Consider the following 57,671-nt stretch of genomic DNA (forward strand, 5'->3'; position numbering starts at 1 on the left):
ACCGGGAGGTGCCGCCCGATACGACGTCCCGCCCGGAGACGTGCTCGCAGAGCCTTCCGGGCTGTCGCAGAGTCTTCAGGGCTGTCGAGTACGGCCCCATCCGTGAAGACTGGGAACGCGCCGCCGAGCGTCGCGGGTGCGGACTCTTGGACGAGTCGGGTGCCTGCCCCGGCGCTACTGCGCCCACGGATGAGGAACCGCGGTCGGCCCTGGAGATCGGTACGAACTCCCATCGCCAGCTCGTCCTGACGGGCGCTCCAACTTTGGAACGCAAACGCTCCTCGACGGCTGATATCGATGAGTAGTCATCCTGTGTGACCACTGACACTCCCACGACCGGGGAGGAGCCGGGCGCCTTCGACCTCGCAAGGGACGCGGCCCCGGGGCTGCCGCTGACGCTGGTGGAGCGGTGGAGGGCGAGCGGCCGTACCGCCGCCGACGCCCGGCGGCTGCTCGGCGCGCACGTCACGACCGGATACAGCGTGGTGTCCGACTCGGCCGGGCTGACCAGGCTGAGCCGCAGCCTCGGCCTGCTGGAGGTGCTGGCGCTCATCGACGGCCCGAAACGCGTCCTGCACGCGTACGGGATCGGCGTGGGCGGCCGGGCGATGGGCGTCTGGGCGGCGGACAACGCGCAACTGTTCCATCCCGCGACGACCGACGCGGGGACGCTGCTGTCGGCCCTGCTGCGAGCGCAGGACGAGATCGGGCGCACCTGCGGGATCCGCGTCGGCATCGGCGTCCACCACGGCGACTACTACGACCTGGACGGCGGACTGTACGGCGCCGAGGCCGACGCGGTCGAGCACCTCGTGGAGAACCACACCGAGGGCGGCGAGATCGTGGTCACCGAGGCGGTGGCCGAGCGGCTGCCGGCCGGCCACGGCTTCGTCCTGCGCCGCAAGGACGGGCATGGCTTCGTCCTGCGCCGCAAGGACGGGCATGGCTTCGTCCTGCGCCGCAAGGACGCGCACGATGGGCAGGCCAGGCTCCTGGGCGCGGTCTATCGCGTGCTCGACGGGCCGCGCGCCGGCGACGCGGCGACCGACGGCGGGTGGTATCCCATCCCCTATCCGGCCGCCTTCTACGAGGACCTGTTGCGCTTCGATCCCCGCGACGCCGGGTCGGCCGCGGCGCTCGCGGCAAAGCACCTGCGAGAACGGACGGTGGTCCTGGCCGAGCGCGGCGAGCCCGGGGCGGCGGCCGACGTACCCGAGGTGGCGCTCCTGACCGGGCTGGACCTGTCGGCCCGCATGCGGGAGATCGGGCTGCGCCTCCTGCCCGCGGAGGGCGCCGTCGAGGTCAAGGTCGCCGGTCCGCTGGCCATCTACCTGTTCGATGACCCCGGCGCCGCCGTGCCCTTCGCCCTGGAGTTGCGCGCCGCCCTGGCCGAGGCCGGGATGACCTGCCGCATCGGGCTGGACAGCGGGCCGGTGCTGTCCGGGCGGACGCCGGACGGAGGCCGCGACGTGGCCGGAGCGCCGGTGAATCAAGCGTCGAAGATGGCTCAGGACCTCGCCGCTCCCGGCGTCGTCTGCCTGAGCGAGGCGGTCGCCGCGCAGGCGGGCCTGGGCGGGTTCACCTGCGTCCAGCACACCGTCTCCGGCGTGGATCTGACCTTCTACCAGGGCTGATCGGCTCTACTTCCCGGTCGTTGTGAGCGCCTGGCCAAGCCACAGCACCGGCTCCGCGACATTGATCGGATGAGCCTCTCCTCGTATGCGCAGGGATAGGTGGTCCCCGTCGGCCAGGAGATTTTGCGAGTCGTCCCAGTCGAAGACATTCGTGCTCCTGTCGACGAAGAACCCGATGGATGAGGTGACGAAGAACTGGATACGCTCAAGATGGAAGAATCTTTCGAGGGCGGCGAAAACCAGATCAGCAGTACCGCTCCGCGAAATTTGGCACAATGCGTGGAACAGCGTCCGGGCGTCCTCGTCGCTCACCCGCGGAAAGCCGTACGGATCGTCGGGCTCGACGCTGACCAGGTGACGATCCACTGCCGTGTCGAACACTCGGCGATCGTCGAACTTGGTAATGCAGACCGCGATATGGTGCGGAAGCTTCCCATCCCTCACCTCGCCGGCGGCGAGCATCCGTTCGGCGAGCCGGGTGAGCGATGCATGCAGATGGTCGAAGGCATCTCCGATCTCGAATTCCCGAACAGGGTCGAAGAGGAAGAGGATGCCCCGGCTCTGAGCCAGGTTGTCCAGCAGCTCCCGTTGGCGCGAATCGGTTAGCCCTCCGTCGGCAGGCTCTTCCGCAGCGAAAAGACCCCCGGGTGCGTCGATCATGCTGACACGGATCCGACGCTCGGGGCCGATCTTCGGCTTACGACTCCACCACCTGCTCTGTTCCGCGCCGGGGCCGATCAGCATCCAGTGGTACTGCTCCAGGACGCTGCTCGCCTCGGGGAAGACCCTTTCATGCAGCAGCGCCCTTTTCATTTCGACGAGGTAATCGTTGGAGGTGGGGTCGGAACCTACGATTTTCCAGTTGTCCTTCCGGCGCATCAGGGCAATCGACAGGGCGGCCAGGAAGGTCGTCTTGCCGCTGCCAGGCGTGCCCCACATACAGATGCTGTGAGAGGCGGAAGCCGGAGTGGCCTGCACGGACGACGGAAGGTGGGTGATGGCAGGCGTCGTCCGGGGCGACGTGGAGGCGGGCGCGCCGGTGAACCGGGTCTCTGCTCGGCGCGGGGGGATGTCCAGGTCGCTCAGGCTTCGCAGCACTTCCGCATTCAGAAAGGCGAAAGGACGCCCTCTATCGGATCGTGAAGAGGTGACAGCGTCCGGTTCTTCGCCGAGCACCGCGCCGAAGGTCGCCGCGGCAGTGGCGACACTCGCCTGGATGCCGGTGGACAGCCGGTTGAGGACGTCGGCCGCGTGCCACGCCTCCGAGCGAGGCAGCAGCTGTAGCGCCGCCATCCGGGCCCGTTCGTCAATGAATTCGTAATGATCTCCACTCACATGCCGAAACAGGCCGCTGAGCAGCACCTCCGCGAGATGCTGAGGTCTGGATCGGGGCAGCAGCGCCCGTTGAAGATGTCTCATGACGGGAAGCGCTGGCGTGGATACGGCGACGTAGCCGGCCAGCCGCACCGCCTCAGGAGAGGCGGTGGCGCGGAAGCGCAGCACTCGGTCCTCGAGGTCGATGGACCGCTCCTCGTCCACCCTTTGCGCCAACGAGCGAGGGCGTGCCGAGACGTACGTCATGGCCGTGGCCACCGTGTCACCTCCGGCGACGAGGCGAGCCCAGTCGCCGATCCAGGCGGGATCCAGCTCGACCACGGGCAACGGGATTCCACTCGCCGGCGGGGTCTCCTCGAAAGGGCGGAAATGGAGAGTGGTGTTGGGGCCGCACGGCTTGCCTTGCGCAGCGAGGCCGGGGATCACCGGAACAGCGGTCCGCCGCCACAGCCTCTCGGGAAGCGGCTGCAGAACAGCTGTCGCGTTGCGCCGGGCCCACATTTGCACCACGGGCTGTGCCGTGCCCTCCCACCAGTGCCGCCCGGAACAGTCGGTCAGTACGAGCACGACGCGCCGACCGGTCGGATCGACCAGGGCCGCCGGGCTGCCCGGGGAGGCGTCCGGGCCGAGAGCGATTCGGTCGCCGACGAGATATGAGACGTGAATGTCACGGAAGGCGCCGACCTGGCCGAGAACGGCTCTCAGTTCGCCGACCATAGGATGCCAGGGCCGCATGGTAGGTCCGGTGTCCACGACCAGCGCCAGGTCAAGCCAGCGTTCCGGAGCACCTCTCATCACCGGGATCCACCGGCCCGTCCGCGCGATCTCCGCGGCGGTGGCGGCCTCGTTCATGACGTTCCGGACGCGTGACGGGACGGTCCGTTTGAGAGGGCGCAGAGCGCGCTGGATCGGCAGACTATGCCTGACCATCGGCGCGTCCGGGACCTGGATCCGGTGAACATCCCCGCTGGGATCATCGGCGGGTAGCTCCAATCCCAGGGCGAACTCCGTCGTCGCAGTCTCCGGCGCCGTCTCGGCCGTCCACGATGTGGCCGAGTGCGGATCAGCCGGTGCTTCGAGAGAAGGGTGTGCAGCCGTGCGGCCAGATACATCCACAGAATCTGATTCGGGAGACAGATGCGCGGCGAGCCACAGCACGTCGGACAGTTCCTGGGCCGACATATCCAGGCCGGTCCGGGAAAGAACGTCGCTCAGCCGGTCAATCGTCATCGTCGGCGACGCCGGAGTTCAGATGCGGCATGAGCCGTTCGGCCAAAGCCAGGCGGTCGACCCCGTGGTCCCGCGCCGCGTGGTGGGTCAGATAGATCGCGTGGAGTAGTTGATCGGTGGCCAGCTGACCCTCCGTCTTCCGAGAGAGGAACAGTTGAATCAAGTCCTCGCTCTCGTCGCTCAGCTCGCCGAGTTGCGCTCTGACGATCTCCCTCAGCTTGTCGCGGTCCGGCTCGGGCAGCGCCAGCCTCACGCATCGACGTAGGAACGCGGCGGGAAACTCTCGCTCGCCGTTGCTGGTCATGATGACCAGCGGGAAGGCCCGGCAGCCGATCACACCGTCCGTCACCGATGCGGTCCTGCCATCGGCGGTCGAGACCCGGTGCGTCCGCCGTTTCTGGCGCGCGAGCTCCGGGATCTCGTACCGCCCCTCCTCGAAGATCGTGAGCAGGTCGTTGGGCAGGTCGATGTCGCTCTTGTCGATCTCGTCGATGAGCAGGACCCGCGGCCTGCACGCGGGCAGCAGAGCGGTCCCGAGCGGTCCGAGGCGGATGTATTTGCCGATCTCGTCGTCGTCGGCGTCGGCGTGCGCCCGCCCGCTCTCCCTGTCGTACAGGCGGGTGAGCGGGTCGTAGCTGTACAGGCCGTCGGCGAGCGTGACCCTGCTCGTGATCGCCCAGTACAGGACCGGCCCGAGTCGAAGTTCCCGAGCGACGGCGTGCGCGAGGGTGGACTTGCCCGTGCCGGGTCTGCCGGTCACCAGCAGCGGCCTGCGAAGGTAGAGCGCGGCGTTCACCTGCTCGACCGCGCCGGGATCCGGCCGGTAACTCCTGGCCTGGTGCTCGTGCGTCGGGTCGATCTCCGGGAGCTCCCCGGTATCATCCGGCACCACGCCCTTGAAGTCCCGCCACGGTGGCGGGGGTGGCAGCCTCCCGATGTCGCTTTTCGCGTCGGGAACGCCGGTGTAGACGTACCAGTCCGCCATGCGCTACTCCTCCACGAAAGTGGGCGGATCGGGAATTCGCGTGGGGTCGTCCCAGATGAGAGTGAGCCGCGGCCCGCAGTGGGCGTGCGTGGGGTCGAAGCGCAAACGGCGCACTACTTCCGGCAACTCGTGATAGCCGTTCGCATCTATCAGCGTCGCGAAGGCGTCCAACGACCCGTACGGGCACTCGCCGGGAGCAGCCCCTTTGCAGGAGGACCGAGGCCACACCATCACCGGCACCCCGGCGTTGAGGCCCTTGTGCAGTATGGTGCTGTCGGGCACACCGGAATAGACGATCACGCATGCATCCTTATCGCTGAGGAGCCGCCGGTAGAACTCGTCCGGATCAAGAAGGGAGCAGTCAGCCTTTTCAATCTTGACCGTACGGTGGAGATGCTTGAAGCGGTTCCTCCACTGATCCTGGAGAATGTAGTTACCGAGACGTGCGACGTCCCGGACCACCACACGATAGGTCGCTATCGGGATCTCCTCTTCCCGGCACGCGTACCACTCGTCCACATGCTCGCTGAGGATCAGCGAGCGCGGCAGCACGAACTCGATCAGTGGGTCGTCCCGGCCGGCTCTGCTGATCCTCGCCATCAGAGAGTTCAGCGCCGACTCCACCTCCTTACGGAACCTCTTGCGGGTCACCGTCGTCGGCGCGCCCCCCGGATAGGGTTTGTCGTCGATGAAATGGGAGAAGCTGAGTTCGTAGCCGCCCTTGGTCTTCGTGTCGAGCCGGATGACGATGGAAGAGATCCCGGGCCGTGACGCGGGAGGCTCGAGATGCCGGTCCATCCAGACCCGCAGCGCTTTCACGGCTGGGCCGCCGGACGTTTTCGAGATGAGCGCCTGGAGGAACCTGCCCAGGCGGTCGTCGTCGTAGAGATCCTCGGCGACATACCGGGTCGCGTGCCACACGGACCGGAACACGGGCGGTGCGATCGCCGGATGGAACTCCGCCTCGACGAGTTCGGTCAGGTTGGCGTCCGTGTCGATGCGGCGCAGAATCGACCGTAGCTTCCGGCGGGCCTCGCCGCCGAGCCAGCCGAGATCGAGGAGGTCGTCGAGGTCCTCCCAGTATTTGCGCACCTCGGTCAGCGGGATCATGCGTCCGGTGCGACGGTCCTGGCTCGCTGACGCGTCGCTGATCATGCCATAGACGTGGCCGGTGACCTCGTCGAACACGCCAGCGCCGCTGAATCCGGCACGAGGCGTCTCGGCGTGACCGGTGGCCGCTTCCACATGGAGCCATTCCCCGATGCCGGAGGCCGAGCCGGTCCGCAGCCGCATGACGGCGCCGAACGGCCCGGCGTCCGGAGGGAAGCCGTGCACCGCGAATTCGGCCCACGCCGGAACCCGGAGAGACAGCCTGGCCGGCTCGATCGCGACGTCGGCGGCGAGGCTGAGCACCGCAACGTCCCCCGGGTCGCCGGGCTGCCGCCATGGGCCAGCGCAGCCGAGGTCGGCGGGCAGATCCTGAAGGTCCGGCCGGTCGGCCTGGACGAAGCTGACGCGGATGCTCGAGCAGCCGCTGACCACATGGGCGCACGTGAGTACGTGACGGGCATCGACCAGCAGGCCGGCTCCGGTCACGCGCCTGCCATTTCTCGTGCCGTCGACACGGGCGTGCCAACTGTGCGTCATTGACTACTCGCGTCCGGAATCAGCCGGTTTCTCAATCCACTTCAGCTTTACGGTCAAATGTCCCTCTGCGGCACTTTTGGCGATAATCGCACCTGCCTCGGTGGCTAGCTTCACACCGAATTCGACCTCGACCTCCTGGGGGCCCTCGGGAAAGTCGCGAAAGGCGGCCAGCGCCGTCCTCGCCGCGTCCCGGACCCCGTGCAGGGCCTTTTTGAGGCCTTCCGCCGACTGGTACACGACCCGCTCGCCGCAGGCTCCCGCAGGAGCCCATGTGTCCGCGATTTCCTCGCCGGTCTCCACGATGACGGACTCGCCGTCGATCTCCCAGCGCACAAGCTGATCGGCCACTGTCCCTCGCTCACGCTCCCCGTTTCCGTAATGCAAAGTAACAAGAGCGCGAGGTGTTCGGCAGTACGGCCGGAAACTATTTCATGTCACGATTTCGGCGCTGAGGACGTGAGCAGCCGGTCGAGGACGCGGACGCCGAACTCCAGGCCCTCGACCGGAACGCGCTCGTCGAGACCGTGGAACATGCCGAAGTAGTCGAGGTCGGGCGGCAGCAGCAGCGGTGCGAAGCCGTAGCCCCTGATGCCGATCCTCGCGAACCACTTGGCGTCGGTGCCGCCGCTCATGACGTACGGCACGGGCTTGCCGGCCGGGTCCTCGGCGAGCAGGGCGGCGGTGAGCTTGTCGAACAGGCCCTCGACGGGGGAGGAGACGGCCTCCTCGAAGCTGACGAACTCGCGGGTGACCTTCGGGCCGAGCAGCCGGTCGACGGTCTCCAGGAACTCGTCGCGCTGTCCCGGCAGGAACCGGCCGTCCACGTGGGCCTCGGCCGTGCCGGGGATGACGTTGACCTTGTATCCCGCGTCCAGCATGGTCGGGTTGGCCGAGTTGCGCAGCACGCCCTTGAACAGGGCCGCCGCGCGGGGAATCCGCTCGATCTCCTCCTCCAGCCGGTCGAGGTCGATCGGCCCGCCGAGCGCCCGCGACAGCTCGTCGATCAGCCGGGCCACCTCGGGCGTCAGCCGCACGGGCCAGGAGTGGTCGGCGAGGCGGGCGAGGGCCCGGGCCAGCTCGGCCACGGGGTTGTCCACGGCCGGCTTGGACCCGTGACCGGGCACGCCGCGCGCCGTCAGGCGCATCCAGGCGGTGCCGCGCTCCCCGACCGCCACCGGGTAGATGCGGACGTCGTTCTCATACCAGGAGAAGCCGCCCGACTCGCTGATCGCCTCCGTGCAGCCCTCGAACAGCTCGCGGTGCCGCTCGATCGCGTGACCCGCGCCGTACTCGCCGGTGGACTCCTCGTCGGCGAGGAACGCCAGCACGAGGTCGCGCCGGGGACGCACGCCCCTGCGGGCGTTCTCGCGGGCCCACGCGAGGGTCATGGCGAGCGTGCCCTTCATGTCGACCGCGCCCCGGCCGTGCACGCAGCCGCCGTCGATCTCGCCCGAGAACGGGTGCGTACGCCACTCGGCCGGGTCGGCGGGCACGACGTCGAGGTGCCCGTGCAGGAGCAGCGCGTCGGAGCTGTCGCCGGGGATGCGGGCGACCACGCTGGTGCGGCGCGGCGCCGACTCGAACACCACCGGCTCGATGCCGACCTCGGAAAGCAGGGAGGCCACATATTCGGCGGCCCGCCGCTCGCCCGGCCCGTCGCCGGACCCGTCGTTGGTGGTGTCGATCCGCAGCAGCTCCGAGCAGATCTCGCCGACCTCGCTCATGCCGACTCCTCGCCCGACGGCTCGAAGTCGCATGAGCGAATCGCGCCGTGTCCAAGATTGCTCACTGCGCCTCCCCCTTGTGGAGCGTCAGCGGTGGCACCTCGGGCGTGGGGAAGCCGAAGACGATCCCGTAGAACGCCAGCTCCGCCTCCAGGGCCCGCACGATCGTCTCCTCGCGCCGCCACCCGTGCTGTTCTCCCTCGAACGTAAGGTAGGCCCACTCATGCCCGTGACGGGCCAGCGCGGCGGCGAAGCGCTCCGACTGCGCGGGATCGACCACCTTGTCCTCCAGGCCGTGCAGGAGCAGGGCCGGGCCGGACGCCCGTTCCGCGTGCAGCTCGGGCGATCTGTCCGCGTAGCGCTGCCGGGTCTCGGGCAGCGGGCCGATCAGCCCGTCGAGGTAGCGCGACTCGAAGTCGTGCGTCTCCGCCGCCCAGTGTTCGGGGTCGGAGATGCCGTAGTGGGACACCGCGCCGCAGAACACGTCGCTGTGGACGAGCGCGGCCATCGACGTCCAGCCGCCCGCGCTGCCGCCCCTGATCGCCACCTTCTCGGCCCGTCCGCTGTCCAGCAGCCACCGCGCCACCGTCTCGCAGTCGCGCACGTCCACCACGCCCCAGTTGTGGCGCAGCCGCTCGCGGTAGGCCCGGCCATAGCCGGTGGAGCCGCCGTAGTTGACCTCGGCGACGCCGATGCCCCTGCTGGTGAAGTAGGCGATCTCCAGGTCGAACACCGGCGGCGCCGAGCTCGTCGGCCCGCCGTGCACGAACACCACGTACGGCGCGGGCCCGCCGTCGTCCGACCGGGCCGCCGGGGCGTACAGGTGCGCGTGGACCCCCTCGACGGTCACCGCCTCGGGTGTGGGCAGCTCGGCGTCCTCGGGCACCGGCTTGCCGGGGGACAGCACCTCGTGCGCCCCCGTGTCCAGGTCGACCCGCACCACCTCGTACGGCCGGTGGGGCGAGCCCGCGACCCCCACGACGTTGGAGCCCCGGGCCGACAAGGCGGGCGCCCAGTTGGTGTAGCCGCCGCCGACGTCCCTGATCGAACCGGTGCCCGCCGGGTCGTCGGCGACCCCGAGCCGCCGCTCGTCGGCCGTGCCGTACACGGTGGCGATCCGCCCGTCCGCGACGGCGAAGAACGTGGCTCCGATCTTCCAGGTGGCGTCGCCGAACTCCAGCGGCACCGGGGTCAGGTCGCGCGTCGTGCCGTCCAGGCCGACGAGGTGGATGTTCCACCAGCCGGTGGGGTCGGTGACGGCGTACAGGCTCTCGTCGTCGCGCCACTCGGCCTGGCAGGTGGACGCGCCGGACAGCAGGACGCGGTGGGGACCGCCGTCGACGGATCCGACGCACAGCTCGGTGGCGTCCCAGGGCATGTCGGGGTGGTTCCAGCCGATCCAGGCGAGCGACCGGCCGTCCGGTGAGACGCGCGGGTTCATCAGGAAATGGTGGGTCTTCACCACACTGCGCAGGGGAGAGCCGTCGAGCGGCACCGCGACGATGTCCCGCTCTCCGCTGCGGGCGTCGCCCCGCTCGCGTACGCACCACACCTCGCCGCCATGGACGACGAGGTCGGCGTAGCGGGCGGGCTCGTCGGGGGTGAGCGGAACCGGCTCCCCGCCGGGGGAGCACACGTAGATCCGGCCGTCCGCCCAGTTGGTGAACACCAGGCGGCCCTCGTGCGCCCGCCAGGACCGTCCGCCGTACTCCATGACCCGGTTCCTGGCGTTCCAGCCCGGCGGGAGCACGTCCTCGATCACGCCGTCGGCCCTGCGCCGCACGACGCAGCGCCGGCCGCCCTCACGTGGGCGCGGCTCGTCCCACCAGACCTCGTCTCCCGAGATCTCCACCCACAGCGGGCGGTCGTCCACCCTCGCGACGTCGACGGCCCTGATGGTCACCAGTTCCCCCCGGATTCTGGAAGCGGAGTGCCGGGAGGATGCACGATGTGCGCGATCCCCCCGCTGCTCGTGGCGCGCAGCCAGACGCTCTCGAACGCCGCACGCGGGTACACCCGCCGCACGCCGTCGTCGTCCGGCGCGGCCGGGTCGTTCGCGATGACGTCGCCGTCGGCCGTGAAACCCGTGACGACCATGATGTGCCCGCCCGTGGAGTATCCGGCACCCGGCAGCTCGTGATCGCGGAACGCCTGAGAGGTGATCACCGGGATTCCGGCGGCGATGAACCGCTCCAGCTCGGCCAGCGAGCGCAGCCGCGTGACGAAGCCGTCCAGCCCGTACCGCCCGGCGTACGCGACGCCGAAGGGCCAGTTGCCGGTGCCCTGGTAGCTGTGGTCGTACATGTCGCGCGCGGCGTGGTCGACCGCCGGGCACGGGTCGCCGGGGGTGACCCAGGCGAGGTCGGCCGGCGTGGGCCCGCGCCCCCAGTAGTCCAGCACCATCGTGAACGACGCGGGGCTGCACCACGACTCCCCGCCGCCGTCCCACTGCGGGTAGTGCCCGGTGTGGGCCTTCTGCGAACGGCGCGGGACGTCGAGCTCGACCGCCCGCAGCCCCGGCGGGCCGCCTCTGCCTGCCTGCCCCACGGCCGAGGCCATCACGGCCAGCGACCGCACGGCGCCGCCGCTGCCGTACAGGGTGGCGCGCACGCGGTAGGAGGTGACGGGGCGGGCCGCGACGAAGGTGTCGACGGCGACGTCCCCGTCGGCGTCACCCTGGCCCGGCAGCGACGTGCGGTGGATGTCGGCGTCCGTCTCGGCCCACCGGCCCATGACATACCACTTGGTCAGTTCGCCGGTGACGGTCCGTGCCTGGATCTCGATCTCCAGCCAGGCGCCGGGCGGCGCGGCGGCCGTCCACGACGGCACCAGCTCGGTGGCGGGGAAGCCGATCTCCCGCTCGGGGGACGTCCAGCGGAGGTAGGGCCACTCCCGCTCGCCGCCCGGTGCGAACGGATCCAGATATTTCGCCTTCCCCGTCTCCTGAGCCTCGACGGACCACCGGTGGAGGACGACGGGGCTCACCTGGGGGCTCGGTCCGGCCGACAGCAGGGTGACCACCTCGCCGATTGTTGTTTCCGCCCCGACCTGGCGCATCGGATGGTTTACGTATCCGACACATTCGGACAGTACGGTATCGGCCGCTCTGGTCGGTGAGAGGTAGCCCGGGCCGGTCAGAGGTAGCCCGGGCCGGTCAGAGGTAGAGACCGGTGGCGGGGGCGGGCTCGGACGCGACGGCGGGACGGCCGTCCCGCAGGGCGAACAGCTCGGCCAGCGTGGCGCCGCCCGGACCGGCGCCTTGGGCGCGGCCCAGCCACTCGGCCGCCTGCCCGGCGTCGAACCGGCCGACCTCGATCTGCGCCAGGCACCGCCCGGGCCGTACGACGGCCGGGTGGAGCCTGCTGAGGTCCTCGTTGGTCGTGATGGCCACGAGCACGTCCCTGCCCTGGCCGAGCAGCCCGTCGGTCAGGTTGAGCAGGCGCGACAGGCCCTGGCCCGTCGACTGCTTGGCCTCGGCGCGGATCAGCTCGTCGCAGTCCTCCAGGACCAGCAGCCGCCAGCGCGGCTCCTCGTCGTCGCCCGGGCCGTCCCAGCCGACGGCGACGTCCATCAGGTAGCCGGGGTCGTTGAACAGCAGCTCGGGGTCGAGCACGCAGTCGACCTGGCACCACGGCGCCCACTCGCGCGCGAGCGTGCGCAGCAGCGTCGTCTTGCCGGTGCCGGGCGGGCCGTGCAGGAGGACCAGCCGGCCCGTCACGTCGGCCGCCGTGGTCGCCATGAGGGCGTCCAGGCGGCCGGTGGCGGCCGTGGGGTAGTTCCTCCTGATCTCCTCCCAGGAGGAGGTCGTGATGGGCTTGGCGGAGCGGTGCGGCCCGTGGCTCGACCGCCACCAGAAGCCCATCCGCACGTGGTCGGCCTCGGGGGCGGCCTCCTCCGCGTCCCTGGTCGCCTGCTCCAGGACCGAGCCGGCCAGCTCCTCGGTCACCGCCGTGGCGGTCAGCGTCGCCGACCGGTTGGAGTTGCGGACCACCCGCAGCGTCCATCCCTCGCCCGCGATGAGCCGGGTCTCGTACCCGTCGGTGTGCTGGGCGACCCGCAGCAGCCGGCCGCCCTCGGCGGTCAGCGGGGCGTCGGCGCGGACCCGGCCGAGGCTGGTGGTGCGCGACCAGGGCTGCTCGCCGGTCGCGAACGGCGACAGCGCCAGGGCGTCGATGACGTCGGCCGGGCTGTCGGTGTCGTCGAGCCAGATCCGCATCGGCACCGGCCGCGGCGGCGTGGAGTGAGGAGAGAAGTCGACCTCCTTGACAACGGACATACCGCGATGATCTCCGCGGGCGCATCGCTCTGTCGAATGGATTTATAGGCGTATTCAGTTTCCAAGCCGTTTAAGCGGTTTCTTGTGGGCAAAAGGCAGTACCTGTTGGCGTGTTACCGCTACGCTCGGTATCCAGTCGTACGGTTTTCAACGGAGAGCACTGTGGCCATCGATCTCGTGTCCCGCGCTGAATGGGGCGCGCGTCCACCCAGAGGCTCGTACTCGTCGCTGTCCTCCACGCGCGGCGTGAAGGTGCACTACACCGGCGGCCGGGTGGACCCGGGCATCGTCGGCGACCATGCCAAGTGCGTGGCCATGGTGAAGTCCATCCAGAGCTTCCACATCGACGGCAATGGCTGGATCGATATCGGCTATTCGATGGTGGCCTGCCCGCATCGGAAGGTATTCGTCGGGAGAGGACCGGGACACCTGCCGGCCGCCAACGGACCCGGCCTGAACTCCGGCCACTACGCGGTGCTCGGTCTCGTGGGCAACGCCGGCCTGGTCCAGCCGACCGACGGCATCCTGCACGCGATCCTGGACGCGGTGGAATATCTGCGTGCCAAGGGCGGCGCGGGCAAGGAGATCAAGGGCCACCGCGACGGCTACTCCACCGACTGCCCCGGCGACCCGCTGTACGCCTGGATCAAGAAGGGCGCGCCACGTCCCGGCGCCACCCAGCCGCAGCCGGACCCCGAACCCGAGCCCGCGCAGAAGTGGCCCGGCCGCCTGCTCAGGTATCCACCGGTGATGCGCGGCGACGACGTGCGCACCTGGCAGGCCCGGATGAAGGAGCTCGGCTACGACATCGTCGTGGACGGCGCGTACGGCCCCGACTCCCGCGACGTGTGCCGCAGGTTCCAGAAGGACCGGCGCCTCGACGTGGACGGCATCGTCGGTCCCATCACCTGGAACGCCGCCTTCGCCAAGTCCTAGTCACACGGTCACCAGTCAGATCACGGTCACCAGACGACGCCGGGGCTCTCCGCGCCGCCGCCGAAGGCCGAGGTGCCCGTCTTCCGCCACCGCTGCCGTACGTCGTGATAGCCGCCGGTGTGCGGAGCCGTGGCGGTGAACGGACCACAGCTGACGGTCGCGCCGTCGCCGGCGGGTGAGACGCCCGAGCAGATGAACGGCTGCGAGACGTTCTGCTCCGCCGTGCTGTCGTAGAGCTGGATGTGGATGTCGGACCGTACGGACGCGGCACCCCTGATCCGGCCCATGAGATAGAAAACGTCGCCCACCATGGCGAAGCAGGGCGACATCTCCGTGCCCATCGCGTCGCCGACCGAGATCCAGGACCGGCACTGCCACTCGGGGGTCTGACGGGCGCGCTTCGCCTCGTCCGCGCCGCGTTCTTCCGTCGCCACGGCCTCCGACCGGCGCGGCCGGGGTGATGCGGCCGCCCTCCGCGTGGGAGACGGCCGCGTGGCGGGCCGCTGTGTGGGCGACTGCGCGGGGCGCGGCCGGGCAGGCGGCGTGGAGGCCGCCGCGCCGGGATCATGCCCAGGACTGCGCCGCGCCGCTTCACGGGTGCGGCGGTGCGACGGCTCGGCCGATGCCGGTGTGGAGACGGGGGTCGCGGGAGGCGCCGCCGGCCGCCGCGCCGTCGTGCCGGCCGCTCCGTCGCTCGCCCCCGACCGCCACGGGGACAGGACGGCCAGGACCGACGCGGTGAGCGCCAGGGCGGTGGCGCCCGTGACGACGGAGACCAGGCGCCGCCGTGAGCCCCGGCCCCGCGTCGACGCCATGGTCTCCTCATCCGCCGCGGCACCGGAAGGCCCGGCCGCATCGACCGGTCCCACCGGGGTGGCGGGGGTGTACGGTCCCGCCGGTTGCGCGGGGGTAGCCGGAGAGGCCGGAATGTCCGGTCCCGCCGGTCCCGTAGGAGCGGCCGGGGTGCCAGGGGTGGCTGAGGGTACGGTCTCCGAGGTGGCGGACGGCGGATCCGACCACGCGATCGGCGGCAGGGCGGGCAGGCCGGCGAGCGACGGCACCGCGTCGCGCAGCGCCGCCGCCACCTGCGCCACATCGGGGCGGCCGGCGGGATCCTTCGCGACACAGGCCCAGACGATCTGCCACAGGGCGTCCGGCATTCCGGGCAGCCGCCGGGGCACGGCCGTCGCGTGCCGCCGCAGCACCACCATCGGATGGTCGGCGACGTACGGCGGGCGCCCGGCGAGCAGCTCGTAGAGGATCAGCCCGATCGCGTACACGTCCACCGCCGTGGTGGGGGTGCCTCCCTCGGCCACCTCCGGAGCGAGGTAGGTGGGCGTGCCGATGATCGAGGTGGTCTGGGTGAGGCCCGGCCCGTGCAGGATGCGGGCCACGCCGAAGTCGGTGAGCCGGACGCGTCCGGTGCTCTCCTCGACCAGGATGTTCCCCGGTTTGATGTCCCGGTGGACGACGCCCTCGGCGTGCGCGGCCCCCACGCCGTCGGCCACCTGGGCGAGCAGCCCGGCCGCCTCGGCCGGGGGCAGCGTGCCACGCCGCTGCAGGAGGGTGCGCAGGTTCCACCCTTCGACCAGGTCCATCACCAGGGCCAGACGCCGGCCCTCGACCACGAAGTCGCGGATGGCGACGATGTTGGGGTGCCGCAGCGACCGCATCACGTTGCGTTCCTGCACGAACCGCAGGACCAGGTCCTGGTCGTCGCCGAGGCCCTCGCGCAGCAGCTTCACCGCCACCGTCTCCCCGGTGTCGCGGTGCCGAGCCCGCCAGACGCTGCCCATCGCGCCTGCGCCTATCTCGTCGAGCAGCACGTAGCCGCTGCCGAGCGACGCCCCGGCCCCGTCCGCGCTCATCGTCCCGCCCTCCCGTCCATGACCGAGATCACAATACTGAGGAAGATCGCCGCTATGCCCCGAACGGAGTTGTCCACATTGCGGACCCCGGGGCTCCGCGGCGGGGCCACGGCATCTAGCATCCGGTTCATGACGGTGCCGCCTGTTGAACTCGACGACCTCGCCGATCCCGCGGCGGGATTCCCACAGGCCACGCGGGAGCAGTGGAGGACGCTCGCGGCCGAGGTGCTGCGCAGGTCGGGCTGGGAGGGTTCGCCGGACGAGGTCGAGGCCGCCCTGACCACCACGACCTACGACGGGGTGGCGGTCGCACCGCTGTACGACGCCGCCGACGTGCCGTCCGCGCCCCGGACGACGCGCATGCCCGGTCCGTGGGACGTGCGCCAGCGGCACGCCGACCCGGACCCGGCCGCGACGCGGGAGGCGATCCACGCCGACCTGGAGAACGGCGTCACGTCCCTGTGGCTCGACCTGAACGCCATCGACCCGGCCGCGCTGCCGGCCGTGCTCGACGGCGTCCTCCTCGACCTCGCCCCGGTCGTCCTCGACGCCGGCCCGCGTACGGCCGAGGCGGCGGAGGCGTTCCTGCGCCTGGCCGAGGGGGTGGCGCTGCCGGGGGGCAACCTGGGCGCCGACCCGATCGGGCTGGCGGCCCGCACCGGCGCGCCCGTGGACACCGGCGCCGCCGTGGCGCTCGCCCGCCGCTGCGCCGCCGGCCACCCCGGCCTGCGGGCGATCACGGTCAATGCGCTGCCGTACCACGACGCTGGCGGCGCGGACGCCGAGGAGCTCGGCTGCTCGGTCGCGACCGGCGTCGCCTACCTGCGGGCGCTGACCGACGCGGGCCTGACGGCCGAGCAGGCGTTCGGGCAGATCGAGTTCCGCTACGCCGCCACAGCCGACCAGTTCCTCACGATCGCCAAGCTCCGGGCCGCCCGGCGGCTGTGGGCGCGGGTCGCCGAGGTGGTCGGCGGGCCGGGGGCCCAGCTCCAGCACGCGGTCACCTCCTCGGCGATGATGACGGTCAGGGACCCCTGGGTGAACATGCTGCGCACGACCGTCGCCTGCTTCGCGGCCGGAGTGGGCGGGGCCGACGCGGTGACCGTCCAGCCGTTCGACGCCTGTCTCGGGCTGCCCGACGCGTTCGCCCGCCGCATCGCCCGCAACACCCAGTCGCTGCTGGTGGAGGAGGCGAACGTCGCCCGCGTGGCCGACCCGACCGGCGGCTCATGGTATGTGGAACGGCTCACCGCCGACCTCGCCGCCCGGGCCTGGGCGTGGTTCCAGGAGATCGAGCGGGCCGGTGGGATGGCGGCCGCGCTGGAGCGGCTGGTCCCCGAGCGGCTGGCGGCGACCAGGGCCAGGCGCGCGGACGCCATCGCCCACCGCCGCGACCCGATCACCGGGGTCAGCGAGTTCCCCGACCTGAAGGAGAGGCCGGTGTCCCGGCGGCCCGGCCCCGGGCTCGCCGTCACACCGGCCGTCAAAACCCGAGCCACACCCGCCGTCACACCCGGCCCTGCGTCCGGCGGTGCGTCCGATGGCGGGCGTGGCGGCCTGCCGGTGACGCGCTACGCCGAGGAGTTCGAGGCGCTGCGCGACATCGCCGACGCCCAGCCGAGCCGGCCCACCGTGTTCCTCGCCACGATCGGGCCGGTCGCCGCGCACACCGCGCGGGCGACGTTCGCCGCCAACCTGTTCGCGGCGGGCGGCGTCGCGACCGTCACCAGCGGCCCCGGCACCGACCCGGACGCGATCGCCGCCGCCTTCCGCGACTGCGGCACCCCCGTGGCCTGCCTGTGCTCCAGCGACCGGCTCTACGGCGAGCACGCCGCGGCGGTGGCCGCGGCGCTGCGGGAGGCCGGGGCGCGCACGGTGTGGCTGGCGGGGAAGGGGGAGTATGAGGGGGTGGACGCCACCCTGTACGCCGGCTGTGACGCGCTCGGGGTGCTCCGCGCGACGTTCGACGATCTGGGAGTGGCTCGATGATTCCAGACTTCTCGGAGATTGACCTGGGGTCGAGCGCCGTGGCGCCGGACGTCCACCCCGGTGCCACGGCGCGAGATGACGCGGCGCGAGATGACGCGGCGTGGGATGACGCGGTGTGGGAGACCCCGGAGGGCATCGCGGTCAAGCCGCTCTACACGGCGGCCGACCTGGAGGACGGCCCGTCCCTCAGGACCTACCCGGGCATCGCGCCGTTCCTGCGCGGCCCCTACCCGACGATGTACGTCACCCAGCCGTGGACCATCCGGCAGTACGCCGGGTTCTCCACGGCCGAGGAGTCCAACGCGTTCTACCGGCGCAACCTGGCGGCCGGGCAGAAGGGCCTGTCGGTCGCCTTCGATCTCGCGACCCACCGGGGCTACGACTCCGATCACCCCCGCGTCGCCGGTGACGTCGGCATGGCGGGCGTGGCGATCGACTCGATCTACGACATGCGGCAGCTCTTCGACGGCATCCCGCTCGACCGGATGAGCGTGTCGATGACGATGAACGGCGCGGTGCTGCCGATCCTGGCGCTCTACATCGTCGCGGCCGAGGAGCAGGGCGTCACGCCCGACAAGCTGGCGGGGACCATCCAGAACGACATCCTCAAGGAGTTCATGGTCCGCAACACCTACATCTACCCGCCGGGCCCCTCGATGCGGATCATCTCCGACATCTTCGAGTACACCTCCAGGAAGATGCCGAAGTTCAACTCCATCTCGATCTCCGGCTACCACATCCAGGAGGCCGGGGCGACCTGCGACCTGGAGCTCGCGTACACGCTGGCCGACGGTCTGGAGTATCTGCGCGCGGGCGTCAACGCGGGGCTGGGCATCGACGATTTCGCGCCGCGCCTGTCGTTCTTCTGGTGCATCGGCATGAACTTCTTCATGGAGGTCGCCAAACTCCGCGCCGCCCGGCTGCTGTGGGCCCGCCTGGTCAAGGGCTTCGGCCCGGAGAACCCCAAGTCGCTGTCGCTGCGCACGCACAGCCAGACCTCCGGATGGTCGCTGACCGCACAGGACGTGTTCAACAACGTCGTGCGGACCTGCGTCGAGGCGATGGCGGCCACCCAGGGGCACACGCAGTCGCTGCACACCAACGCCCTGGACGAGGCGCTCGCGCTGCCGAGCGACTTCTCGGCGCGGATCGCCCGCAACACCCAGCTCCTGCTCCAGCAGGAGTCGGGCACGACGCGGGTGATCGACCCGTGGGGCGGCTCCTTCTACGTCGAGACCCTCACCCGCGAGCTGGCGCGGACGGCCTGGGGCCACATCCAGGAGGTCGAGCGGGCCGGCGGCATGGCCAGGGCCATCGACCAGGGGCTGCCCAAGATGCGCATCGAGGAGGCGGCGGCCCGCACCCAGGCCCGCATCGACTCGGGCAGGCAGCCGGTGATCGGCGTCAACAAGTATCGCCCCGAGGCCGACGAGCCGATCGAGGTGCTCAAGGTCGACAACACGGCCGTGCGCAACCAGCAGATCGACAAGCTGCGCAGGCTGCGCGAGGAGCGCTCGGCCGACGCCGTCGCCCAGGCGCTGGAGGCGCTGACCAAGGGCGCGGCCGGCGGGGAGAACCTGCTGGAGCTCGCGGTGAACGCCGCCAGGGCCAAGGCCACGGTCGGGGAGATCTCCGACGCGCTGGAAAAGGTCTTCGGACGGCACGCCGCGCAGATCCGTACGATATCGGGCGTGTATCGCGCGGAGGTGGGCGACGCCGCGGATCGGGTGCGGGAGGCGTGCGCGCAGTTCGAGAAGGCGGAGGGCCGCCGGCCCCGGATCCTCGTCGCGAAGATGGGCCAGGACGGTCACGACCGGGGCCAGAAGGTGATCGCGAGCGGCTTCGCCGACCTCGGGTTCGACGCGGACGTCGGCCCGCTGTTCCAGACGCCCGAGGAGGTCGCCCGGCAGGCCGTCGAGGCCGACGTGCACGTGGTCGGGGTCTCCTCGCTGGCGGCCGGGCACCTGACGCTGGTGCCCGCGCTGCGGCAGGCGCTCGCCGACCTCGGCGCGGACGACATCATGATCGTGGTCGGCGGGGTGATCCCCCCGGACGACGTCGAGGAGCTGCGCGCCGCGGGCGCCTCGGCGATCTTCCTGCCCGGCACGGTGATCGCCGACGCCGCCCTGGAACTGCTGCGCGAGCTGTCCGCCCGGCTGGGCCATAGATGACCGTGCCGGTGATCGAGGACTACGTCAAGGGCGTGCTGTCGGGTGACCGGCGGTGGATAGCCCGGGCCATCACGCTGGTGGAGTCGACCAGGGCCGATCACCGGGAGATGGCGCAGCGGCTGCTGGTCGAGCTGACCCCGCACGCCGGCAAGGCCCGCAGGGTGGGCGTGTCCGGGGTGCCCGGGGTCGGCAAGTCGACCTTCATCGAGGCGCTCGGCACCTATCTAACCGGGCAGGGGCACCGGGTGGCCGTGCTGGCCGTCGACCCCTCGTCGCGGCGCTCCGGCGGCAGCATCCTGGGGGACAAGACCCGGATGGCCCGGCTGTCGGCCGACCCGAACGCCTTCATCCGGCCTTCACCCACGGCCGGGACGCTCGGCGGCGTGGCGAAGGCCACCCGCGAGGCCATCGTCGTCGTCGAGGCGGCGGGATACGACATCGTGCTCGTCGAGACGGTCGGGGTCGGCCAGTCGGAGACCGCGGTCGCCGACATGGTCGACACCTTCGTCCTGCTCACCCTCGCCCGTACGGGCGACCAGCTCCAGGGCATCAAGAAGGGCGTGCTGGAGCTGGCCGACGTCATCGCGGTCAACAAGGCCGACGGCGAGCACGAGACGGCCGCGCGCAGGGCGGCGCGTGAGCTGTCCGGGGCGCTGCGGCTGCTGCGCTCGGACACGCCCGTGCTGACCTGCAGTGGTCTGACCGGCGCCGGGCTCGAGGAGCTGTGGGCCCACGTCGTGCGCCACCAGGAGGGCGCCGACCTCGCGGCCCGGCGCAGCCGCCAGCAGGTCGAGTGGACCTGGGCCCTGGTCCGGGAGCGGCTGCTGGCCATGCTCCACGACGCCACCGCGGAGATCGCGCCCGACATCGAGCGGCAGGTCCTCGCCGGCACCCTCACCCCGGCGCTGGCCGCCGACCGCATCCTGGCGGCCTTCCTGGCCGCGGACGCCTCTCATGACACCCGGGGGATCACCTTTCCTCCCGAGTGAGAGAGATCGCTACCCGTGTGACCGGGAATGCACTGTTGCACGTTTCCCCCGGCCGGAACCGTGCCACGATGTGGCCGCTTTCGACTACGGGGAGGTGCGATGAACCACGATCCGATGATGCCGCCGCAGGTGGAGCGTGCTCTGCGGGAGTATCGGGCGCTACTGTCCGCGCACGGGATCACCTGGGGAGAGCCGCCGCTGGGCTACGTCCGGATGATGCCGTTCCTCCGGTTTCCTGAGCAGGCCGAGCGGATGACTCTGCGGCCCGACCTCGACGCGGAGTTCCGCGACACCCTGGACGGCGAGGTCCCCCGGGGGCTGGCGGCACTGCGGCTGACCACGGACGGCCACCGCCTGGAGCACCGCCTGGATCACGGCCCGGCCCGGCCGGTGGTGTCGCCGGGGCCTGTGCCGGTCATCCTGCTGGTCGACTCCGCGCTGCCGCACCCGGTCGAGGTGACGGCCGACGGCGTGCCGTACGGGATCACGGCGGGCGGGGCCAGGCTCCTCGACGTGACGACCGCGACCACGCTCACGGTGGACGGCGAGGTGGTGGACCTGTCGGGGCTGGCCCGGCCCGCGCCGGCCGCGCGGCTGCGGTTGCGGGCGGGCTTCCCGTGCCGGTGGAGCGTCACCTCGGCCGGCGGCCAGGGGTGGTATCCGGAGGGAGCGCCGGAACGGCGCGACAACGACGATCAGCCGTTCTTCCACGGCGACGACGTCGTGCTCGCCGTGCCCTGCGAGCCCGTCACGATCCGGGTCACGCGCGGCATGGAATATGACATCGCCGAGACGACGGTCGTCCCCAGGACGGGGGAGGAGACGCTGGTCGGGCTCGCGCCGCACCGGCTCTACGACGCCGCCGCCCGCGGCTGGTACGGCGCCGACCTGCACGTCCACATGAACTGGGCGGGCGACCTGGTCGCCGCACCGGCGGAGGCGGCCGCCGCGCAGCTCGGCGAGGACCTGCACGTGCTGAACCTCGTCGCCGGCAACGTCGCGGGCGCCCGGGTCTACGACCGGGAGGCGCTCCAGCACTGGGCCGGGCGCGACCTGCCGTGGTCGGACGCCGGGTACGTCGCACGGATGGGCGTGGAGTATCGCAACGACCTGTTCGGGCACGTCCACGTCTTCGGGGTGGCCGCGCCGCCCGCCGTCTATCACACGGGCTTCGGCGCCGACGCCGACTGGCCGCCCAACGCGGCGGTCTGCGGCGACCTGCGGGAGCCGCGCGCGGTCCTCGGGTACGCCCACCCGTTCCACGGCCCGGTCTCCTCCCCCGAGGACGTGGCCGGGGACGGGAGGAGGAACTGCACCGGCCGTGCCCTGGTGGTGGACGCCGCGCTCGGCATGGTCGACGGCGTCGAAGTGTTGCACTTCAGCGACAGGTCGTCCGCGCCGGGGACCGCCGAGGTCTACCGGAGGCTGGTCGGCGCGGGCAACCGGCTCGCCGCGCTCGCCGGGACCGACACCATGCTGTCGTTCACCCGCCAGGACACGGTCTCCAGCCCGCCGGGCTGGGAGCGCGTCTACGCCCGCGTCGACGGGCCGCTCAGCGCCGAGTCGTTCGCCGAGGCCGTACGGCGGGGCCGGACGTTCGCCACCACAGGCCCCTGGCTGGAGCTCACGGTGGACGGCCTGGGGCCGGGGGAGACGCTCGACCTCGCGGGCGGCGAGACGGTCGCGGTCCGGGCCAGGGCAGTCGGGCCCGAGGTGGAGCACATCGAGATCAGGACCGCGGGCGGCGTGCTCGCCGAGGGCCCGGGTCACGAGATCACCGCCTCGCTGCCGGTGACGGACGCCGGCTACGTGGTCGCCGTGGCCCACGGCGGCCCCCACCCGCGTGCTCCGCGCGGGCGCGCGTACGCCCACACCAGCCCGGTCTACCTGGACGTGCGGGGACGGCACGTGGCACGGGAGGAGGACGTGCGCTGGTGCCTGCGGTGGCTCGACCTGCTCGACGAGCTGGTGCGGGCCAGGGCCCGCCTGCGGACCCGGGCCCAGCTGCGCGATCACCTCGACCTGATCGAGAAGGCCCGCGCGGTGTACGAATCCCGCCTGTGCTGAGCCCCGTCTGTGATCCTCGGCTCGGCACGGCAGGCCGAGGGCGGGCGGGGGCGCGTCAGGCGAACAGCGCGCGGCCCCAGTAGTCGCCGCCGTCGACCACGCCGGGCGGGCAGGCGAACAGGCCGCTGGAGACGTGCTTGATGTACTCGTTCAGCGCGTCCTTCTGCGACAGCATCCGCTGGATGGGGACGAACTGCTTGCGGGGATCGCGCTGGTAGGCCATGAAGAACAGGCCCGCGTCCAGCCGCCCGAGGCCGTCGGAGCCGTCCACGAAGTTGTAGCCGCGCCGCAGCAGCCGCGCGCCGCCGTGGGCGTCGGGGTGCGCGAGCCGTACGTGCGCGTTGCCGGCGATCACGGGCGTGCCGTCCGGGCCCTTCTTGGCGAAGTCCGGCGCGTCGAACTCCTTGTGCCCGGTGAGCGGCGCGCCCTCGCCCTTGTCGCGGCCGAAGATGGCCTGCTGCTCGGCCAGCGGGGCGCGGTCCCAGGTCTCGATGTGCATCCTGATCTTGCGGGTCACCAGATAGGTGCCGCCGTCCATCCAGGCCGGGCCGTCGCCGGGCGCGGCCCAGAGGTAGTCGCGCAGCATGGCGGTGTCTTCGAGCTTGAGGTTGTTGGTGCCGTCCTTGAAGCCCATGAGGTTGCGCGGCGTCGCCTGCGACCGCGAGGTGGACGAGGTGCGGCCGAACCCGAGCTGCGAGTAGCGGACGGAGACCTTGCCGAATCCGATCCGCGCGAGGTTGCGGATGGCGTGCACCGCCACCTGCGGGTCGTGCGCGCACGCCTGCACGCAGATGTCCCCGCCGGAGATCTCGGGCTGCAGGTCCTCGCCGGGGAAGGCCGGCAGGTCGGCCAGCGCGGGCGGCCTGCGGTCCGCGAGGCCGAACCGGTCGTCGAACAGCGACGGGCCGAAGCCGACGGTCAGCGTCAGGCCGGAGGCGGGCAGGCCGAGCGCCTCGCCGGTGTCGTCCGGCGGCGCCTCGGGCGGCCCGCCCACGGCGCCGAACGTGCCGGCGTCCTTGCCCTGGGTCATCCGGGCCGCGGCGGCGGTCCACTCCTGGAGCAGCTCCACGAGCTCGGCCTTGTCCTTCGTGATCACGTCGAACGCGACGAAGTGCAGCCGGTCCTGGGCGGGAGTGGTGACGCCCGCCTGGTGCGGGCCGTAGAAGGGCACAGGGTCGGAGGTCGAGGCCGCGTGGGCGACCGGCTCCTCGGCGAACGAGCGTGTGACGACGGCGCCTGCCCCGACGGCGGCCACGCCCGCGGCGCCCAGGCCGAACAGCCGCCTGCGGCTGATCCCCCTGCCCTCGGAGCGGGCCTCGGAGTGGACCTCGGGCCGGTCCTCGGAGCCGCGCGCGGTCATCCGGCCACCACCGAGGCCACCTTGCTGATCGGCTCGGCCAGGGCGTTGATCGCGTCGGACAGCGCCTTGAGGTCGCTCTTCGACAGCTCCGTGTGCAGCTTCCAGCCGTCGCCGCTGCGGTGCGCGGCGAGCGCGTTCTCGGCGTCGGCGAACTTCGCGTCGAGCGTCTTCACCAGATCGGCGTCGCGCTCCTCCAGCACCGGGCGCAGCGCCTGGACGGCGGCCTTCGAGCCCTGCAGGTTGGCGTCGAAGTCCCACAGGTCGGTGTGCGAGTAGCGGTCCTCCTCACCGGTGATCTTGCCGGTGGCCACCTCGTCGAGCAGCCCCTTGGCGCCGTTGGCGAGCTGTACGGGGGACAGGTCGACCGTCGCGGACTTCGTCACGATCGTGTTCACGTCGGTCATCAGCTTGTCGGCGATGGGGCCGTCGCCGCCGACGTCCTTCTTGACCCACAGGTCCTTCTCGATGCGGTGGAAGCCGGTCCACTCCTCGCCGTCGGCCACATCGTTCTCCCGCGCGTCGATGGCCGGGTCGAGGTCGCCGAAGACCTCGGCGACCGGCTCGATCCGCTCCCAATAGGTGCGGGCGATCGGGTAGAGCTCCTTGGCCTTGTCCACGTCGCCGGCCTTGACGGCCTCGGTGAACTCCTTGGTCTTGTCGAGCAGCGTGTCGGACTGGCTCTTGATGTAGCGCTTGTAGCTGGCGACGGCCTCGGCGAGCTGGGCGTCCTCGGCGAGCGGCTTGTGCTCGCCGCTGACCTTGAGGGGGCCGCGGATGCCCTTGCCGGTCATCCCGGGCTTGCAGGCGGTCTCGTACACGCCCGGGGGAAGCTCCACCACGACGTCGCGGGTCAGGCCGGGCACGATGTTCTCGACCTCGCCCATGACCCGGTCGCCCGCCGCGTACACGTAGAACTCGGTCACCTTCGTGCCGTTGTTGGTGATCGAGAAGGTCGAGGTGCCGGCGGCCAGGTCGGACTTCGCCACCTTGCACTCGGTGTCGGTGGCGGCCACGGCGATCTTCCCGTCGCCGGCCGCCGTCGCCTCGGTCGCGGTGCCGGTGCCCGTGGACGAGCAGGCGGTGAGGCCGGCGAGGGCCAGCGCCGCGACGGCCAGGACGGTGGGGGTGCGCATGTCGGTGGACTCCGGTCAGGAAGTGGGCTGAGGAGACGTGGGAGCGGGGCTCGCCGGCCTCTTGGCCGCGGGCCGCAGGAACAGGACGAGGACGGGAACCACGTAGACGACCCAGGCGACGGCCTCCAGCACGCTGGGCTGCGGGGTGATGTTGAACATCCCGCTCAGCAGCGTCGAATACCAGGCGCCGGGGTCGAGCACGCCGCTGATGTCGAAGGCGTAGGTGCTCAGGCCGGGCACCAGCCCCGACTCCTGCAGGTCGTGCACGCCGTACTTGAAGATCCCGGCGGCGACCAGGATCAGCAGCAGGCCCGTCCAGGTGAAGAACTTCGTGAGGTTGATGCGCAGGGCGCTGCGGTAGAGGCCCCAGCCCAGCGCGACCGCGGTGAGCAGCCCGAGCGTGATGCCGATCAGCGGGCTCGCGCTGCTGGTCGCGCCCTGGACGGCGGCGAACCACAGCAGCGCCGTCTCCAGTCCCTCGCGCGCGACGGACAGGAACGCGACCACGACCACGGCGGTGGCTCCGAGTTCGAGGGCCTGGCCCATCTTCTCCCGCAGCTCGCCCGACATCTTGCGAGCGGCCGTACGCATCCAGAAGACCATGAAGGTGACGAAGACGGTCGCGGCCAGGGAGGTCACGGCGTCGAACATCTCCTGCTGCTGCGTCGCGAGGTGGGCCGCGGTGAAGGTCAGCAGCGCGCCGAAGGCGACGGACAGGACGACGGCCGCGCCGACGCCGGCCCAGACGAGGGGCAGCCGCTCGCGGCGGTCGCTCTTGACGAGGAAGGCCACCAGGATGGAGACCACGAGAGTGGCCTCCAGGCCCTCGCGAAGGCCGATGAGGTAGCTCGCGAACACATCGCCTCCGGAATTGTCGGTAAGCCTTACCTAACTTAGGGCAGGTTCACCTTACCGACAAGGTCTCGAACCCATGGAGCGGGGTATGCCTTTTGTCACCTTCAGGGGCAGGTGAGACGACGCTCCCGGTGGCCGGTGGAATCGGTGGGCGGCACGGCGATCCGGGTGACACCCCGGCACGCGGCGCATTCATTCGGGCGAGGTCTCGAACGTGCGGCGGTGCGATCCGGGCGCAGCCCCGAATGGGTGATGGATCGGCGGGTGGCAGGGCGATCCGGGTGACACCCCGGCACGCGGCACTCCAGGGGGTCGTGGATCGGTGGGCGGCTTAATTCGGTGGCGTCCCATCTCCGCTCCTCGTTATCGTGACGGACGTCCTGCTGCCGCACCCCGGAGGGTCACTTGGAGCTCTGAGGTCTCGACACCGCGCTTACGGCCGCCATCGGTGGTCCTGGCGCAGCGACCTCAGGCAGACCCTCGCCTCGCGGCCCGTGCCCGCGGTGTCTCCACGGTTCGATCACCATTCCGCCCTTGGGGATACCCGGAGCCGCCCTATGTCTTATTCCATTGTCTGTACGGATCTGTCCTTTTCCTGGCCCGACGGGACGTCCGTCTTCGAGGAGCTCGACTTCGCGTTCGGCGCCGGCCGCACCGGGCTCATCGGCTTCAACGGCAGCGGCAAGTCCACCCTGCTCAAGCTGATCGCGGGAGAGCTCACCCCGACGCGCGGCTCGGTGTCGGTCACCGGGCGGCTGGGCTACCTGCCGCAGAACCTCCCGCTCGGCGCGAGCCGTACGGTGTCCGACCTGCTGGGGATCACGCCCGCGCGGGAGGCGCTGCACGCGATCGAACGGGGCGACCTGAGCGAGGCGAACTACGACGCGGTGGTCTGGGACGTCGAGGAGCGCGCCCGCGCCGAGCTCGACCGCCTCGGGCTGACGGGCGTGGACCTCGACCGGACGGTCGCGACGCTCTCGGGCGGCGAGACCGTCATGGTCGGGCTCGCCGCGCGCTTCCTCGCCGAGCCAGACGTGCTGCTGCTCGACGAGCCGACCAACAACCTCGACCTCGACGCGCGGCGGCGCCTGTACGACGCCGTCTCGTCGTGGACGAGGACGCTGGTCGTCGTCAGCCACGACCGCGCGCTGCTCGACCTGGTGGACCAGATCGCCGACCTGCCCGCCCGCCGCACCTTCGGTGGCACGCTCAGCGCGTACGAGGAGGTGCTCGCGGTCGAGCGGGAGGCCGCCGAGCGGATGGTCCGTGCGGCCGAGGGCGACCTGCGCCGCCAGCGGCGCGAGCTGATCGAGGCGCAGACCAAGCTGGCGCGGCGCGTGCGCTACGGCAACAAGATGTACGAGCAGAAGCGCGAGCCGAAGATCATCATGCAGGAGCGCAAGCGCCAGGCCCAGGTCTCGGCGGGCAAGCACCGCATGATGCACGAGGAGAAGGTGGCGGCCGCCCGCGAGCGGCTGGCCGAGGCGGAGGAGGCGGTGCGCGACGACGCCGAGATCCGGATCGCGCTGCCGGCCACCGAGGTGCCGTCCGGGCGCACCGTGCTCGAACTGGACGGCCTGCGCACGGCCGCCGGGCCGATCGGCGACCTGATCATCCGTGGCCCGGAGCGGGTCGCCCTGCTGGGACCGAACGGCTCGGGCAAGACGACGCTGCTGCGCACGATCCTGGGGGAGCTCCCGCCGGATGAGGGCTCGGTCAGGCTCGACGTCCCGGTGCGCTACCTGCCGCAGCGGCTCGACGTGCTCGACGACGCGCTCAGCCTGGTCGACAACGTGCGGGCGGTGGCGCCCGCCGCGTCGGTCAACGCCGTCAGGGCCGGGCTCGCCCGGTTCCTGTTCCGGGGCGCCCGGGCCGAACGCCCGGCGGGCACGCTCTCGGGCGGCGAGCGCTTCCGTGCCGTGCTGGCCTCGCTGCTGCTCGCCGAGCCGGCGCCGCGGCTCCTGCTGCTTGACGAGCCGACCAACAACCTCGACCTGGCCAGCGTCCGCCAGCTCGCGCAGGCGCTGTCGGCCTACCGGGGAGCGCTGGTGGTGGTCTCCCACGACCTGCCGTTCCTGGAGTCGATCGGCATCACCCGGTGGGTGACCCTGGGCCCGGAGGGGGTGACGACGTCGGCGTGACCACGGGTTGACAGCATCCGCTCACCGCCTGACAGTGTTTCGGGTGATCACCCCCCGGATCTACTCGCACACCTTGTCACGTACTGTCCAGGCCGGCGCCGTGCTGGCCGCGTCCGTCACGCTCGCGGCCTGCACGGGATCGCCCGGCGGATCGGGAAAGGCCGCCTCCGGCGAGGAGGCGGCTGCGCCGGCCGCCGCCACGACGACCGCCGAGTCGGGGCCGCCCGCGCTGACGCCGGCGGCGTACCGTAAGGCGCTCGACGCCGCCGGCCGCCCCGCCCGCTCGACGCTCGCCGCCATCGCCAAGGCGCGGACCTTCAAGTCGCTCCACCAGCGCATCGGCCGGGCGGAAAGCGCCCTGGAGTCCGCACAGGAGCGGCTCGGCGGGCTGCGGCCTCCCGCGGACGTCGCCGCCGAGCACGCCGACTACGTCGCGGCGCTGCGGGGCCTGAACGGCAGGCTCGGCGCGCTGGACGAGGACGTGTCGTCGCGCGTCCTGTGCAGCGGGGCGGCCGTGCTGGCCGGTCTCGGCCGGTCGGGCGAGTTCAAGGACCTCAAGTCCGCCGCGGGCGACCTCGCGAAGGCCGGTGACTACCCGGTGGTCCAGATCAGGCCGCCGGCCCGGCGCACCCGTCGCCTCGGCAACGGCACGATCCTGCTCTCGGCGATCCGAGGCGGCCGGGGCACGCTGACCGTGAAGAACGGCGGCACGCAGGACGGCGTCGTGACCCTCGTGCGCGGAGGCCGCAAGGCGGTCAGCTTCTACGTGCGCAAGCGGTCGACCGCCAAGGTCTCGAACATCAAGGACGGCACCTACCGCGTCTACTTCACCACCGGGGCGGACTACGACCGGGGCGCCCGTGCCTTCACCAGGAACTGCGGTTTCTCGAAGTTCGACGACGCGGTGAAGTTCCAGACTGTCTACAGCGGATACAGCGTGAGATGGAGCGACTGGACGCTCACGCTCGACGCCGTTTTCGGCGGGAACGCCACAACGAGCGACGTGGACCCGGACGCCTTCCCCGCATGACCCGGACGTTCTTCCCGTACGTCCGGCCCGGAAGCCGTCCGGCATGACCCCGGGCACGCCGGAGGCCGCGGCCCAGGGCAGGGGCCGCGGCCTCCGGTGAAGCCTTCAGGATGCGCTCAGCTGGAGAACAGCATGCCGATCCAGCTGCCCCGCCGGTGGTGGCCGTAGTGGCCGCCGTGGTGACCACCCCAGGCGGGCCCTCCGTACGCAGGCGGCGGGGGAGCGTAGTGCTGCTGGGCCCACTGGGCCTCCATCCGGGTCAGCGTCTCCAGCTCGCCGTAGTCCAGGAAGATCCCGCGGCAGTTGTCGCACTGCTCGATGTGGACGCCGTTGCGGTCCAGCGTCCGCATCCGGCCACGGCACTTGGGGCACTCCACGTGACGAACTCTCCTCGATCAGGTCTCGGCCTCCACGGCCGCGACGATCCTCTTGCAGGCGGACACCAGTGCCTCGGCGGCGTCGTCGGGAGGTTCCCCCGCCCGCGCCGCCGTCGCCACCGCCGTCGCCGCCAGTTGGACGGTCAACGCCCGGGCCGGCGCGTCGAGTTCCCGCCACGGGTCGTCCGCGGAGACGGCGGTCCCGCCCGCCGCCAGATAGGCGGTCAGGAAGCGCTCCCAGTCGTACGGGCCGAGCAGGCCGGCGGCGTACCACGCGGCCGGGCGCGCCAGGTCCCACGCGGGGTCGCCGGGGCCCAGGTCGTCGGGGTCGATGAGCAGCCACGCGCCGTCGTGCCGGACGATCTGGCCGAGGTGCCAGTCGCCGTGCGTCAGCGCGCCGCCCTCCCGCGCCGGCGGCAGCGTCGCGTACGCCGCGCGGATGGGCGCCGCGACCGGGCCGGGCACGCCGGCCGCCTCCAGGTCGGCCATGGCCCTGGGCAGCCGCGACGGTCCCCCGGCGGGCGGCAGCCCCGGGGGCGCCGGCCGGGAGTGCAGCAGGGCGAGCAGCCGGCCGCCCTCCTCCCACGGGGTGCTCCCGGCGTCCACGTCGGCGATGGTGAGCGGCTCGCCCGCGGGCCAGATCGTGACGAGCCTGCCGTCCAGCCGTTCGAGGCCGAGCGGGGCCAGCATGACGCCCGGCAGGTTAGCGGCGGCGTCGAGGCGGGCGCGCAGGGCGCGTTCGTCGGTGCCGGGGGGATGCGCCTTGACGACCACGTCGCCGGCCCTGACCACGAGCACGCGGGTCTGCTTGAGCACCGACACCGGCCCGTCGCGGCGCGCCAGCCGCGCCAGTTCCTCGATCACGGGGGACACCCTAGGGTGTCGCCATGAAGGTTGGTTTCGGTGTGCCGGTGTCGGGCTCGTGGGCGACCCCGGAGAACATGAGGCGGATCGCGCGCCGCGCGGACGAGCTCGGCTACCACGGGGTGTGGACGTTCCAGCGCCTGCTCTATCCGGTCGGCAACCCGATGGGCCCGGTCTACCGGAGCGTGCACGACCCCGTCGTCACGCTCGCGTACCTGGCGGGCGTCACCGAGCGGGTGCGGCTCGGGGTGGCCGTGCTCAACCTGCCGTTCGTCTCTCCGGTGCTTATGGCCAAGCAGCTCGCCACCCTCCAGGAGGTGTCGGGCGGCAGGCTCGACGTGGGCCTGGGGCTCGGCTGGCTGCCCGAGGAGTTCGCCGCCTCCGGCGTGCCGATGGAACGGCGGGGCAGACGCGGCGAGGAGTACGTCGGCCTGCTGCGGCGGCTGTGGACCGAGGACGTCGTCGAGCACAAGGGCGAGTTCTACGAGGTCCCGCGCTCCCACCAGGACCCCAAGCCGGCCACGCCGCCCACGGTGATGCTCGGCGGCACGGCCCGGGTTGCGCTGGAGCGGGCCGGGCGGATCGCCGACGGCTGGATCAGCTCCAGCCGGGCCGATCTGGACACCATCGACCAGCAGATCGCCATCGTGAAGGAGGCGGCCCGGCAGGCGGGCCGCGACCCCGGCGCCCTGCGGTTCGTCGTCCGCGGCGTCACCCGCGTCCGCCCGGCCGAGGAGGGCCCGCTGACCGGGTCGTACGACAAGATCCGGCGGGACGTCGAGGCGCTCGCGGCCAAGGGCGTCACCGAGGTCTTCCACGACCTCAACTTCGACCCCGAGATCGGCAGCCCCGAGGCCGACCCCCGCGAGTCCATGCGACGCGCCGAAGAGGCCCTCGAAGCTCTCGCCCCCCGCTGAGCTCCCCGGCCGCCAGGGACACGACGAGGACGAGCCCCACGGCGAGCGGTCCGGCGACGGCCAGGTGGGTGGTCAGCGCGTCCACGACGTCGGGGACGAACCGGCTGAGGGTCACCAGGGTCGCCGCCCACGCCGCCGCCGTGGGCACGCTGACGCGGGCGAAGTCCACGTACGGCACGCCCGCCCAGCCGGTGAGCCTCGGGACGAGGGTGCGGGCGGCGCCGAGCCACTGACCGCCCGCGACGGCCCAGGCGCCTCTCCTCGCCACCATCCGGCGGGCCCGCGCCCACGCGGCGGGCGCGAACCGGCCCGCCAGGGGGTGGACGGAGGCGGCGCCCTCGCGCCTGCGCCCTTGGGCGTACGACAGCTGCGGGCCGGCGACGGCGGCGGTCACGGCCACGGCGAGCGTCCCGGCGAACGGCAGCACGCCGAGGCGGGTGAGGCAGCCGAGGGCGACCAGCACGCTCGTCCCCGGCAGCGCCACCCCGGCGAGCGTGCCGGCCTCGGCGACGATCAGGATCGCGGCGACCGCGAGCACGAGGGGAGCGGGAAGCCGGCCGAGCAGGTCAGCCATGGCGCACCGGTCTCCGGCACACGTACGCCAGGCCGGGCGGCATGTTGCGCCAGACCGGCCCGGTCGTGAGCACCTCGTCGAAGGCGGCGCGCAGGCGCCGCCGGAACCGCCGCGCCCGTGCCAGCGGCACCGCGGGCAGATAGGTCACGGTCGTGAACGCCCCCGTCGGGCGCAGCACCCGCCCGACCTCCCCGAGAATCGCCTCCTGCGCGTCCTCGGGGAAGAGCGTCCACGGCAGAGTGCTGATCACGGCGTCGACCCGGGAGACACCCCGTTCGCCCAGCAGTGCGCCGAGGCGGGCCGCGTCGCCCTGGAGCACGTCCAGCCAGGGCCGGGCGCGGCGCAGGTGCGCCACCATCCCCGGGTCGATCTCGACGGCGAGCTGGCGGGAGCCGGGCGCGAGCCGTTCCCTGATGGCCTCGCTGATCGCGCCGGTGCCCGGCCCGAGCTCCACGACCACGGCGGGACCGGTCGTCGGGACGACGGCGGTGAGGGCACGCCCGAGCGAGCGCGAGCTCGGGGCGACGGCGCCCACGACGCCCTGCCGGCGCAGCGCCACGCCCGCGAACGCCCTCAGGTCGGAGACCTGCTGGACTGCGCTGTTCATGCGGCCATCCGGCCGGTGTCGTTCATGCGGTCCATCAGACCGGTGTCGTTCATGCGGTCCATACGGCCGGTGTTGTTCATGCGGCCCGTCGGGCCGGTGTCGTTCATGCCGCCCATCAGACCGGCGCGTGACCCGGGCCCGCCAGCCGTCCAGGCCCCCCTGCGGTGGTAGGGCCGGCCATACCACCGCAGGGAGGCCTGGCCGTCTTCGACGGAGCCTGGACGGCCTCTAGGGTGGGTCGGGTGCGCCCCAACGGCCCGTGGCAGGCCCTCGCACGCAAGGACCTGCCGGCGACCTCGCTGCCCTGGCGCGCCCTCGCCTACCTGGTGACGGGCGTGGTCGTGGGCATGGTCGTGCTGGCGTCGCTGGTCGTCTCGCTGACCGCAGGGGCGGTGCTCACCGTCCTCCTGGTGGGCGTGCCGCTGCTGGCGCTCCCGGTGGTCGCCGCCGTGCCGCTGGGCGCGCTCGAACGCAGGCGGCTGCGGATCCTGGACGCCGAGCCCGCGCCGAGCCCCCACCGCCCCGCGCGTCCGGGTCCGCGCGGATGGCTCGAGACGCGGCTGCGCGAGCAGGCGACGTGGCGGGCCCTCGCCTATGCGGGCCTGCTGGCCGTCGTGCTCGGCCCGGTCGAGCTGGTCGCCGTGACGTACGGCCTGCTCGTGCCGCTCGTGATGATCTGCGCCCCGATCAGCGTGGCGGAGGCGGGGCCCATCGTGCTGCTGAAGTTCTGGCCGCTCGACTCGCCCGTCGAGGCGTTCGCCGCCGCGCTCCTCGGGGTCGTGGTGCTCGTCCTGGCGGCGTACCCGATCACCGCCCTCGCGACTGCGCACGCTCTGCTGGCCCGGCTGCTGCTCACGCCGGGGAAGGGCGAGCCGGGCGAGCGGCTCGCCGAGCTGACCCGCTCCCGGAGCCGCCTGGTCGAGGCGTTCGAGGTCGAGCGGCGGCGCATCGAACGTGACCTGCACGACGGCGCGCAGCAGCGGCTGGTGGCGCTGACCATGACGCTCGGCCTGGCCAAGGTCTCCACGGGGGAGGAGGCGGCCGGGCTCGTGGCCAGGGCGCACGAGGAGGCGAAGCTCGCCCTCGCCGAGATCCGCGACCTGATCCGCGGCATCCACCCCCGCATCCTCGCCGATCGCGGGCTGCCCGCCGCGGTCGCGGAGCTGGCCGACCGGTCGCCCGTCCCGGTCGAGGTCGACGTGGACGTCCCCCGGCTGCCGGGGCCGGTGGAGTCGGTCGCCTATTTCGTCGTCAGTGAGGGCCTGGCCAACGTGGCCAAGCACAGCGGAGCCGAGCGGGCCTCGGTGCGGGGCCGGCTCGACGGCGGGCTGCTCACCGTCGAGATCCGGGACGACGGCGTGGGCGGCGCGGACGTGACCGCCGGCACCGGGCTCGCCGGGCTCGCCGACCGCGTCTCGGCGTTCGAGGGCAGGCTGATGCTGTCGAGCCCGCCGGGCGGCCCCACCCTGCTGCGCGCGGAGATCGAATGCCTGCCGGCCCTGCCCTGACCGTCGTCATCGCCGAGGACGGCGTGCTGCTTCGCGAGGGACTGGCCACGTTGCTGGCCAGGTTCGGCCACCGGGTGGCCGCCACCGCGGGCGACGCCGAGGGGCTGGTGACGGCGGTGGAGGAGCACGCCCCCGACATCGTCGTCACCGACGTGCGGATGCCGCCCGGGTTCTCCGACGAGGGACTGCGGGCCGCCGTGGCGTTGCGCGCCGCGCACCCCGGCCTCGCCGTCCTGGTGCTGAGCCAGTACGTCGAGCAGACCTATGCGGCCGAACTGCTCGACTCCGGGGACGGCACCGGCGTGGGTTACCTCCTCAAGGACCGGATCGGGGAGGTCGAGGAGTTCGTGGACGCGCTGACCACCGTCGCCGGAGGGGGGACGGTCGTGGACCCGGAGGTCGTGCGTCAGCTCCTGCGCCGCCGCCGCGACCCGCTGCGGCGGCTCACCCCGCGGGAGAGCGAGGTCCTCGCCCTGATGGCCGAGGGCAGGTCGAACGCCGCGATCGCCCGCGCGCTGGCGGTGTCGGAGGCCGTCGTCGGCAAGCACATCGGGAACATCCTCGCCAAGCTCGACCTGCCTCCCGACGAGGACGCCCATCGCCGTGTGCTCGCCGTCGTCACGTTCCTGCGCGGCTGAGGGGTGTCAGGCCCACCTGATGGGTAGGGCGGAGGATGGCAATAACGAGCTAGATGTCCGATTTTTTGATCGGCAGTGGATGAGGCTCCCATGGCGAGGCGACGACGGGATCGCGGCGGGGGCGGGGCCGGCCGCCCACAGGAAGTGACAGCGGAGACGGGATGCTCGCGGCGAGTGTTCATCGTGGGTTCCATGACGGGCGCGGCCGTGCCGTACCTCGCCGTCGAGACGGCCGCGGCGGCGGACGCGAGAGACCTCGGCCAGGCTCCCGCGGCGCCCGCCCCCGAGAACAACTTCGTCGTGCAGGCGACGCCGTCGTGGTATTTCATCCAGCGGGAGAACGGCTCCCAGGAGATGAAGTGGGGTCCGGTCGGGTACGCGGTCCTCCACGGCGAACACGTCGGATATGGGGAGCTGGTCCCCAACGACCGGATGTACATCCACAACAGGGCCCGCCCGCCCGAGATCGACCGCCGGACATGGCGGCTGAAACTCACCGGCGACGCGCTCACCCGCCCGCGGACGTTCACGTACGAGGAACTGCTGGCCATGCCGTCCGTGACGCTGAAACGGACGATCGACTGCGGTGCGAACTGCGCCGCGTTCTTCCCCAAGCTGCCGCCCGGCGGAGCCGACGATCGCTGGCTTCCGGTCGGCTACACCCAGTGGCACTTCGGTGCGGTGGGGGCCGCCGAGTGGACGGGAGTGCGGGCCAAGGACGTGCTGGCGGCGGCCGGCGCGGAAAACCCGGTGGACGTGCAGTTCATCGGCCTCGACGTCATCCGCAACCCGAGCCTCCCCGGCGGCACGGCCCGCTACTCCCAGGTCGCCCCCGCGGGCAAGGTCCTGGAGGACGACACCCTGCTGGTCTATCGCATGAACGGGCAGGACCTGCCCATCGATCACGGCTATCCGCTGCGCCTGCTCCTGTCGGGCTGGGCCGCGGTCAGTTACGTCAAGTGGCTCGGCGAGATCGAGGTGTCGAAGCACCGCATCCCGCCGTCGGGGCTGCAGACGCGGCACCTGCTGACCGGCCCCGCCTATCCCGAGCCGGTCCCCCTGACCGTCGGTCCCGTACGCAGCGCCATCGAGCACGACCGGGAGATCACGCTCGCTCCCGGTGACATCACGCTGCGCGGGCGGGCCTGGTCGGGGGCGGGCGCGATCGAGCGGGTCGACGTCTCCGTGGAGAGGCTGGCCGCCCCCGGGCGGTGGGTCACCGAGATGCCATGGCGGGCGGCCACGCTGCTGAGCACGCCCCAGCCCTACATGTGGGTGCGGTTCGAGGTGCCCTGGCCCGGGGTGAAACCAGGGCAATACCGCGTGATGTCGCGTGCCAGGGACAAGGCGGGCAACGTCCAGCCACGCCCGGAGGACGTGGTGTGGAACCAGCACGGACTCGGCTACAACGGGCACTACCCGCTTGAGCTGATCGTGGCCCCGCCCAGCGACATGCCCTGACGGCGCTTCAGATCATCCCGTACGCCTGGGCGATCAGCTCGTAGGAGCGCAGGCGCGCCGCGCCGCCGTGGACCTGCGTGGTGATCATCAGTTCGTCGGCCCCGGTGCGCTTGCGCAGCTCCTCCAGCCCGTCGCGCACGGTCTGCGGGCCGCCGTGCACCACGTTCGACAGCCGGTCGCGGACGAACTCCCGCTCCATCGGGGTGTACGGGTAGGCCTCCGCCTCCTCGACGGTGGGCGTACGGCCGGGCCGCCCCTGCCGCAGGCGCAGCCATGACAGCGCGCCCGGCATGACCTGGCGCAGCGCCTCCTCGTCGGTGTCGGCCGCGACCGCCGCCACCCCGATCAGCGCGTACGGGCGGTCGAGCACCTCGGAGGGCCGGAACGAGGAGCGGTAGAGATCGAGCGCGGGCTCGGTGTTGGCGGCGCTGAAATGGTGAGCGAAGGCGAACGGCAGCCCGAGCAGCCCGGCCAGCCTGGCGCTGAACCCGCTGGAGCCGAGCAGCCAGATCGGCGGCCGGTCGTCACCGCGCGGCACCGCCTGGATCTTCGCGTACGGATGCCCGGCCGGGAAGGCGGCGTCGAGGAAGCCGGTCAGCTCGGCCACCTGCTGGGGGAACTCGTCCGGGTCCACGTCGGCCGAGCGACGGAGAGCGTTCGCCGTGGCCATGTCCGTTCCGGGGGCGCGGCCGAGGCCGAGGTCGATGCGGCCGGGGTGCAGCGCGTGCAGCGTGCCGAACTGCTCGGCGATCACCAGCGGGGCGTGGTTGGGCAGCATCACGCCGCCGGAGCCGATCCGGATCGACCGGGTCGCCGCCGCGAGGTGGGCGATCAGCACGGCCGGAGACGAGCTGGCGACTCCGGGCATTCCGTGGTGTTCGGCGACCCAGATGCGGTGGTAGCCCCACTCCTCGGCACGGCGGGCCAGCTCGGTGGCGTCGCGCAGCGCCTCGGCGGGCGATGAGCCCTCGCCCACGGTCGCGAGCTCCAGGATCGACAGCGGCACCTCGGCGGTCCCGCGCGGCACCCCACGGATGTTGTCATCGCTCATGCTCGGCCTAACCTGAGGTCGCATCACGATATTTCCGGACACGGAGAGAGGTGTGCTTCGTCACTCCGTCACCTGCCATGCTTGGACACATGAGCGAGCGAAAGCCCATCGAGTCGTGGCTGTCCGACATGGACGGGGTGCTGGTCCACGAGGGGCAGCCGGTGCCGGGTGCCGACGAGTTCATCAGGCGCCTCAAGGAGTCGGGGAAGCGGTTCCTCGTCCTGACGAACAACTCGATCTACACCCCCCGCGACCTGTCCGTGCGGTTGCGCGCGGCCGGGCTCGAGGTGCCGCCGGAGGCGATCTGGACCTCCGCGCTGGCCACCGCCAAGTTCCTCGCCGACCAGCGGCCCGAGGGCTCGGCGTACGTGATCGGGGAGGCGGGGCTGACCACGGCCCTGCACGAGGCCGGATATGTGCTGACCGATCTCGACCCCGACTACGTGGTGCTGGGCGAGACCCGCACCTACAGCTTCACGTCGATAACGCGGGCGATCCGGCTGATCGACAACGGAGCCCGTTTCATCGCGACCAACCCCGACCCCATCGGCCCCTCGACCGAGGGCTCGCTTCCCGCCTGCGGCGCGGTGGCCGCGATGATCACCAAGGCGACCGGGGTGGAGCCGTACTTCGTCGGCAAGCCCAACCCGATGATGATGCGCAGCGCGCTCAACCAGATCGACGCCCACAGCGAGACCACCGCGATGATCGGCGACCGGATGGACACCGACGTCGTCTGCGGCATCGAGGCCGGCCTGCACACGATCCTGGTGCTCACCGGCGTCACCCAGAAGGACCAGATCGACCGCTATCCGTTCCGGCCCACGCAGGTGGTCAACTCCGTGGCCGACCTCATCGAGCTGGTCTGAACCTGACGCGCCCTGTCAGGTACGGGTGCCAGGCTGATCGGCATGAACCATCGCGTCTACCTGGAAATCGGTCCCAAGAAGGTCTTCGCCTGCTCGGTCGACTGGCCGGGCTGGTGCCGCATCGGCAGGACCGAGGAGGCCGCGCTCGGCACGCTCGTGGACTACACGCCGCGCTTCCGGGTGATCGCCGAGCGGGCGGGGCTGAAGTTCGCGCCGGGCGACCCGGCGGTCGTCGGGCGGGTCAAGGGCGACAGCACCACGGACTTCGGCGCGATCTCCGCCATCCCGGACTTCGACCGGGAGCCGGTGGACGCGCCGGAGGCCGCGCGTGCGGCCGCCCTCGCCCGCGCGGTGTGGGCGGCGTTCGCCGAGGTGGCCGCGACGTCCCCGGAGGAGCTGCGCAAGGGCCCCAGGGGCGGCGGCAGAGACCGCGACAAGATGGTCTCCCACGTCGTGGAGGCCGAGCGCGCGTACGCCCGGAAGATCGGCGTACGGCACAAGCCGTTCAAGGACGAGGCCGGCCTGACCGCCATGCGCGAGGACATCGTGCGGGTGCTCGAACGGCCCGCCGAGGCGTTCCCTCCCGGCGGTGAGGGCTGGCCCGTCCGCTATGCCGCCCGCCGCATCATCTGGCACGTGGTCGACCACATCTGGGAGATGGAAGACCGCCGGATCTAGGGCCCGAGCCGGTCAGGTGGATCCGCGCGGCCTCCGGCAGTCGCTCGTCCGCGCCGGGAGAGGGACCGCTCAGATCGCGGCTCGTCCGCCGTCGACGCTCAGCGTCGCCCCGTGGATGTTCGACGCGTCGTCGCCGGCGAGGAACACGACCGCCCGGGCCACCTCGTCCGGTGTGCTCGCCCGCCGGGACGGCAGCCGGGAGATCATCGGTGTCAGGTACTCCTCCATCGCGGCGACCTTCTCGGTGAACGTCGGGCCCGGAGCCACGGTGTTGACCCGCACGCCGTGGGGGCCGTACTCGTCCGCCCACGACTTGGTCAGCGAGTGGATCGCCGCCTTCGTCATGCTGTAGAGGGCCGACCCGTCCGTGCCGAACAGGCCGCTGATCGAGCCCATGTTGACGATCGCGCCGCGGCCGCGGGCGGCCATGGCCGGGGCGACGAGGCCGGTGAGCAGGAAGACGGCCCTGACGTTGACCGCCAGCGCTCCGTCGAGGAGGTCCTCGGCCACCTCGGCGGTCGGGCTCGGCGTGATCAGCATGGCGGCGTTGTTGACCAGGATGTCGAGCGGTCCACCGGCCAGGTCGTGGGCTGCCGCGGCCAGGTCGCGTACGGCCTCGGCGTGTGCGAGGTCGGCGCGGACGAAGGCGGCCCGTCCGCCTGCCTCGGCGATGGCGGCGACCACCTTCTCTCCCCTGGCCGGGTCGCGGCCGTGGACCACGACCATGGCTCCCTCCGCGGCGAGCGCGCGGGCGATGGCGGCGCCGATGCCGTCGGTGGCGCCGGTGACGAGGGCGGTGCGGTTCCGCAGGTGTTCCATGATGGGAAATCTCCTTGTGAGACGTGGTGCGTGAGACGAGGTGCGGCGCTCATGCTGCCTGCGGCAAAATGGACCGGCAAGTCCAAAATAAGGGAGGGTGCGATGGGGGCGCTGACCGCGAAGGGGGCCGCCACGCGGCAGCGGATCGTCGAGGGCGCGGCCGAGACGATCCGCGAGCGCGGGGTGATGGACACCACCCTCGACGACGTGCGCGCCCGGACCCGCACCAGCAAGAGCCAGCTGTTCCACTACTTCCCGGGCGGCAAGGAGGAGCTGCTGCTGGCGGTGGCCCGCTTCGAGGCCGACCGGGTGCTCGCCGACCAGCAGCCCTACCTCGGCGAGCTCACCTCGTGGGCGGCCTGGCAGGCCTGGCGTGACCGCCTCGTGGAGCGCTACCGCGAGCAGGGGCCGCAGTGCCCGCTCAACGTGGTGATGTCGCAGGTGGGCCAGAGCACACCGGGCGCCCAGGCGGTGGTGACCGAGCTGATGCTCCGGTGGGAGGCGGAGATCGCCGCCGGCGTGCGGCACATGCAGGCCGCGGGCGAGATCGACCCGGGCATCGATCCCGGGCGGGCGGCGGCCGCGCTGCTCGCGGGGATCCAGGGCGGGGTGCTGCTCCACCTGTCCACCGGCCGGCTCGTTCACCTGGAGGCGGCGCTGGACATGGGCATCGCGCACCTGCGCGACAGCGCCGCGCGGCTCAGTCGCCCGTACGGCGCAGGCGCTTGAGGTCGGAGCGGTGCTTCTTGGCCGCCAGACGGCGCTCGACCGCGCCCTTGGACGGCTTGGTGGGACGGCGCCGCTTGGGCGGCGGCGCGATGGCGTCGCGGAGGAGGGCGGCGAGCCGCTCCCGCGCGGCCTCCCGGTTGCGCAGTTGGGAGCGGTACTCCGAGGCCGCGATCGTGATCACGCCGTCCACCGCGCGGGCGGAGAGCCGTTCGAGCGCGCGGGCCCTGAGCACCGGGCCGAGGGCGGTGGTGCGCGCGAGGTCGAAGCTCAGCTCGACCCGGCTGTCGGTGGTGTTGACGCCCTGGCCGCCCGGCCCGGACGAGCGGGAGAAACGCCAGGCGAGCTCCGCTTCGGGCACGACGATCGAGCCGCGCACGTGCAACGGGCCTGACATGGGTTCTCTCCCTCGACGAACGGACGGGACGCCCAACTTATCGGGGTGAATATCGCCACCACTCTCCATTTATCACCGTAAACGCGGCGTGTGGTTGTCGCGGCCGATCGCGTCGTGCACAGTGGCCCCCGGAATCCGGCGGGCCCCGGGCACCGGGGCGACAGGGATGGGCGGGAGCATGACCTCGATCGTGGGCGTCCACGGCATCGGCAAATACCACTACTTCGAGGAGGCCGGCGGGTCGGCGGGCGGCGCCGCCGAGGCCGTGCGGGCCAAGTGGAACACCTATCTGCACCAGGGACTCAACGGCCGGGCGGACGGCACGGGCGAATACTTCGCCGAGATCGCCTATTACGCCCACCACCTGCACGGCGGCCCGCCGAAGCCGCCGCGGCAGATGGCGACGCCCGCCAAGCTGGTCCTCGCCGACTGGGCGGTCCAGCTCGGCGGCCCGTTCCGCGAGGCGGCGGGGGAGTCGCTCACCGGTCTCGCCCACCGGCTGGCCGAGTGGCTGCTGACGAGGATGGGCCCGCAGGCGGTGCGGTTCGCCGAGGACTTCTGCCCGGAGGTGGCCGCCTACCTGGGCGGCGGCGACCCGCGCGTGCGGGCCCGCGAGGCGGTCGCCGAGGTCGTCCGCAGGCGCCGCCCCCGCGTGGTGGTCGCCCACTCGCTCGGCAGCGTCGTGACGTACGAGGCGCTGTGGGCCCATCCCGACCTCTCCGTCGAGCTGCTGGTGACGCTGGGCAGCCCGCTAGGCATGCGCGGCGTCGTCTTCGAGCGGCTCGCGCCGGTCCCGGTGCGCGGGCGCGGGGCGCGCCCGCCGGGGGTGCGCCGCTGGATCAACATCGCCGACAAGGACGACATCGCCGCCATCCCGGCCGTGCTGGCGTCGTGCTTCGACGGCGTCGAACGGGACGTCTCCTGCGACATCGACTGGCTCGACTTCCACACCGTGCGCAACTACCTGCGCTGTGGGAGCGCCAACGAGTTCCTCAAGCCCTATGTGACCTGATTCCGCACACGGGTTATGCTCGTACGACCATGAAGACTGTGCTTTTCGACTACGGCAACGTCGTGTCGCTTCCCCAGGACCCCGAAGACGTCGCGCGCATGGCGGGAGGTGATCCGGGGTTCGAAGACCGCTACTGGGCGGCGCGGCTCGACTTCGACCGGGGCACGCTCGACCCGGCCGCGTACTGGTCCCACGTGTACGGCAGGCCGATGGGCGGGGCCGAGCTGGACGCGGTCGTCGCCCTCGACACGGCGAGCTGGTCGCGGCCCAACGAGGAGACCGTGGCGATCATCGACGAGCTGGCCGGCGTCGGGGTGCCCATGGCGCTGCTGTCCAACATGCCGGTCTGCATCGCCGAGACGATCGACACGCTGCCGTTCATGCGGCCGATCGGCCCGAGGTTCTACAGCGGCCGGATGGGCCTGGTGAAGCCGGAGCCGGAGATCTTCCACGAGACCGTGGCCTGGCTCGGGGCGGCCCCCGGCGATCTCGTCTTCGTGGACGACCGGGAGCAGAACGTCGCGGCGGCCAAGAGGGTGGGGCTGGCCGCCGTCCACTTCCGCGACGCCGCCGCCCTGCGCGAGGAGCTCAAGACGCTGCTGACCTAGGGAGCGTCCGGCGGGGCGTCAGGTGAGGGGTGGCGCCTCGACCGGGCAGCCGGGAGCGGGTGGCTCGGGCGCGGACACGAGCACGTTCCGCCTGATCGTGACGAACGTGAGGGCCGCCGCGACGGCCATCATGGCCGCGGCGGCCAGCATCGAGGTGTGGAACCCCCGGGTGAACGCCGCAGGGGAGTCGTAGGCGGCCCCCGTCAGGCCCACCAGCGGCGGGACGGCGGCGACGGCCAGCAGGCCGCCCGTCCGGGCCAGGGCGTTGTTGATCCCGCTGGCCACGCCCGCGTACCGATCCTCCGCGGTGGCGAGCACGGTCGCGGTGAGCGGGGCGACGGCGGCGGACAGGCCGAGCCCGAACACGACCGCCGCCGGCAGCACGTCGGCGAGATAGGACGCGTCCGGGGCGATACGGCTCATCAGCAGCAGCCCGGCCGCGCACAGGAGGATGCCCGCCGTCATGGGGAGGCGCGGGCCTGCCCGCTTGGCCAGGTCGCCCGCCCGGGGCGACAGCAGCAGCATGAGGATCGTCACCGGGAGCATCGCCGACCCCGCGGCGATCGGGGAGAACCCGGCCGACACCTGGAGCTGGACGACCAGCAGGAAGAACACCAGGCCCATCGCGGCGTACATGACCAGCGTGACGACGTTGACCGCGGTGAACTCCCGCGAGGCGAAGACCCCCACCGGGACGAGCGACCGGGGAGAGCGCCGGATCTCCACGACCACGAAACAGATGGACAGGACGATCCCGGCGGCCAGCGGCACCAGCCCGTCGCCCGCCAGGATCAGCCCGTACGTCAGCCCGGCCAGCGCGGGTGCGGCGAGGACGGTGCCGAGCACGTCGAAGCGGCCGTTCGACCCGGGGTCGCGGGTCTCGGGCACGTGGCGGGTGGCGACGCCGGCCACGACGGCCGCGAGTGGCAGGTTGAGCAGGAACACCCAGCGCCAGCCCGCCGTCTCCACGAGCCAGCCGCCGAACAACGGCCCGAGCGCGGCGGCCACGCCGCCCAGCCCCGACCAGGCGCCGACGGCGCGCGGCCGGTCGTCCGGCACGTAGCTCGCCTGGATGATCGCCAGGGACCCGGGGATCAGCAGGGCCCCGCCGATGCCCTGGAGCGCGCGAGCGAGCACGAGCACCGGCGTGCTGGGCGCGGCCCCGCAGAGCGCGGAGGCCAGGGCGAACCAGACCACCCCGGTGACGAAGATCTTCCGCCTGCCCAGCCGGTCGCCCAGCGACCCGCCCAGCAGGATCAGCGCGGCCATCGTGAGCGTGTACGCGTTCACGGTCCACTGGAGGCCGGACATCCCGGCGTGCAGGTCGCGCCCGAGAGCGGGCAGGGCCACGTTGACCACGGTGCCGTCGAGTGTGGCCATGCCCGACCCGAGGACCGTGGTGACCAGCACCCACCGGCCTGGCGCCGAGCGGAGCCGGATATTTCCGGATGTCATGGACGCCATCATGCGTTACCCGGAGCAGTGGCCCGACCCTCACGGCAAGCCGGATTACACAATTACGATCGCTCACAGCGAACTGACGCAGAACAGGGAACAGGATCGGACTCCTGTTAGTTGAGCCGACATAACTCAACCTAGTGGAGTGCTGATGTCCCAGATCCTTCCCGTCCTTCCGCTCGACGACGAGGTCGTCCTGCCCGGCATGGTCGTGCCTCTCGATCTGTCGGACTCCGAGGTCCGCGCCGCCATCGACGCCGCCCGCGCCAGTGGCGAGAGCACGGTCCTGTTGGTGCCCCGCATAGACGGCCGCTACGGCCCGGTTGGGGTGAGCGCCGTCGTGGAACAGGTCGGCCGGCTGCCGGGCGGCGAGCCCGCGGCCGTGGTCCGCGGCGTCGACCGCATGCGGGTCGGCACCGGCACCACCGGCCCCGGCGCGGCGCTGTGGGTCGAGGCGACCGTGCTCGAACCGGTCCCGGCCGGGCCCAGGGCCGAGGAGCTCGCCAAGGAATACAAGACCCTGACCACCACGATCCTGCAGAAGCGGGGCGCGTGGCAGGTCGTCGACGCCGTCAACCAGATCAAGGAGCCCGCGGTCCTCGCGGACAGCTCCGGTTACGCCCCCTGGCTGACCACGCAGCAGAAGCTGCTGCTGCTGGAGCTCAACGACCCGGCCGAGCGCCTCGACAAGCTGGTCGGCTGGGCCCGCGACCACCTCGCGGAGATGGACGTCGCCGAGACCATCCGCAAGGACGTCCAGGAGGGCATGGAGAAGCAGCAGCGGGAGTTCCTGCTCCGCCAGCAGCTCGCGGCCGTCCGTAAGGAGCTCGCCGAGCTCAACGGCGACCCCTCCGACGAGGAGGAGGACTACCGCGCCCGCATCGAGGCCGCCGACCTGCCGGAGAAGGTCAGGGAGGCCGCGCTGAAGGAGGTCGGCAAGCTGGAGCGGACCTCCGACCAGTCGCCCGAGAGCGGCTGGATCCGCACCTGGCTCGACACCGTGCTCGACATGCCGTGGAACGTCCGCACGACCGACTCCTACGACATCGCCGGGGCCCGCGCGGTGCTCGACGCCGACCACACGGGCCTGACCGACGTGAAGGACCGCATCGTGGAATACCTCGCGGTGCGCAAGCGCAGGGCCGACCAGGGCCTCGGTGTGGTCGGCGGCCGGCGCAGCGGCGCGGTCCTCGCGCTGGCCGGCCCTCCCGGCGTCGGCAAGACCTCGCTCGGTGAGTCGGTCGCCCGCGCCATGGGCCGCAAGTTCGTCCGCGTCGCGCTCGGCGGCGTCCGCGACGAGGCGGAGATCCGCGGCCATCGGCGCACGTACGTGGGGGCGCTGCCCGGCCGTATCGTCCGGGCGATCCGCGAGGCGGGCTCGATGAACCCGGTCGTGCTGCTCGACGAGATCGACAAGGTCGGCGCCGACTACCGGGGCGACCCGACGGCGGCGCTGCTGGAGGTGCTCGACCCGGCGCAGAACCACACGTTCCGCGACCACTACCTGGAGGTCGAGCTCGACCTGAGCGACGTGCTGTTCCTCGCCACCGCGAACGTGCTGGAGCAGGTGCCGGGGCCGCTGCTCGACCGCATGGAGATCGTCACGCTCGACGGCTACACCGAGGACGAGAAGGTCGCCATCGCCCGCGACCACCTGCTCCCGCGCAACCTGGAGAAGGCGGGCCTCACCGCCGACGACGTGACGGTGGAGGACGCGGCGCTGCGCCGCCTGGCGGGCGAGTACACCCGCGAGGCCGGCGTCCGCTCCCTCGAACGCTCGATCGCCCGGATCCTGCGCAAGGTGACGGCGCAGCTCGCCCTCGGCGAGGCCGAGCTCCCGCTGACGGTCACGGCCGACGATCTGGTCTCCTACCTGGGCCGGCCGCGCCACGTGCCCGAGTCGTCCCTGCCGGAGGCCCGGCAGCGTACGGCGGTGCCGGGCGTGGCGACCGGTCTCGCGGTGACCGGGGCGGGCGGTGACGTCCTCCACGTCGAGGCGTCGCTGGCCGATCCGGAGACCGGGGCGACCGGGGTGACGCTGACCGGTCAGCTCGGCGACGTGATGAAGGAGTCGGCGCAGATCGCGCTGTCCTTCCTGCGGTCGCGGGGCGCCGAGCTGGAGCTGCCGGTCGGGTCGCTCAAGGACAGGTCGGTGCACATCCACGTGCCTGCGGGCGCGGTGCCCAAGGACGGCCCGTCGGCGGGTGTCACGATGACCACCGCCCTGGCCTCGCTGCTGTCGGGCCGGCCGGTCCGCGCCGACGTGGCGATGACCGGCGAGGTGTCGCTCACCGGGCGGGTGCTGCCGATCGGCGGGGTCAAGCAGAAGCTGCTGGCCGCCCACCGGGCCGGGATCACCACCGTGCTCATCCCGGCGCGCAACGAGCCCGACCTCGACGACGTGCCGGCCGAGGTGCTCGCCGACCTCACCGTCCACGCGGTGAGCGACGTGCGCGAGGTGCTCGACCTGGCCCTCACCCCGGCGACGGTCGCCCGGCAGGCGGTCGCCTGACCGGTTCCGCACGGCCCGCGTCTCCGTCCCGGAGGCGCGGGCCTTCTGCTGTGACTAAGCACACATTCCCGGTATGGAATAAGGATTGGCCTCACAACCGTTTCATCCGCCTGTGAGCGTATCGAACCCGATGAACCCGCCTGAGCAGGGGTGTTGTCCCGCGGCCTGAGTCTCCCGCCGCCCGCACCCCTCCTCCACGAAGGCATTCCCCCTGATGACGCTCTCCCCGCTGCCCGATCCGATCCTGCGCCGGATCACGCCTCAGAAGGACAGCAAGTGATCACCGTTTCCGGCCTGCGCAAGGCCTACGGCGACGTCGTCGCGCTCGACGGCGTGGACCTCCACGTCGGCAAGGGCGAGGTCTTCGGCGTGCTCGGGCGCAGCGGCGCCGGCAAGAGCACCCTGCTGCGCTGCGTCAACCTGCTCGAACGTCCCGACGAGGGCGTGGTCACGGTGGACGGACGCGAGCTGACCGCCCTCGGCGCGGCCGACCTGCGCCGGGCCCGCCAGCGCATCGGCATGATCCACCAGCACTTCGCGCTGCTGTCGTCACGCACGGTGGCGGGCAACGTGGCCTTCCCGCTGGAGGTCATGGGCGTCGGCCGGGCCGCCCGGGCCCGGCGCGTCGCGGAGATGCTCGACCTCGTGGGCCTGGCCGACCGCGCCGGGGCCTACCCGGCGCAGTTGTCCGGCGGCCAGAAGCAGCGGGTCGGCATCGCGCGGGCGCTCGCCGCCGAGCCGTCGGTGCTGCTGTCGGACGAGGCCACCTCGGCGCTCGACCCCGCCACGACCCAGTCGATCCTCGCCCTGCTCCGGCGGCTCAACCGCGAGCTGGGGCTGACCATCCTGCTCATCACCCACGAGATGGACGTCATCAAGGCCGTCTGCGACTCGGCGGCGATCATGAGCGACGGGCGGATCTCCGAGGCGGGCCCCATCCCCGAGCTGCTCGCCACCCCCGGGTCGCGCCTGGCGGCCGAGCTGTTCCCGCTGCCGCCCGCCGAGCCCGGCGCCGTGACGGTCGCCCTGGCGGCGGACCCGGCCCTGCTGTCGCGACTCGCCCGTACGCACGACGTGGACGTCGCCGTCGTCGCGGGCGCGGTCGAACAGGTCGCCGGGGTCCCGGCGGGCCGGCTGCGGCTGCGGATCACCGGAGCCGGCGCGGCCGCCGCCCTCGCGGAGCTGCGTGAGCGCGGGCTGCTGGTGGAGGAGGACGCATGACCTGGTCGGAGATGAGCCCCCTGCTGTGGGAGGCCACCGGGCAGACCGCCGTGATGGTGGGCTGGTCCACCTTGTTCACCGTACTGTTCGGGCTGCCGCTCGGCGTCTGCCTCGCCGGGACGGACCGGGGCGGGCTGTTCCCCGCGCCCGCCGTACGGCGCGTGCTCGGGCTGGTCGTCAACGTCGGGCGGTCGCTGCCCTTCATCGTCCTCATGATCGCGGTCATCCCGGTCACCCGCCTGCTCACCGGCACCACGATCGGGACCGCCGCCGCGGTGGTCCCGCTGACGATCGGCGCGGTGCCGTTCTTCGCCCGGCTGGTCGAGACGGCGCTGCGCGAGGTGGGCCGCGACGTCGTGCAGGCGGCCGAGGCGATGGGGGCGGGCCGCGTGACGATCGTGGCGCGCGTCCTGCTGCCCGAGGCGCTGCCCGGCCTGGTCGCCGGGCTGACCGTCACCGTCGTGACGCTGATCTCCTATTCGGCCATGGCCGGGGTGATCGGCGGCGGCGGCCTCGGCGACCTCGCCGTCCGCTACGGATATCAGCGCTTCGAGACCACGCTCATGGTCGTCACCGTGGTCGTCCTGGTCGTCGTGGTGCAGCTCGCACAGACCGTGGGCGACGCGGTCGCCCGCCGTCTTTCCCACCGTTGATCCCTCTGAAGGAGTCTTTCTCATGCGTAGAACGCTCGGCCTCGTCATCGCCGCCGTGGTCGCGCTCGTGCTGTCCGCCTGCGGGTCCTCGTCCTCTTCCACGTCCTCGCCCTCGTCCTCGGACGGCGCGGCCGCGGCGGCGGACGCCCCGCTCAAGGTCGGGGTGAGCCCGGTGCCGCACGCGCAGATCCTGAAGTACGTGGCCGACAACCTGGCCGCCGCGAAGGGCCTGAAGCTGGAGATCGTGGAGTTCAGCGACTACGTGCAGCCCAACCTGCAGCTCCAGGACGGCCAGCTTGACGCCAACTACTTCCAGCACAAGCCCTACCTGGACGACTTCAACGCCTCCAAGGGCACGAAGCTGAGCTTCGTCGCCCCGGTGCACCTGGAGCCGCTCGGCCTGTACTCCAGGAAGGTCAAGGACCTCGCCTCGCTGCCGCAGGGCGGCACGGTCGCCGTGCCCAACGACGCCACCAACCTCGGCCGGGCGCTCAAGCTGCTCGCCGACAACGGCGTGGTCACGCTGAAGGACGGCGTGGGCACCGCCGCGACCGAGCGCGACGTGACCGGCAACCCGAAGAACCTGACCTTCCGCCCGCTGGAGGCCGCCCAGCTCCCGCGCTCGCTCGACGACGTGGACGCCGCCGTGATCAACGGCAACTACGCGCTGGAGGCGAACCTCAACCCGTCGTCCGACGCCCTGGTGCTGGAGAAGGCCGAGGGCAACCCGTACGCGAACGGCCTGGTGGTCGCACAGGGGCACGAGAACGACCCGCGGGTGAAGACGCTGGCCGGGCTGCTGACCGGCCCCGAGGTGAAGAAGTACATCGAGGACACGTTCAAGGGCTCGGTCATCCCCGCGTCCTGACGCGCACATGCATGGACGAATCATCAAGTCGTTTGACTGAATGATTCGTCCATGCTGTTCTGGTCAGATGTTGTACGCCACACCGGCACTGGAGGCCGCGGACGAGAAGGTGCTCGCCGAGATCGAGGAGATGCGGCGGGACCTGAGATACCGGCTGGCCGAGCCGCACCGCTGGGACGGCCTGCTGCGGCGGCAGTTGCAGGCGCGGGCGATCCAGGGGTCCAACTCCATCGAGGGCTACCACGCCAGCATCGAGGACATCGAGTCGATCATGTCCGGTGAGGACCCCCTGGAAGCGTCGGCGGCCGTGGCGCGCGAGATCTCCGGTTATCGGCAGGCGCTCACCTACATCGGCGCCCTCGCGCGGGCCTCGGCCTTCCGCTACGACGCCGGCCTGCTGCACGCGCTCAACTTCATGATGATCGGCCACCACGCGGACGCGGCGCCGGGCACCGTGCGGCCCGGCGGGATCTACGTCCGCGACTCCGCCACGGGCGAGGTGGTCTACGAGGGGCCGGACCACGAGCAGGTCCCCGGCCTGCTGGCGGAGCTGGTCGACTGGCTCAACGAGGGCGACCTCGGCGCGCCCAGCTACGTCCGCGCCGCCATGGCCCACCTCAACCTCGTCAAGATCCACCCGTGGCGGGACGGCAACGGCCGCATGGGGCGTGCGCTGCAGACGCTCGTGCTCGGCCGCGACCAGATCACCACGCCGGAGTTCGCCTCGATCGAGGAGTGGCTGGGCGAGGGCCGCACCGCCTACGACTACTACGACGTGCTCGGCGAGGTGGGACGCCGCCGGTGGAGCCCGCACGGGGAAACCCTCTCGTGGGTGCGGTTCGTGCTGCGCTGCCACCACATGCAGGCGCAGCGGGTGGGGCGCCGGCTCACCGAGGCGGGCGAGGTCTGGATGCTGCTGGAGGATCGGACCGCGGCGCAGGGCCTCCACCCGCGCACGGTCTCCGCGCTCTACCAGGTGTTCGTCTCCCGGCGGCTGCGCCGGGGCATGTACCAGGCCGACGAGGGACTGAGCCAGGGGCAGGCCGCCCGCGACCTGCGCGAGCTCGCGGCCACCGGGTGGCTCCAGCCGTACGGCGAGACGAAGGGCCGCTTCTACGCGCCGGGGCCGAAGATGACGGAGATCAAGGCGGCGTTCGCCGAGCGGGCCGCGCCGCTGCGCGACCCCTACCGGGCGCTGGAGGGCTGATCACATCCGCATCGGGATGTGACTCCTACCACATCGACGGCAAACCGAGTAACGTTCGGTTATGCACCCTGGGGCGATCGCGGCGGTGATGCCGGACAAGCCTGCGGTGATCATGGCGGGCTCCGGCCGCGTGGTCACCTTCCGCGAGCTGGACGAGGAATCCAACCGCCTGGCCCACCTGCTGCGGGCCTCGGGGCTGAAGCCCGGCGACCACATCGCCTTCATGCTGGAGAACCATCCGCTCTTCCTGGTGATCGCGTGGGCCGCGCACCGCTCGGGCCTCTACTACACCGCGATCAGCTCCCGCCTCCAGGCCGACGAGCTGTCGTACATCGTGGACAACTGCGGCGCGCGGGTCTTCATCTCCTCGGCGAGGCTCGCGGGCGTCGCGAGCGCCGTCACCGAGGCGACGCCCGGGGTCGAGCTGCGGCTCATGGTCGACGGCGTCGCTCCCGGCTTCACGCCGTACGAGGAGGCGGTGGCGGGGCAGCCCGTCACACCGGTCGAGGACGAGTGCCAGGGCGCCGACATGCTCTACTCGTCGGGCACCACGGGACGTCCCAAGGGCGTTAAGCCACCGCTCAGCCGGGCGCCGCTGGAGGCCCCCGGGGCGTTGGTCCAGCTCATCCAGGGCCTGTTCGCGCCCTCGGCCGACAGCGTGTACCTGTCGCCCGCGCCGCTCTATCACGCCGCACCGCTGCGCTACAGCATGTCGTTCCAGCGTCTCGGCGCGACCGTCGTGGTGATGGAGAGGTTCGATCCCGAGGAGGCGCTGGCGCTCGTCGAGCGCTACGGGGTCACCCACGCGCAGTGGGTGCCGACGATGTTCGTCAAGATGCTCAAGCTGCCCGAGGAGGTGCGCGGGCGCTACGACCTGTCGTCGCTGCGCTGCGCCGTCCACGCCGCCGCGCCCTGCCCGATCGAGGTCAAGGAGCGGATGATGGCGTGGTGGGGGCCGATCATCCACGAGTACTACGCGGGCACGGAGGGCAACTGCTTCCTGTACGCGAGTCCAGAGGACTGGATGGCCCACAAGGGCACCGTGGGCCGGCCGTTGCTCGGGGTCGCCCACGTCTGCGACGAGGAGGGCGACGAGCTGCCGCCCGGTGAGCACGGCACGGTCTACTTCTCCGACGGTCCCAGGTTCGAGTATCACGGCGATCCCGCGAAGACCGCGTCGGTGCAGGACCCCAAGGGCCGCGGCTGGACCACGCTCGGGGACATCGGCTACCTGGACGAGGACGGCTTCCTCTACCTCACCGACCGGCGCTCGTACATGATCATTTCGGGCGGGGTGAACATCTACCCGCAGGAGGCCGAGAACGTGCTGGCGATGCATCCCGAGGTGGCCGACGTGGCCGTCTTCGGGGTGCCGGACCCCGAGATGGGCGAACAGGTCAAGGCCGTCGTGCAGCCGGCGGACCCGGCCGCCGCCGGTCCCGCCCTGGAGGCCGAGCTGATCGCCTACTGCCGGGAACGGCTGGCCCACTACAAGTGCCCGAAGTCGGTCGACTTCCGCGACGAGCTGCCCCGCCACCCCACCGGCAAGCTGTACAAGCGCCTGCTCAGGGACGAGTACTGGCCTCGGACGAGCTGACATAAAGTACGCGTAGGGCGCTCGGGGAACCCCGCAAGTGATCGCTTAACGAGACCTTATCGCCGATGCGTCATCGTATTACGTGTACCGGCGGAGAGCCGGGATCACCGGCGAATCCATTGAGGGGGATGGCGATGAGCTCACCTGAGCACGTTCCCGGCGACGAGAACACCCAGATAATCCCCGGTCACGGCTGGAGCCAGTTCGGAAGCACTCCGCCGCAGCACGGGCAGTACACCGGGGCGTACCAGTCGTATGGCGCGTACGGGAGCGGACCTTTCGACACGGCGCAGTTTCCGCCGCCTCCGGCGCGGAAGGGCACGCTGAGCGCGCGCCAGAAGGCGGGCGCCGGCCTCGCCCTCGTGGCGGTGGCACTGGGCGGCGGGGTTATCGGGGCCCTCGTCGCCAACAGCGTGAACGGCGGGCAGACGGTGATCGCGAGCCCGGTCGTCAAGGGAGTGGCGAACTCCTCCAGCACCTCGATCGCCGCGGTGGCCAAGGCGATCATGCCATCGGTGGTGTCGATCGAGGTGAAGACCGCCACGGCCGGCGGCGAAGGGTCCGGCGTGATCCTGTCGGCCGACGGCCTGATCCTGACCAACAACCACGTGGTGGCCATCGGCGGCGGGGGCGGCGGCACGGTCACCGTGAAGTTCAGCGACGGCAAGACCGCCAACGCCGTCATCAAGGGCACCGACCCCACCACGGACCTCGCCGTCATCCAGGCGCAGGGCGTGTCGGGCCTGACCCCCGCCTCGCTGGGCGACAGCGACAAGCTGCAGGTCGGCGACGGGGTCCTCGCGATCGGCAGCCCGCTCGGCCTGGAGGGATCGGTCACCTCCGGCATCGTGAGCGCCCTCGACCGCACGCTGACCGAGGCGCCGGAAGAGCAGCAGCAGCCGCAGTTCCCCTGGGGGATGGGGCAGCAGCAGCCGCAGAGCCAGGGCAACACGATCGGTGGCATGATCCAGACCGACGCCGCGATCAACCCCGGCAACTCCGGTGGCGCGCTGGTCAACACCAGCGGGCAGGTCGTCGGCATCAACACGGCGATCGCCACCTCGGGCTCCAGCTCCGGCAACATCGGCGTGGGCTTCGCGATCCCCATCAACACCGCGAAGCTCGTCGCCGACCAGCTCATCAAGACGGGCAAGGCGACCCACGCCTTCCTCGGGGTGAGCGTGGCCGACGCGGTCGGCGGCGCGTCCGGCGCGGTGGTCAGCTCGATCACGGCCGGCAGCCCGGCGGAGAAGGCCGGCCTCCAGGAGGGCGACCTGATCACCAAGATCAACGACAAGGTGGTGGACAGCGCCGAGGCGCTGGTCGGCACCATCCGCAGCTCCCGCCCCGGCGACAAGGTGACGATCACCTTCACCCGGGCAGGCAAGGAGAACACCATCACCGCCGCGCTCGCGGAGCAGTCCGCGGGCTGACGCCCACGATCATCGCCGGCGGGCCTCTGGGGGGACGGCCCGCCGGCGATCGGCTTTCCGGCGCGTTTCTGCCTCACTTGCTCATGCCGGCGGTCAGCCCGGCGATGATCTGCTTGGTCGCGAGGACGAACAGCACGAACAGCGGCGCCGTGGCGAGGACCAGCCCGGCGAACAGCGCCGACCAGTCGGTCGTGTACTCGCCGAAGAACTGCGACAACCCGCGCGGGATCGTGAACTTCTCGTCGGAGCGCAGCAGCACCAGCGGGTAGAGGAACTCATGCCACAGCGGCACGAACTGGAACAGCATCACCGATGCCAGCGCGGGCCGCACGAGCGGCAGCATGATCTGCCCGAAGATCCGGAACTCCCCGGCTCCGTCGATCCGGGCCGCCTCGTCCAGCTCGCCGGGCAGGGAACGGTAGAACGCCGACAGCACGAACATGCAGAACGGCACTCCCGACGCGGCGTACAGCAGCGTGAGCCCGAGCAGCGAGTCGATCAGGCCCATGGAGTCCATGAGGTAGAAGATCGGCACCAGGCCCAGCCGGATCGGCAGCATCAGCCCCGCCAGGAAGTACGCCCCGAGCAGCCGGTTGCCGGCGAAGTCGTAGCGGGCCAGCGGATAGGCCGCCAGCGCGGAGACCGCCGTGCCGAGCAGCACCGCGCCGCAGGTGACGGCCAGGGAGTTCAGCAGGTAGGTGCTGAACGACGCCTCCGTCCACACCCGGGCGTAACTGTCCAGCGTGGGGGAGGCCGGCAGCCCCAGCGGCGTCGTGAAGATCTCGGTCGTGGGCCGCAGCGAGTTGAGCAGCATGACGACCAGCGGCAGCAGCGCGACGACCGCGTAGCCCCACAGCAGCAGGTGGACGGCGACCCGCCCCGGAGCCCGGCCCCGCGCCGTCACAGCAGCCTCCGCTCGCGGCGGCGGAAGTAGGAACCGGCCAGCAGCGACACCCCGAAGATGAACACGAACATCAGCACGGCCAGCGCCGACGACCGGCCGATCGCCTCCGTGCCGCCCTCCACGAACGCGACCCGGTAGAACAGCAGGCCGAGCACGTCGGTCGAGCCCGCCGGAGACCCGGTCGACCCGGCCATCGCGTAGACCAGCCCGAAGGCGTTGAAGTTGCCGATGAACGTCAGCACGCTCACCACGCCGATCGCCGGGGTGAGCAGCGGCAGCGTCACGCGCCGGAACGCCTGCCAGGCCGACGCGCCGTCGACCCGCGCCGCCTCGTGATACTCGGCCGGGATCCCGGCGAGCGCGGCGGAGAACAGCAGCATGGGGAAGCCCACCCACTGCCAGGCGTTGACCACGATGACCACCGGCAGCGCCGTACGGGTGTCGCCCAGCCAGGGCAGCGCCCACGAGTCCAGCCCGGCCGCCTCCAGCAGCGAGTTGACCGGGCCGAACGTCGGGTTGAGCAGCAGGCTCCACAGGTAGCCGACGACCAGCGGGTCGACCAGGTAGGGCGTGGTGAACGCGGCCTGCAGGAACCGCTTGCCGCGGCGGTAACGGAACAGCAGGAGGGCGAACAGCAGCCCGACCGTGTTCTGGATCAGCATGGTCCCGGCGAAGAACAGCGCGTTGTGCCCGAACGCCCGCCACAGTTGCTGGTCGTAGGGGTAGACGCCGAACAGGTCGCGATAGTTGGCGAGCCCGGCGAACCCCGTCCGCCGGATCCCGCGCCACTCGAAGAAGCTGTATTCGAGCGCGGTGACCAGCGGATAGACGATGAAGACCGAGTAGAGCAGGAGCGCGGGCAGCAGGAAGACGGCCAGCACCCGCCACCGCGGCACGTAGCGGCGGCGTCCGCCGGTACGTGCCGCGCGACGACGGGAGAACCGGGCGGACGACCGGGCGGGGAACCGTCCGGGCGAGCGTCGGGGCGTGCTCAGTTCCCCGGCTTGAACCACTGCTCGACGCCCTTCTGCACGCTCTCGGCGACCGCCTTGGGATCGGTCTGGCCGACCAGCATCTTCTGCACCTCGTCGCGGAAGACCGCGTCACCGTTCGGCTGGCCGTACCGGAAGTCGACGAGCAGCGTGTACGGCGCGCCGTTGGCGGCGTAGTTCTTCGCCAACTCGGCCAGCAGCGGGTCGGACGGCGTGACCCCGGGAACCGCGGACAGTTGCTTGAGCTCGCTCGCGTAGAGCTGCCCGAACTCCGGCGTCGCCATCCACTTGACCAGTTCGAGTGCCTCGGCCTGGTGGGCCGACTTGGCGTTGACGCCGAACGAGCCGTCGGCCCAGCCCGGCGTGACGGGCGTGGTCACCGGGGAGCCGGGCGGCGGCGGCACCTGGAACGCGCCGATCTCCAGGCTCGGGTCGGCCGCGAGCACGGGCGCCAGGTCGAAGCTGCCCGTGGGATACATCGCGGCCTTGCCGGTGGCGAACAACGCCTGGACGTCGGGGATCTTGACGGCCGCCACGTCCTTCGGGAAGTAGGGCTCCAGGTCCTTGAGCAGCTTGATCGAGGCCGTGAAGTCGGGGTCGGTGAACTTCTTGTCGCCGTTCAGCAGCGCGTCGCGGAACCGGGTGCTGCCATAGCGGGCGTTGCCGAAGATCTCGTGGACGATCGGCAGCGTCCAGGTCGCGTCGGGCCCGGCCGCGACCGCGAACGGCGTGATCCCGGCGGCCTTCAGCCTGTCGGCCGCCTTGATCATCTCGTCCCAGGTGGCGGGGGGCTGGATGCCGTTGTCGGCGAACAGCTTCTTGTTGTAGAAGACCTGAAGCGTCTGGTAGGCGAACGGCACACCGTAGATTTTGCCGTCCGTGTGGCCCTTGGCGCCTTCGAGCAGCTTGGCGTCGAAGCCCGACAGCGCCTCCACCTTGTCGTCGAGCGGCACGAGCTGGCCGGCCTCGACCAGCGGCTGGAGCCCGCCGTACGCCCGGAGCTGGGCGACGTCGGGACCGGCGGTGCCGGACAGGCCGGTGGCCAGGATGTTGTTGTATTCGGTGGCCTGGAACGGCTTGAACTCGACGTCGATCTTCGGGTGCGACTCCTCGAACCTGGCGAGGATCTTGTCGTACGCCTTGACGTCCTCCACGCGCCACGACCACAGGCTCAGCGTGACCTTGTCACCGCTCGCCTCGCCGCCCTGGCCGGACGCGCCGCTTCCGGGCGCGCAGGCCGCCAGCGCCACCGCGAGCACTCCGATCGCTCCCGCGATCCATCCTCTCTTCATGAGATCCCCTCCGGCTCGTAGCCAGTCCGGCGAGCGCCGTGCATGTAGATGCGTGTAGGTAAATGCCCTGCAAGGTCAGCGCATTGACTGAAAATTACTTACATCTGACATGATCCGCAATGCTTTCTTCACGGAAGGTTTCACACGAAGCGGTGGTCCGGCGGGCGTTCAGCCGTGGTGGCGGGTGAGGGCCTCGGACTCCCACAGATCCCGGTAGTAACCGGGCACGGCGACGAGGTCGGCGTGCGCGCCGCGCTGGGTGACCCGGCCGCCCTCCAGCACGACGATCTCGTCGACCTGTTCCAGGCCGCGCAGGCGGTGGGTGACCAGCAGCGTGGTGCGGCCCCGGGTGGCGTCGAGCAGGTCGGCCATCAGCAGGTCGGCCGTCTCCTCGTCGAGTGCCTCGGCCGGCTCGTCCAGCAGCAGCACCGGCGGGTCGTACAGCAGGGCCCGGGCCAGCGCGAGCCGCTGGAGCTGGCCGCCGGAGACGGTGCGGCCGTCCTCGCCGAGCACCGTGTCCCAGCCGGTGCGCTCGGCCCAGGCGTCCAGGCGGGCCCGCCGCACGGCCGCCACGACGTCCTCGGCGGACGCCTCCGGCCCGGCCAGGCGCAGGTTGTCGCCCACCGTGGCCTGGAAGACGTACGGGTCCTGGGTGAGGCCCGTGACGAGCGCCCGCACGTCGTCCGACGACAGGCGCCGCACGTCGGTCCCGTTGAGCCGGATCGCGCCCGACTCGATCTCCACGGTCCGCATCAGCGCCGACAGCAGGGTGCTCTTGCCCGCGCCGCTCGGGCCGACCACCGCGACCCGGCGGCCCGGCGTCAGCGTCAGGCTCACGCCGTTCAGCGCGGGCTCGCGCCCGCCATGGCGCACCACGAGGTCCTCGACTTCCACCGTCAGCGGCGATTCCGGCGCGGGCGCCGGGTCCGCGGGCTCGCGCACGGCCGGGGGAGTGACGGCGGTCTCCCTGAGCCTGCGCAGCGCCGCGACCACGCCCGCGAACCGCTCGCCGGCCGCCGCCAGCGGCAGCGCGGGCTCGAAGGCGACCAGCGAGGTCA

Annotated in this window: 48 protein-coding genes (1 of these 48 running past the window's edge); 24 read left to right on the top strand and 24 right to left on the bottom strand. The window is 71.7% G+C overall.

The window, feature by feature from the left end:
• Positions 1–314 precede the first annotated feature (314 nt).
• Positions 315–1,634: a family 3 adenylate cyclase gene (locus HCK04_RS16650; protein WP_142648251.1), complete on the top strand. Its 1,320-nt coding sequence runs from the start codon at positions 315–317 to the stop codon at positions 1,632–1,634.
• Positions 1,635–1,640: 6 nt separating this feature from the next.
• On the opposite strand, the gene HCK04_RS42425 is transcribed toward HCK04_RS16650, so the two are convergent.
• From HCK04_RS42425 to HCK04_RS16690, 8 genes are all read right to left on the bottom strand, one after another.
• Positions 1,641–4,199 carry an SAV_2336 N-terminal domain-related protein gene (locus HCK04_RS42425; RefSeq protein ID WP_240971504.1) on the bottom strand — a complete coding sequence of 853 codons (2,559 nt, stop codon included), beginning with the start codon at positions 4,197–4,199 and terminating at the stop codon, positions 1,641–1,643.
• Positions 4,189–5,184 (bottom strand): MoxR family ATPase, encoded by a 996-nt coding sequence (locus HCK04_RS16660; RefSeq protein ID WP_142648252.1) that lies wholly within the window; start codon positions 5,182–5,184, stop codon positions 4,189–4,191. Before HCK04_RS16660 ends, HCK04_RS42425 begins: the two co-directional genes overlap by 11 nt.
• A 3-nt stretch (positions 5,185–5,187) precedes the next feature.
• Positions 5,188–6,831 (bottom strand): trypsin-like peptidase domain-containing protein, encoded by a 1,644-nt coding sequence (locus HCK04_RS16665; protein ID WP_142648253.1) that lies wholly within the window; start codon positions 6,829–6,831, stop codon positions 5,188–5,190.
• 3 nt (positions 6,832–6,834) lie between these two features.
• On the bottom strand, positions 6,835–7,179 hold the full coding sequence (locus HCK04_RS16670) for a CU044_2847 family protein (RefSeq protein WP_142648254.1): 345 nt from the start codon (positions 7,177–7,179) through the stop codon (positions 6,835–6,837).
• 86 nt (positions 7,180–7,265) lie between these two features.
• Positions 7,266–8,555: a M20/M25/M40 family metallo-hydrolase gene (locus HCK04_RS16675; protein WP_142648255.1), complete on the bottom strand. Its 1,290-nt coding sequence runs from the start codon at positions 8,553–8,555 to the stop codon at positions 7,266–7,268.
• Between the two features lie 61 nt (positions 8,556–8,616).
• Positions 8,617–10,458, bottom strand: a complete 1,842-nt coding sequence (locus HCK04_RS16680; RefSeq protein ID WP_260617299.1) for a prolyl oligopeptidase family serine peptidase — start codon at positions 10,456–10,458, stop codon at positions 8,617–8,619.
• Positions 10,455–11,576, bottom strand: coding sequence for a C39 family peptidase (locus tag HCK04_RS16685; RefSeq protein WP_260617300.1), 1,122 nt, complete (start codon positions 11,574–11,576; stop codon positions 10,455–10,457). Before HCK04_RS16685 ends, HCK04_RS16680 begins: the two co-directional genes overlap by 4 nt.
• A 133-nt stretch (positions 11,577–11,709) precedes the next feature.
• Positions 11,710–12,831, bottom strand: a complete 1,122-nt coding sequence (locus tag HCK04_RS16690) for a DUF5925 domain-containing protein (protein WP_142648257.1) — start codon at positions 12,829–12,831, stop codon at positions 11,710–11,712.
• Between the two features lie 162 nt (positions 12,832–12,993).
• Here HCK04_RS16690 and HCK04_RS44215 point away from each other — a divergent pair, with 162 nt between their 5' ends.
• Positions 12,994–13,767 carry an N-acetylmuramoyl-L-alanine amidase gene (locus HCK04_RS44215; RefSeq protein WP_142648258.1) on the top strand — a complete coding sequence of 258 codons (774 nt, stop codon included), beginning with the start codon at positions 12,994–12,996 and terminating at the stop codon, positions 13,765–13,767.
• A 26-nt stretch (positions 13,768–13,793) separates the two neighbouring features.
• Here HCK04_RS44215 and HCK04_RS16700 read toward each other — a convergent pair whose 3' ends face one another.
• Positions 13,794–15,635, bottom strand: a complete 1,842-nt coding sequence (locus HCK04_RS16700) for a serine/threonine-protein kinase (RefSeq protein WP_142648259.1) — start codon at positions 15,633–15,635, stop codon at positions 13,794–13,796.
• Between the two features lie 129 nt (positions 15,636–15,764).
• Here HCK04_RS16700 and HCK04_RS16705 point away from each other — a divergent pair, with 129 nt between their 5' ends.
• From HCK04_RS16705 to HCK04_RS16720, 4 genes are all read left to right on the top strand, one after another.
• On the top strand, positions 15,765–17,624 hold the full coding sequence (locus HCK04_RS16705; RefSeq protein WP_142648260.1) for a methylmalonyl-CoA mutase family protein: 1,860 nt from the start codon (positions 15,765–15,767) through the stop codon (positions 17,622–17,624).
• Positions 17,621–19,795 (top strand): methylmalonyl-CoA mutase, encoded by a 2,175-nt coding sequence (gene scpA, locus HCK04_RS16710; protein ID WP_142648261.1) that lies wholly within the window; start codon positions 17,621–17,623, stop codon positions 19,793–19,795. The genes HCK04_RS16705 and scpA overlap by 4 nt, the downstream gene beginning before the upstream one ends.
• Positions 19,792–20,784 (top strand): methylmalonyl Co-A mutase-associated GTPase MeaB, encoded by a 993-nt coding sequence (gene meaB, locus HCK04_RS16715; protein ID WP_142648262.1) that lies wholly within the window; start codon positions 19,792–19,794, stop codon positions 20,782–20,784. Before scpA ends, meaB begins: the two co-directional genes overlap by 4 nt.
• 99 nt (positions 20,785–20,883) lie before the next feature.
• Positions 20,884–22,851 (top strand): CehA/McbA family metallohydrolase, encoded by a 1,968-nt coding sequence (locus tag HCK04_RS16720; protein ID WP_142648263.1) that lies wholly within the window; start codon positions 20,884–20,886, stop codon positions 22,849–22,851.
• Positions 22,852–22,906: 55 nt separating this feature from the next.
• Here the strand turns inward: HCK04_RS16720 and efeB are convergent, their stop codons facing one another.
• The 3 genes from efeB to efeU are packed head-to-tail and all read right to left on the bottom strand — an operon-like array spanning position 22,907 to position 26,202.
• Positions 22,907–24,211, bottom strand: coding sequence for an iron uptake transporter deferrochelatase/peroxidase subunit (efeB, locus tag HCK04_RS16725; RefSeq protein ID WP_142648264.1), 1,305 nt, complete (start codon positions 24,209–24,211; stop codon positions 22,907–22,909).
• Positions 24,208–25,344, bottom strand: coding sequence for an iron uptake system protein EfeO (gene efeO / locus HCK04_RS16730; protein ID WP_142648265.1), 1,137 nt, complete (start codon positions 25,342–25,344; stop codon positions 24,208–24,210). The genes efeB and efeO overlap by 4 nt, the downstream gene beginning before the upstream one ends.
• A gap of 15 nt (positions 25,345–25,359) precedes the next feature.
• A complete protein-coding gene (efeU, locus tag HCK04_RS16735) occupies positions 25,360–26,202 on the bottom strand; it encodes an iron uptake transporter permease EfeU (RefSeq protein ID WP_142648266.1) in 843 nt (280 codons plus the stop codon).
• 554 nt (positions 26,203–26,756) lie between these two features.
• Between efeU and HCK04_RS16740 the strand changes: the two genes are divergently transcribed.
• A complete protein-coding gene (locus HCK04_RS16740) occupies positions 26,757–28,340 on the top strand; it encodes an ABC-F family ATP-binding cassette domain-containing protein (protein ID WP_142648267.1) in 1,584 nt (527 codons plus the stop codon).
• A gap of 73 nt (positions 28,341–28,413) precedes the next feature.
• Entirely contained in the window at positions 28,414–29,370 is a 957-nt protein-coding gene (locus tag HCK04_RS16745) for a hypothetical protein (protein WP_142648268.1), read from the top strand.
• A 116-nt stretch (positions 29,371–29,486) separates the two neighbouring features.
• On the opposite strand, the gene HCK04_RS16750 is transcribed toward HCK04_RS16745, so the two are convergent.
• Positions 29,487–29,747 (bottom strand): zf-TFIIB domain-containing protein, encoded by a 261-nt coding sequence (locus HCK04_RS16750; protein ID WP_142648269.1) that lies wholly within the window; start codon positions 29,745–29,747, stop codon positions 29,487–29,489.
• Positions 29,748–29,765: 18 nt separating this feature from the next.
• The gene (locus HCK04_RS16755) at positions 29,766–30,611 is read right to left on the bottom strand and encodes an aminoglycoside phosphotransferase family protein (protein WP_260617301.1); all 846 of its coding nucleotides are present in this window, start codon (positions 30,609–30,611) and stop codon (positions 29,766–29,768) included.
• Positions 30,612–30,634: 23 nt separating this feature from the next.
• Between HCK04_RS16755 and HCK04_RS16760 the strand changes: the two genes are divergently transcribed.
• Complete coding sequence (locus HCK04_RS16760) at positions 30,635–31,528, top strand: TIGR03619 family F420-dependent LLM class oxidoreductase (protein WP_142648271.1); 894 nt, start codon at positions 30,635–30,637, stop codon at positions 31,526–31,528.
• On the opposite strand, the gene HCK04_RS16765 is transcribed toward HCK04_RS16760, so the two are convergent.
• Positions 31,434–32,102, bottom strand: coding sequence for a hypothetical protein (locus tag HCK04_RS16765; protein ID WP_142648272.1), 669 nt, complete (start codon positions 32,100–32,102; stop codon positions 31,434–31,436). The two genes, HCK04_RS16760 and HCK04_RS16765, sit on opposite strands and share 95 nt — an antisense overlap.
• Positions 32,095–32,709 carry a methyltransferase domain-containing protein gene (locus tag HCK04_RS16770; RefSeq protein ID WP_142648273.1) on the bottom strand — a complete coding sequence of 205 codons (615 nt, stop codon included), beginning with the start codon at positions 32,707–32,709 and terminating at the stop codon, positions 32,095–32,097. Before HCK04_RS16770 ends, HCK04_RS16765 begins: the two co-directional genes overlap by 8 nt.
• A 242-nt stretch (positions 32,710–32,951) precedes the next feature.
• On the opposite strand from HCK04_RS16770, the gene HCK04_RS16775 reads away from it, so the two are divergent.
• The 3 genes from HCK04_RS16775 to HCK04_RS16785 all read left to right on the top strand — a co-directional run bounded on the left by HCK04_RS16775 (position 32,952) and on the right by HCK04_RS16785 (position 36,316).
• Positions 32,952–34,217, top strand: a complete 1,266-nt coding sequence (locus tag HCK04_RS16775; protein ID WP_260617302.1) for a sensor histidine kinase — start codon at positions 32,952–32,954, stop codon at positions 34,215–34,217.
• The gene (locus HCK04_RS16780) at positions 34,196–34,855 is read left to right on the top strand and encodes a response regulator transcription factor (protein WP_142648274.1); all 660 of its coding nucleotides are present in this window, start codon (positions 34,196–34,198) and stop codon (positions 34,853–34,855) included. The genes HCK04_RS16775 and HCK04_RS16780 overlap by 22 nt, the downstream gene beginning before the upstream one ends.
• 192 nt (positions 34,856–35,047) lie before the next feature.
• Positions 35,048–36,316, top strand: a complete 1,269-nt coding sequence (locus HCK04_RS16785; protein WP_168065992.1) for a molybdopterin-dependent oxidoreductase — start codon at positions 35,048–35,050, stop codon at positions 36,314–36,316.
• Positions 36,317–36,323: 7 nt separating this feature from the next.
• Here HCK04_RS16785 and HCK04_RS16790 read toward each other — a convergent pair whose 3' ends face one another.
• Positions 36,324–37,367: an LLM class flavin-dependent oxidoreductase gene (locus HCK04_RS16790; RefSeq protein ID WP_142648276.1), complete on the bottom strand. Its 1,044-nt coding sequence runs from the start codon at positions 37,365–37,367 to the stop codon at positions 36,324–36,326.
• An 89-nt stretch (positions 37,368–37,456) separates the two neighbouring features.
• On the opposite strand from HCK04_RS16790, the gene HCK04_RS16795 reads away from it, so the two are divergent.
• The gene (locus HCK04_RS16795) at positions 37,457–38,236 is read left to right on the top strand and encodes an HAD-IIA family hydrolase (protein ID WP_142648277.1); all 780 of its coding nucleotides are present in this window, start codon (positions 37,457–37,459) and stop codon (positions 38,234–38,236) included.
• Between the two features lie 42 nt (positions 38,237–38,278).
• Positions 38,279–38,914, top strand: a complete 636-nt coding sequence (locus HCK04_RS16800; RefSeq protein ID WP_205830351.1) for a hypothetical protein — start codon at positions 38,279–38,281, stop codon at positions 38,912–38,914.
• 69 nt (positions 38,915–38,983) lie between these two features.
• Here the strand turns inward: HCK04_RS16800 and HCK04_RS16805 are convergent, their stop codons facing one another.
• Positions 38,984–39,733, bottom strand: coding sequence for an SDR family oxidoreductase (locus tag HCK04_RS16805; RefSeq protein ID WP_142648279.1), 750 nt, complete (start codon positions 39,731–39,733; stop codon positions 38,984–38,986).
• Positions 39,734–39,835: 102 nt separating this feature from the next.
• Here HCK04_RS16805 and HCK04_RS16810 point away from each other — a divergent pair, with 102 nt between their 5' ends.
• Entirely contained in the window at positions 39,836–40,462 is a 627-nt protein-coding gene (locus HCK04_RS16810; RefSeq protein ID WP_142648280.1) for a TetR/AcrR family transcriptional regulator, read from the top strand.
• Here HCK04_RS16810 and arfB read toward each other — a convergent pair.
• Positions 40,434–40,856: an alternative ribosome rescue aminoacyl-tRNA hydrolase ArfB gene (gene arfB / locus HCK04_RS16815; RefSeq protein WP_142648281.1), complete on the bottom strand. Its 423-nt coding sequence runs from the start codon at positions 40,854–40,856 to the stop codon at positions 40,434–40,436. The genes HCK04_RS16810 and arfB overlap by 29 nt on opposite strands.
• Positions 40,857–41,034: 178 nt before the next feature.
• Between arfB and HCK04_RS16820 the strand changes: the two genes are divergently transcribed.
• Together HCK04_RS16820 and HCK04_RS16825 are read left to right on the top strand one after the other, a co-directional pair.
• A complete protein-coding gene (locus HCK04_RS16820) occupies positions 41,035–41,868 on the top strand; it encodes a hypothetical protein (protein WP_142648282.1) in 834 nt (277 codons plus the stop codon).
• Positions 41,869–41,897: 29 nt separating this feature from the next.
• The gene (locus tag HCK04_RS16825) at positions 41,898–42,476 is read left to right on the top strand and encodes an HAD family phosphatase (protein ID WP_142648283.1); all 579 of its coding nucleotides are present in this window, start codon (positions 41,898–41,900) and stop codon (positions 42,474–42,476) included.
• A gap of 18 nt (positions 42,477–42,494) precedes the next feature.
• Here HCK04_RS16825 and HCK04_RS16830 read toward each other — a convergent pair whose 3' ends face one another.
• Entirely contained in the window at positions 42,495–43,931 is a 1,437-nt protein-coding gene (locus tag HCK04_RS16830) for an MFS transporter (protein ID WP_240971506.1), read from the bottom strand.
• A gap of 154 nt (positions 43,932–44,085) precedes the next feature.
• On the opposite strand from HCK04_RS16830, the gene lon reads away from it, so the two are divergent.
• From lon to HCK04_RS16865, 7 genes are all read left to right on the top strand, one after another.
• Entirely contained in the window at positions 44,086–46,446 is a 2,361-nt protein-coding gene (gene lon / locus HCK04_RS16835) for an endopeptidase La (protein WP_142648285.1), read from the top strand.
• Between the two features lie 276 nt (positions 46,447–46,722).
• Positions 46,723–47,667 (top strand): ATP-binding cassette domain-containing protein, encoded by a 945-nt coding sequence (locus tag HCK04_RS16840; RefSeq protein ID WP_142648286.1) that lies wholly within the window; start codon positions 46,723–46,725, stop codon positions 47,665–47,667.
• On the top strand, positions 47,664–48,320 hold the full coding sequence (locus HCK04_RS16845; protein WP_142648287.1) for a methionine ABC transporter permease: 657 nt from the start codon (positions 47,664–47,666) through the stop codon (positions 48,318–48,320). The genes HCK04_RS16840 and HCK04_RS16845 overlap by 4 nt, the downstream gene beginning before the upstream one ends.
• Before the next feature lie 22 nt (positions 48,321–48,342).
• A complete protein-coding gene (locus HCK04_RS16850; RefSeq protein WP_142648288.1) occupies positions 48,343–49,188 on the top strand; it encodes a MetQ/NlpA family ABC transporter substrate-binding protein in 846 nt (281 codons plus the stop codon).
• Between the two features lie 67 nt (positions 49,189–49,255).
• A complete protein-coding gene (locus HCK04_RS16855) occupies positions 49,256–50,395 on the top strand; it encodes a Fic family protein (RefSeq protein ID WP_142648289.1) in 1,140 nt (379 codons plus the stop codon).
• Between the two features lie 61 nt (positions 50,396–50,456).
• Entirely contained in the window at positions 50,457–51,992 is a 1,536-nt protein-coding gene (locus HCK04_RS16860; RefSeq protein WP_142648290.1) for an acyl-CoA synthetase, read from the top strand.
• 134 nt (positions 51,993–52,126) lie between these two features.
• Positions 52,127–53,425, top strand: a complete 1,299-nt coding sequence (locus tag HCK04_RS16865) for a trypsin-like peptidase domain-containing protein (RefSeq protein ID WP_142648291.1) — start codon at positions 52,127–52,129, stop codon at positions 53,423–53,425.
• Between the two features lie 73 nt (positions 53,426–53,498).
• On the opposite strand, the gene HCK04_RS16870 is transcribed toward HCK04_RS16865, so the two are convergent.
• The 4 genes from HCK04_RS16870 to cydC all read right to left on the bottom strand — a co-directional run.
• Entirely contained in the window at positions 53,499–54,329 is an 831-nt protein-coding gene (locus tag HCK04_RS16870) for a carbohydrate ABC transporter permease (RefSeq protein WP_260617303.1), read from the bottom strand.
• Positions 54,326–55,225, bottom strand: a complete 900-nt coding sequence (locus HCK04_RS16875; protein ID WP_260617304.1) for a sugar ABC transporter permease — start codon at positions 55,223–55,225, stop codon at positions 54,326–54,328. The genes HCK04_RS16870 and HCK04_RS16875 overlap by 4 nt, the downstream gene beginning before the upstream one ends.
• A gap of 95 nt (positions 55,226–55,320) precedes the next feature.
• Positions 55,321–56,613 carry an extracellular solute-binding protein gene (locus tag HCK04_RS16880; protein ID WP_142648292.1) on the bottom strand — a complete coding sequence of 431 codons (1,293 nt, stop codon included), beginning with the start codon at positions 56,611–56,613 and terminating at the stop codon, positions 55,321–55,323.
• 168 nt (positions 56,614–56,781) lie between these two features.
• Positions 56,782–57,671: the 3' portion of a thiol reductant ABC exporter subunit CydC gene (gene cydC / locus HCK04_RS44220; RefSeq protein WP_312845746.1), read on the bottom strand. The gene runs 829 nt beyond the window's last position; the window shows 890 of its 1,719 coding nt (coding positions 830–1,719); the start codon falls outside the window, past its right edge; the stop codon is at positions 56,782–56,784.

The sequence above is a fragment of the Microbispora sp. CL1-1 genome (genome assembly GCF_012034195.1).
Classification (GTDB): Bacteria; Actinomycetota; Actinomycetes; order Streptosporangiales; family Streptosporangiaceae; genus Microbispora.

Bases quoted from the DNA above. Each gene is read 5' to 3' on its own strand.
- HCK04_RS42425 (WP_240971504.1), bottom strand. From the start codon at position 4,199: ATGACGATTGACCGGCTGAGCGACGTTCTTTCCCGGACCGGCCTGGAT.
- HCK04_RS16660 (WP_142648252.1), bottom strand. From the start codon at position 5,184: ATGGCGGACTGGTACGTCTACACCGGCGTTCCCGACGCGAAAAGCGAC.
- HCK04_RS16665 (WP_142648253.1), bottom strand. From the start codon at position 6,831: ATGACGCACAGTTGGCACGCCCGTGTCGACGGCACGAGAAATGGCAGG.
- HCK04_RS16675 (WP_142648255.1), bottom strand. From the start codon at position 8,555: ATGAGCGAGGTCGGCGAGATCTGCTCGGAGCTGCTGCGGATCGACACC.
- HCK04_RS16690 (WP_142648257.1), bottom strand. From the start codon at position 12,831: ATGTCCGTTGTCAAGGAGGTCGACTTCTCTCCTCACTCCACGCCGCCG.
- HCK04_RS16700 (WP_142648259.1), bottom strand. From the start codon at position 15,635: ATGAGCGCGGACGGGGCCGGGGCGTCGCTCGGCAGCGGCTACGTGCTG.
- HCK04_RS16705 (WP_142648260.1), top strand. From the start codon at position 15,765: ATGACGGTGCCGCCTGTTGAACTCGACGACCTCGCCGATCCCGCGGCG.
- scpA (WP_142648261.1), top strand. From the start codon at position 17,621: ATGATTCCAGACTTCTCGGAGATTGACCTGGGGTCGAGCGCCGTGGCG.
- meaB (WP_142648262.1), top strand. From the start codon at position 19,792: ATGACCGTGCCGGTGATCGAGGACTACGTCAAGGGCGTGCTGTCGGGT.
- HCK04_RS16720 (WP_142648263.1), top strand. From the start codon at position 20,884: ATGAACCACGATCCGATGATGCCGCCGCAGGTGGAGCGTGCTCTGCGG.
- efeB (WP_142648264.1), bottom strand. From the start codon at position 24,211: ATGACCGCGCGCGGCTCCGAGGACCGGCCCGAGGTCCACTCCGAGGCC.
- efeO (WP_142648265.1), bottom strand. From the start codon at position 25,344: ATGCGCACCCCCACCGTCCTGGCCGTCGCGGCGCTGGCCCTCGCCGGC.
- HCK04_RS16740 (WP_142648267.1), top strand. From the start codon at position 26,757: ATGTCTTATTCCATTGTCTGTACGGATCTGTCCTTTTCCTGGCCCGAC.
- HCK04_RS16760 (WP_142648271.1), top strand. From the start codon at position 30,635: ATGAAGGTTGGTTTCGGTGTGCCGGTGTCGGGCTCGTGGGCGACCCCG.
- HCK04_RS16765 (WP_142648272.1), bottom strand. From the start codon at position 32,102: ATGGCTGACCTGCTCGGCCGGCTTCCCGCTCCCCTCGTGCTCGCGGTC.
- HCK04_RS16770 (WP_142648273.1), bottom strand. From the start codon at position 32,709: ATGAACAGCGCAGTCCAGCAGGTCTCCGACCTGAGGGCGTTCGCGGGC.
- HCK04_RS16780 (WP_142648274.1), top strand. From the start codon at position 34,196: ATGCCTGCCGGCCCTGCCCTGACCGTCGTCATCGCCGAGGACGGCGTG.
- HCK04_RS16785 (WP_168065992.1), top strand. From the start codon at position 35,048: ATGACGGGCGCGGCCGTGCCGTACCTCGCCGTCGAGACGGCCGCGGCG.
- HCK04_RS16790 (WP_142648276.1), bottom strand. From the start codon at position 37,367: ATGAGCGATGACAACATCCGTGGGGTGCCGCGCGGGACCGCCGAGGTG.
- HCK04_RS16795 (WP_142648277.1), top strand. From the start codon at position 37,457: ATGAGCGAGCGAAAGCCCATCGAGTCGTGGCTGTCCGACATGGACGGG.
- HCK04_RS16800 (WP_205830351.1), top strand. From the start codon at position 38,279: ATGAACCATCGCGTCTACCTGGAAATCGGTCCCAAGAAGGTCTTCGCC.
- HCK04_RS16805 (WP_142648279.1), bottom strand. From the start codon at position 39,733: ATGGAACACCTGCGGAACCGCACCGCCCTCGTCACCGGCGCCACCGAC.
- HCK04_RS16810 (WP_142648280.1), top strand. From the start codon at position 39,836: ATGGGGGCGCTGACCGCGAAGGGGGCCGCCACGCGGCAGCGGATCGTC.
- arfB (WP_142648281.1), bottom strand. From the start codon at position 40,856: ATGTCAGGCCCGTTGCACGTGCGCGGCTCGATCGTCGTGCCCGAAGCG.
- HCK04_RS16820 (WP_142648282.1), top strand. From the start codon at position 41,035: ATGACCTCGATCGTGGGCGTCCACGGCATCGGCAAATACCACTACTTC.
- HCK04_RS16825 (WP_142648283.1), top strand. From the start codon at position 41,898: ATGAAGACTGTGCTTTTCGACTACGGCAACGTCGTGTCGCTTCCCCAG.
- HCK04_RS16830 (WP_240971506.1), bottom strand. From the start codon at position 43,931: ATGACATCCGGAAATATCCGGCTCCGCTCGGCGCCAGGCCGGTGGGTG.
- lon (WP_142648285.1), top strand. From the start codon at position 44,086: ATGTCCCAGATCCTTCCCGTCCTTCCGCTCGACGACGAGGTCGTCCTG.
- HCK04_RS16845 (WP_142648287.1), top strand. From the start codon at position 47,664: ATGACCTGGTCGGAGATGAGCCCCCTGCTGTGGGAGGCCACCGGGCAG.
- HCK04_RS16850 (WP_142648288.1), top strand. From the start codon at position 48,343: ATGCGTAGAACGCTCGGCCTCGTCATCGCCGCCGTGGTCGCGCTCGTG.
- HCK04_RS16855 (WP_142648289.1), top strand. From the start codon at position 49,256: ATGTTGTACGCCACACCGGCACTGGAGGCCGCGGACGAGAAGGTGCTC.
- HCK04_RS16860 (WP_142648290.1), top strand. From the start codon at position 50,457: ATGCACCCTGGGGCGATCGCGGCGGTGATGCCGGACAAGCCTGCGGTG.
- HCK04_RS16865 (WP_142648291.1), top strand. From the start codon at position 52,127: ATGAGCTCACCTGAGCACGTTCCCGGCGACGAGAACACCCAGATAATC.
- HCK04_RS16880 (WP_142648292.1), bottom strand. From the start codon at position 56,613: ATGAAGAGAGGATGGATCGCGGGAGCGATCGGAGTGCTCGCGGTGGCG.